54 protein-coding genes (1 of these 54 cut by a window edge) are annotated in these 56,215 nt (G+C 62.2%); 31 read left to right on the plus strand and 23 right to left on the minus strand.

The features are described 5' to 3' along the window. Positions 1–1,054 (plus strand): peptidoglycan-binding domain-containing protein (locus AC1DXN_RS25205; RefSeq protein ID WP_477421709.1); only part of this gene is annotated, 1,054 nt, incomplete at its 5' end. 26 nt (positions 1,055–1,080) lie between these two features. Here the strand turns inward: AC1DXN_RS25205 and AC1DXN_RS25210 are convergent. Beyond that, positions 1,081–1,293: a hypothetical protein gene (locus AC1DXN_RS25210; protein ID WP_477276713.1), complete on the minus strand. Its 213-nt coding sequence runs from the start codon at positions 1,291–1,293 to the stop codon at positions 1,081–1,083. Between the two features lie 333 nt (positions 1,294–1,626). On the opposite strand from AC1DXN_RS25210, the gene AC1DXN_RS25215 reads away from it, so the two are divergent. Further along, entirely contained in the window at positions 1,627–1,818 is a 192-nt protein-coding gene (locus AC1DXN_RS25215; protein WP_477276715.1) for a hypothetical protein, read from the plus strand. 1,255 nt (positions 1,819–3,073) lie between these two features. On the opposite strand, the gene AC1DXN_RS25220 is transcribed toward AC1DXN_RS25215, so the two are convergent. After that, the gene (locus AC1DXN_RS25220) at positions 3,074–3,571 is read right to left on the minus strand and encodes a hypothetical protein (protein ID WP_477276717.1); all 498 of its coding nucleotides are present in this window, start codon (positions 3,569–3,571) and stop codon (positions 3,074–3,076) included. Positions 3,572–4,070: 499 nt separating this feature from the next. Further along, a complete protein-coding gene (locus tag AC1DXN_RS25225) occupies positions 4,071–4,316 on the minus strand; it encodes a hypothetical protein (RefSeq protein ID WP_477276719.1) in 246 nt (81 codons plus the stop codon). Positions 4,317–4,615: 299 nt separating this feature from the next. On the opposite strand from AC1DXN_RS25225, the gene AC1DXN_RS25230 reads away from it, so the two are divergent. The 5 genes from AC1DXN_RS25230 (at position 4,616) to AC1DXN_RS25250 (ending at position 9,052) form a co-directional block, all read left to right on the plus strand. Further along, positions 4,616–5,995, plus strand: a complete 1,380-nt coding sequence (locus AC1DXN_RS25230; protein WP_477276721.1) for a polysaccharide biosynthesis/export family protein — start codon at positions 4,616–4,618, stop codon at positions 5,993–5,995. After that, positions 5,995–6,747 (plus strand): hypothetical protein, encoded by a 753-nt coding sequence (locus AC1DXN_RS25235; RefSeq protein WP_477276723.1) that lies wholly within the window; start codon positions 5,995–5,997, stop codon positions 6,745–6,747. The genes AC1DXN_RS25230 and AC1DXN_RS25235 overlap by 1 nt, the downstream gene beginning before the upstream one ends. A 565-nt stretch (positions 6,748–7,312) precedes the next feature. Beyond that, positions 7,313–7,687, plus strand: coding sequence for a hypothetical protein (locus tag AC1DXN_RS25240; protein WP_477276725.1), 375 nt, complete (start codon positions 7,313–7,315; stop codon positions 7,685–7,687). Positions 7,688–7,752: 65 nt separating this feature from the next. Continuing rightward, positions 7,753–8,184 carry a cupin domain-containing protein gene (locus tag AC1DXN_RS25245; protein WP_477276727.1) on the plus strand — a complete coding sequence of 144 codons (432 nt, stop codon included), beginning with the start codon at positions 7,753–7,755 and terminating at the stop codon, positions 8,182–8,184. A gap of 82 nt (positions 8,185–8,266) precedes the next feature. Continuing rightward, complete coding sequence (locus AC1DXN_RS25250; protein ID WP_477276729.1) at positions 8,267–9,052, plus strand: alkaline phosphatase family protein; 786 nt, start codon at positions 8,267–8,269, stop codon at positions 9,050–9,052. Between the two features lie 8 nt (positions 9,053–9,060). On the opposite strand, the gene AC1DXN_RS25255 is transcribed toward AC1DXN_RS25250, so the two are convergent. Next, the gene (locus AC1DXN_RS25255; protein WP_477276731.1) at positions 9,061–9,744 is read right to left on the minus strand and encodes a YjbE family putative metal transport protein; all 684 of its coding nucleotides are present in this window, start codon (positions 9,742–9,744) and stop codon (positions 9,061–9,063) included. A 237-nt stretch (positions 9,745–9,981) separates the two neighbouring features. Here AC1DXN_RS25255 and AC1DXN_RS25260 point away from each other — a divergent pair, with 237 nt between their 5' ends. The 4 genes from AC1DXN_RS25260 (at position 9,982) to AC1DXN_RS25275 (ending at position 11,805) form a co-directional block, all read left to right on the plus strand. Beyond that, complete coding sequence (locus AC1DXN_RS25260) at positions 9,982–10,746, plus strand: copper homeostasis protein CutC (protein WP_477276733.1); 765 nt, start codon at positions 9,982–9,984, stop codon at positions 10,744–10,746. After that, positions 10,743–11,243 (plus strand): GNAT family N-acetyltransferase, encoded by a 501-nt coding sequence (locus AC1DXN_RS25265; RefSeq protein ID WP_477276734.1) that lies wholly within the window; start codon positions 10,743–10,745, stop codon positions 11,241–11,243. The genes AC1DXN_RS25260 and AC1DXN_RS25265 overlap by 4 nt, the downstream gene beginning before the upstream one ends. 149 nt (positions 11,244–11,392) lie before the next feature. Then, a complete protein-coding gene (locus AC1DXN_RS25270) occupies positions 11,393–11,656 on the plus strand; it encodes an SRPBCC family protein (protein ID WP_477276736.1) in 264 nt (87 codons plus the stop codon). 8 nt (positions 11,657–11,664) lie between these two features. Next, a complete protein-coding gene (locus AC1DXN_RS25275) occupies positions 11,665–11,805 on the plus strand; it encodes a hypothetical protein (protein WP_477276738.1) in 141 nt (46 codons plus the stop codon). Between the two features lie 74 nt (positions 11,806–11,879). Here AC1DXN_RS25275 and AC1DXN_RS25280 read toward each other — a convergent pair whose 3' ends face one another. From AC1DXN_RS25280 to AC1DXN_RS25290, 3 genes are all read right to left on the minus strand, one after another. Further along, on the minus strand, positions 11,880–12,677 hold the full coding sequence (locus tag AC1DXN_RS25280; protein WP_477276740.1) for an FAD binding domain-containing protein: 798 nt from the start codon (positions 12,675–12,677) through the stop codon (positions 11,880–11,882). A 115-nt stretch (positions 12,678–12,792) separates the two neighbouring features. Beyond that, positions 12,793–15,141, minus strand: coding sequence for a xanthine dehydrogenase family protein molybdopterin-binding subunit (locus AC1DXN_RS25285; protein WP_477276742.1), 2,349 nt, complete (start codon positions 15,139–15,141; stop codon positions 12,793–12,795). Between the two features lie 125 nt (positions 15,142–15,266). Beyond that, positions 15,267–15,767 (minus strand): (2Fe-2S)-binding protein, encoded by a 501-nt coding sequence (locus AC1DXN_RS25290; protein WP_477276744.1) that lies wholly within the window; start codon positions 15,765–15,767, stop codon positions 15,267–15,269. 235 nt (positions 15,768–16,002) lie between these two features. Between AC1DXN_RS25290 and AC1DXN_RS25295 the strand changes: the two genes are divergently transcribed. From AC1DXN_RS25295 to AC1DXN_RS25330, 8 genes are all read left to right on the plus strand, one after another. Next, positions 16,003–17,214, plus strand: a complete 1,212-nt coding sequence (locus AC1DXN_RS25295) for an FIST N-terminal domain-containing protein (RefSeq protein ID WP_477276746.1) — start codon at positions 16,003–16,005, stop codon at positions 17,212–17,214. A gap of 10 nt (positions 17,215–17,224) precedes the next feature. After that, positions 17,225–18,565 carry an ATP-binding response regulator gene (locus AC1DXN_RS25300; RefSeq protein ID WP_477276748.1) on the plus strand — a complete coding sequence of 447 codons (1,341 nt, stop codon included), beginning with the start codon at positions 17,225–17,227 and terminating at the stop codon, positions 18,563–18,565. A gap of 232 nt (positions 18,566–18,797) precedes the next feature. Beyond that, positions 18,798–19,955 carry a SpvB/TcaC N-terminal domain-containing protein gene (locus AC1DXN_RS25305; protein WP_477276750.1) on the plus strand — a complete coding sequence of 386 codons (1,158 nt, stop codon included), beginning with the start codon at positions 18,798–18,800 and terminating at the stop codon, positions 19,953–19,955. Between the two features lie 122 nt (positions 19,956–20,077). Continuing rightward, positions 20,078–24,964, plus strand: coding sequence for an RHS repeat-associated core domain-containing protein (locus AC1DXN_RS25310; protein WP_477276752.1), 4,887 nt, complete (start codon positions 20,078–20,080; stop codon positions 24,962–24,964). A gap of 19 nt (positions 24,965–24,983) precedes the next feature. Next, positions 24,984–25,721 (plus strand): hypothetical protein, encoded by a 738-nt coding sequence (locus AC1DXN_RS25315; RefSeq protein WP_477276754.1) that lies wholly within the window; start codon positions 24,984–24,986, stop codon positions 25,719–25,721. Positions 25,722–25,818: 97 nt separating this feature from the next. Beyond that, positions 25,819–25,968, plus strand: coding sequence for a hypothetical protein (locus AC1DXN_RS25320; protein ID WP_477276756.1), 150 nt, complete (start codon positions 25,819–25,821; stop codon positions 25,966–25,968). Continuing rightward, the gene (locus AC1DXN_RS25325; protein ID WP_477276757.1) at positions 25,968–26,165 is read left to right on the plus strand and encodes a transposase; all 198 of its coding nucleotides are present in this window, start codon (positions 25,968–25,970) and stop codon (positions 26,163–26,165) included. The genes AC1DXN_RS25320 and AC1DXN_RS25325 overlap by 1 nt, the downstream gene beginning before the upstream one ends. A gap of 104 nt (positions 26,166–26,269) precedes the next feature. Continuing rightward, positions 26,270–26,485 (plus strand): hypothetical protein, encoded by a 216-nt coding sequence (locus AC1DXN_RS25330; protein ID WP_477276759.1) that lies wholly within the window; start codon positions 26,270–26,272, stop codon positions 26,483–26,485. 535 nt (positions 26,486–27,020) lie between these two features. On the opposite strand, the gene AC1DXN_RS25335 is transcribed toward AC1DXN_RS25330, so the two are convergent. Beyond that, complete coding sequence (locus AC1DXN_RS25335; RefSeq protein WP_477247906.1) at positions 27,021–27,704, minus strand: response regulator; 684 nt, start codon at positions 27,702–27,704, stop codon at positions 27,021–27,023. 181 nt (positions 27,705–27,885) lie between these two features. On the opposite strand from AC1DXN_RS25335, the gene AC1DXN_RS25340 reads away from it, so the two are divergent. Genes AC1DXN_RS25340 through AC1DXN_RS25350 form a run of 3 tightly spaced genes read left to right on the plus strand, consistent with a single transcriptional unit; the run spans position 27,886 to position 30,311 of the window. Then, positions 27,886–28,584 (plus strand): fumarylacetoacetate hydrolase family protein, encoded by a 699-nt coding sequence (locus tag AC1DXN_RS25340; protein ID WP_477276761.1) that lies wholly within the window; start codon positions 27,886–27,888, stop codon positions 28,582–28,584. 4 nt (positions 28,585–28,588) lie between these two features. Next, complete coding sequence (gene maiA / locus AC1DXN_RS25345) at positions 28,589–29,239, plus strand: maleylacetoacetate isomerase (protein WP_477276763.1); 651 nt, start codon at positions 28,589–28,591, stop codon at positions 29,237–29,239. A gap of 31 nt (positions 29,240–29,270) precedes the next feature. Beyond that, complete coding sequence (locus AC1DXN_RS25350) at positions 29,271–30,311, plus strand: zinc-dependent alcohol dehydrogenase family protein (RefSeq protein ID WP_477276765.1); 1,041 nt, start codon at positions 29,271–29,273, stop codon at positions 30,309–30,311. Positions 30,312–30,320: 9 nt separating this feature from the next. Here AC1DXN_RS25350 and AC1DXN_RS25355 read toward each other — a convergent pair whose 3' ends face one another. Further along, complete coding sequence (locus AC1DXN_RS25355; RefSeq protein WP_477276767.1) at positions 30,321–31,214, minus strand: LysR family transcriptional regulator; 894 nt, start codon at positions 31,212–31,214, stop codon at positions 30,321–30,323. Positions 31,215–31,354: 140 nt separating this feature from the next. On the opposite strand from AC1DXN_RS25355, the gene AC1DXN_RS25360 reads away from it, so the two are divergent. Next, positions 31,355–32,800, plus strand: a complete 1,446-nt coding sequence (locus AC1DXN_RS25360) for an MFS transporter (protein ID WP_477276769.1) — start codon at positions 31,355–31,357, stop codon at positions 32,798–32,800. Between the two features lie 190 nt (positions 32,801–32,990). On the opposite strand, the gene AC1DXN_RS25365 is transcribed toward AC1DXN_RS25360, so the two are convergent. The 3 genes from AC1DXN_RS25365 to AC1DXN_RS25375 all read right to left on the minus strand — a co-directional run bounded on the left by AC1DXN_RS25365 (position 32,991) and on the right by AC1DXN_RS25375 (position 35,510). Beyond that, complete coding sequence (locus tag AC1DXN_RS25365) at positions 32,991–33,488, minus strand: MaoC family dehydratase (protein ID WP_477247895.1); 498 nt, start codon at positions 33,486–33,488, stop codon at positions 32,991–32,993. 169 nt (positions 33,489–33,657) lie between these two features. After that, the gene (locus AC1DXN_RS25370; protein WP_477276771.1) at positions 33,658–34,086 is read right to left on the minus strand and encodes a phasin family protein; all 429 of its coding nucleotides are present in this window, start codon (positions 34,084–34,086) and stop codon (positions 33,658–33,660) included. A 128-nt stretch (positions 34,087–34,214) separates the two neighbouring features. Beyond that, complete coding sequence (locus AC1DXN_RS25375) at positions 34,215–35,510, minus strand: DUF445 domain-containing protein (protein WP_477276773.1); 1,296 nt, start codon at positions 35,508–35,510, stop codon at positions 34,215–34,217. A 203-nt stretch (positions 35,511–35,713) separates the two neighbouring features. Here AC1DXN_RS25375 and rirA point away from each other — a divergent pair, with 203 nt between their 5' ends. Next, positions 35,714–36,175 carry an iron-responsive transcriptional regulator RirA gene (rirA, locus tag AC1DXN_RS25380; protein ID WP_477247890.1) on the plus strand — a complete coding sequence of 154 codons (462 nt, stop codon included), beginning with the start codon at positions 35,714–35,716 and terminating at the stop codon, positions 36,173–36,175. On the opposite strand, the gene AC1DXN_RS25385 is transcribed toward rirA, so the two are convergent. Genes AC1DXN_RS25385 through hemP form a run of 5 tightly spaced genes read right to left on the minus strand, consistent with a single transcriptional unit; the run spans position 36,176 to position 40,282 of the window. After that, positions 36,176–36,964 (minus strand): heme ABC transporter ATP-binding protein, encoded by a 789-nt coding sequence (locus AC1DXN_RS25385; protein ID WP_477276775.1) that lies wholly within the window; start codon positions 36,962–36,964, stop codon positions 36,176–36,178. Between the two features lie 7 nt (positions 36,965–36,971). Further along, on the minus strand, positions 36,972–38,075 hold the full coding sequence (locus tag AC1DXN_RS25390) for a FecCD family ABC transporter permease (RefSeq protein ID WP_477276777.1): 1,104 nt from the start codon (positions 38,073–38,075) through the stop codon (positions 36,972–36,974). Between the two features lie 10 nt (positions 38,076–38,085). Next, on the minus strand, positions 38,086–38,973 hold the full coding sequence (locus tag AC1DXN_RS25395) for a heme/hemin ABC transporter substrate-binding protein (protein ID WP_477276779.1): 888 nt from the start codon (positions 38,971–38,973) through the stop codon (positions 38,086–38,088). An 11-nt stretch (positions 38,974–38,984) separates the two neighbouring features. Beyond that, complete coding sequence (locus AC1DXN_RS25400; protein ID WP_477276781.1) at positions 38,985–40,046, minus strand: hemin-degrading factor; 1,062 nt, start codon at positions 40,044–40,046, stop codon at positions 38,985–38,987. A 29-nt stretch (positions 40,047–40,075) separates the two neighbouring features. Then, entirely contained in the window at positions 40,076–40,282 is a 207-nt protein-coding gene (hemP, locus tag AC1DXN_RS25405; RefSeq protein ID WP_477276783.1) for a hemin uptake protein HemP, read from the minus strand. 220 nt (positions 40,283–40,502) lie between these two features. On the opposite strand from hemP, the gene AC1DXN_RS25410 reads away from it, so the two are divergent. The 5 genes from AC1DXN_RS25410 (at position 40,503) to hmuQ (ending at position 45,882) form a co-directional block, all read left to right on the plus strand. Further along, positions 40,503–42,608 carry a TonB-dependent hemoglobin/transferrin/lactoferrin family receptor gene (locus tag AC1DXN_RS25410; protein ID WP_477276785.1) on the plus strand — a complete coding sequence of 702 codons (2,106 nt, stop codon included), beginning with the start codon at positions 40,503–40,505 and terminating at the stop codon, positions 42,606–42,608. Between the two features lie 5 nt (positions 42,609–42,613). After that, positions 42,614–43,051, plus strand: a complete 438-nt coding sequence (locus tag AC1DXN_RS25415; RefSeq protein ID WP_477247879.1) for a hypothetical protein — start codon at positions 42,614–42,616, stop codon at positions 43,049–43,051. A gap of 45 nt (positions 43,052–43,096) precedes the next feature. Continuing rightward, positions 43,097–44,398, plus strand: a complete 1,302-nt coding sequence (gene tolA / locus AC1DXN_RS25420) for a cell envelope integrity protein TolA (RefSeq protein WP_477276787.1) — start codon at positions 43,097–43,099, stop codon at positions 44,396–44,398. A gap of 245 nt (positions 44,399–44,643) precedes the next feature. Beyond that, positions 44,644–45,504, plus strand: a complete 861-nt coding sequence (locus tag AC1DXN_RS25425) for an energy transducer TonB family protein (RefSeq protein WP_477276789.1) — start codon at positions 44,644–44,646, stop codon at positions 45,502–45,504. Positions 45,505–45,567: 63 nt separating this feature from the next. After that, entirely contained in the window at positions 45,568–45,882 is a 315-nt protein-coding gene (gene hmuQ, locus AC1DXN_RS25430) for a heme-degrading protein HmuQ (RefSeq protein WP_477276791.1), read from the plus strand. Between the two features lie 179 nt (positions 45,883–46,061). Here hmuQ and putA read toward each other — a convergent pair whose 3' ends face one another. After that, positions 46,062–49,673 (minus strand): bifunctional proline dehydrogenase/L-glutamate gamma-semialdehyde dehydrogenase PutA, encoded by a 3,612-nt coding sequence (gene putA, locus AC1DXN_RS25435; RefSeq protein WP_477276793.1) that lies wholly within the window; start codon positions 49,671–49,673, stop codon positions 46,062–46,064. Between the two features lie 162 nt (positions 49,674–49,835). On the opposite strand from putA, the gene AC1DXN_RS25440 reads away from it, so the two are divergent. After that, positions 49,836–50,288, plus strand: coding sequence for an Lrp/AsnC family transcriptional regulator (locus AC1DXN_RS25440; RefSeq protein WP_107650411.1), 453 nt, complete (start codon positions 49,836–49,838; stop codon positions 50,286–50,288). Positions 50,289–50,290: 2 nt separating this feature from the next. Here the strand turns inward: AC1DXN_RS25440 and AC1DXN_RS25445 are convergent, their stop codons facing one another. Then, positions 50,291–51,490, minus strand: coding sequence for a cytochrome-c peroxidase (locus tag AC1DXN_RS25445; RefSeq protein ID WP_477276795.1), 1,200 nt, complete (start codon positions 51,488–51,490; stop codon positions 50,291–50,293). 7 nt (positions 51,491–51,497) lie between these two features. Further along, a complete protein-coding gene (locus AC1DXN_RS25450) occupies positions 51,498–51,947 on the minus strand; it encodes a FixH family protein (RefSeq protein WP_477276797.1) in 450 nt (149 codons plus the stop codon). Between the two features lie 208 nt (positions 51,948–52,155). Here AC1DXN_RS25450 and AC1DXN_RS25455 point away from each other — a divergent pair, with 208 nt between their 5' ends. Then, positions 52,156–53,076, plus strand: a complete 921-nt coding sequence (locus tag AC1DXN_RS25455; protein WP_477276799.1) for a sugar kinase — start codon at positions 52,156–52,158, stop codon at positions 53,074–53,076. On the opposite strand, the gene AC1DXN_RS25460 is transcribed toward AC1DXN_RS25455, so the two are convergent. The 3 genes from AC1DXN_RS25460 to AC1DXN_RS25470 form a co-directional block, all read right to left on the minus strand. Next, positions 53,073–54,098 (minus strand): aldose epimerase family protein, encoded by a 1,026-nt coding sequence (locus AC1DXN_RS25460; RefSeq protein WP_477421714.1) that lies wholly within the window; start codon positions 54,096–54,098, stop codon positions 53,073–53,075. The genes AC1DXN_RS25455 and AC1DXN_RS25460 overlap by 4 nt on opposite strands. 91 nt (positions 54,099–54,189) lie before the next feature. Further along, the gene (locus tag AC1DXN_RS25465; RefSeq protein ID WP_477276801.1) at positions 54,190–55,647 is read right to left on the minus strand and encodes an NAD-dependent succinate-semialdehyde dehydrogenase; all 1,458 of its coding nucleotides are present in this window, start codon (positions 55,645–55,647) and stop codon (positions 54,190–54,192) included. A 152-nt stretch (positions 55,648–55,799) separates the two neighbouring features. Next, a protein-coding gene (locus AC1DXN_RS25470; protein ID WP_477276803.1) for an AEC family transporter crosses the window boundary here: on the minus strand, positions 55,800–56,215 show its 3' end. The gene runs 535 nt beyond the window's last position; only the last 416 of its 951 coding nucleotides appear in the window; its start codon lies beyond the right edge, outside the window — the gene reads right to left on this strand; the stop codon is at positions 55,800–55,802.

Raw genomic sequence — 56,215 nt, forward strand, 5'->3', positions numbered from 1 at the left:
GGCCCCGGTCGAAGCGAAATCCGACGGGGTTGGCACCGGCGGCCTGCTGATTGCCTATGCAACGGATCCGGGCGCCATCGCATTCGACGGCAACGGCGTCGACAGCCCCTACTCCACGGCACTGGCCAGGCACCTGACCGAACCCGGCGTAGAAATCCAGAGCGCGCTGACGCGTGTGCGCGGCGAAGTGACCGAGACCACGCAAGGACGGCAGCGGCCCTGGCACAACGCCTCGCTGGGACGCGAGGTTTTCCTAGGCAAACCGCCGGCACCATTCGCCAAGTCCATCGTCGAAGATTCCAACGCGGCTGCAGTTCCCATGACCGACGATGCGCTGTCCCGGGAGATTGAGACGCGTCTTTGGGACGAGGCTTCGAGGAAGAATTCCACTCCGTTCTACGAGGCCTATCTCGAACAGTTCCCGAACGGCCGCTTCGCCACGATGGCGAAGCTCAACATCGATCAGTTGAAAGACCCCAATGCCCAAAACAAACAGGTCGCGGCACTCGACACGAGTCAGGCAAACGCCAATCTCGGCTCGACCGTGCGCACTTCGGTCGGGGTGTCGGACGACGTGAAGCAAACGTCCGGCACCGAGTTGACGGAAGCTGCGATCGGGCTCGATCGCGACGGCCGCATCGATCTGCAGTTGCGCATCGAAGCCTTGGGCAACGAACTTGGCCGCGTCGACGGCAATATCGGTCCGAAGACCCGCCAGGCGATCGGCATCTGGCAAGAGAAGAACGGCCTGCCGCGGACCACCTATCTGACGCGTGAGCAACTGGCGTTCCTGATGGTCCAGACCGACCCGATGATGGCGGCGATCCGCGCCAGAAGGGCCGCCGACGAGGCGCGCTCCGCCCAGCCGTCTGCGAAGAAGGTCGTTCGCGCGACAACTGCGCCTAGGATCGTCGAGCACAAAAAGGTTACGGCGAGGGGAGGAGTCGAACCGGTTAAGCTGGGCTCTCCAATGCCGCCTCTCTTTCCTGACACGGGCGGTGGAGGTGGAGGTGGAGGCAGCGCCAGCGGTGGAGGTGGAGGCTGGGGAGGATGAAACGGCAGGCGCTTTATCGAGGGGCGCTAGCCACGGCGATCATCTTGTTCTCGAAAATCCTGCAGCGAAGCATGCCGCAGCTCTTCCTCGCCGCGCAGGTGTTTCACACGGCCGATGAGCCCGGGCTTGACCCATTGCGTCGCCGGCCGCTTCATCCCCTTGGGCGCCGTCCCTGCGTGGTCCTGGACGCGTTGCCAGAGCCGTTCGTGTAATTCCCTGTTCAATGTGATGAAGGCCAAGCCGTAAGGCGCCGCCGGCAAAAGCCTCACCAACGCGCAAGGGCAAGTCGTCCTGGCTCCCAAACTACTTTTCGCACAGGAAAAAAGCCCGCTACGTCTTTCGACAAGCGGGCAAGTGAGCGGCTGCTTGGAGGGTGAGATATGGGGACTTCACCCCAGCCGCGGAATCGAAAACGACAGCCAGCGGCGATGGTTCCTGTTCAGGCTCCGGATGGCCGTTAAAAAAAGCAAAGCGTATGTCTTTCTTAAAAGCGTATGTCTTTCTTAATTGAAAGACCCGTTTTGACAGCCATATAAAAATCGGCGTTCCCATTGCTTTCTAAGGAGGTTGCGGTGGATGACTTGGCAGCCAGCGACAAGGTCCGTCCTTGCATTGAAGTGGTTGAGGCCTGCGGCGAATGGTTCGTCCGCGTGGTCGAGGAAGACCAGGAACTTACCCGATCGTTCGAACTGGAGGCGTTCGCCCTCGTGTTCGCTGAAGGTCAGCGCCGCCGCCTAGGGCTTGCCGACTTCACGCGGGTTTAGACGGCTCTGTCGTTTTCTGGCCTCTCGTATGAACGATGACCAGTTAAGCCCAAGAAGGCGACAAGCTCGCGCGCTTGGCCTTCGGTAATGCCCGTTTCCTTGACCAGACGACGCACGACGAGCCGGTCAGGCCCGGCGGTAACTAGAATGTACCCCAACGGACTGTCGGGCAGCTCGGCACCTGCTCCATGCTGTAGAACTCGTCGGGCGAAGACCCCAACCGCCTCAAGCCCGACGAGCCTAAACCTGATCAGAGTACCGATCAGGGCCGGGATTAACCGGCAAAGCTTGCGGTGCAAGATGGATGCCGGAAATGCTTTCCCGAAATGGGACAGGCGCACAGCTGCCGAGGCCGCCCCGTTTGAGACGCGGAGGAGTTCGCGGATAGACAGAAAGGTGCTTGAAGCTCCGGCCACGAAAAAGGGGGATGTCTCTGGACCGGCTATCGATACTGCAGTGCGCTCAGACACATGATTGCCTGCCTGGAGGCGCTTCAAGCTGGGTCGCCAATACCGGCCGGTTCCCTCGATGGCCTTCGCGCGGATGAGAACTAACACCGTCCGGTTCTACGTCGCCACCTCGCCGTTACGATGCTTGCCGGCGCCGTCTAGCGTTAATGGACAGCGCGACATGATCGGTGTGGCCGCTTGTCTCCTGATGGCCATTCTCGCGGTTGTGGTGCTGGCGCTGCCGGCGAGGCCCTGACTTGCGCGATCACACCATATGCAACCGCGGCGCGTCTGTTAGCCTATCCTGGCGGCGGACCCCATTTTCCGCCTGGCCGGCGCCCCCACCTAAGGCACCCCAACAAGCGCCCTCGCGGCGCCGGCCATCTTCGCCAGCGTTCGCTGCGGACCATCGTCCAAAAGGCTGTATTCCCACAACTCTAGCGAGAGCGGTACACTCACCGCTCGGCGCGTTTCCCTCAAATGCGCTGCCGATAAAAGCTCGGCGCCCTCTGGTTTGTTCAGTGTATAGGAGGGCGCCGGGCCACAGACTTTCCATGGATCGTGTGGACGTCGCAGCTTGACTCACCGGCTCTGTTGGCGGCTTGCCTGTCGCGCGCGCGTTGTTGCCAAGGACATGCGACGCAAGGTCGGCGAGTTAGTCCTGGCGCGCCCGAAGGAGGGCGCGGGGCCGTTGCCTTCTGCGATCCAGAATAGCGATCAGCTTCAACGTTGGGGTGATCTCTTCGATCCGGGCCCTGTCGCCGATCGCCCTTTGCTGTGGAGAGGGTTTGGTGGCGGCTCCTTTTTCACCGGTGAGCAGCCGTGAAGCGGTCAGAGTCGGCGATCTGTAAGATGTTAAGCGGGTCCGAGTCGTACTTGGCGCCGAACCAGTCCTCATACTCAATGCGGATCGGAAACACCGCCTGCGGTTTCCAAAAGCTTTGCCGCGGATCTGTGTGCGTCATCCCAAATGAGCATGACGTCTTGTCGCCGTTTTGGAGGAGCGGAATTTCCGTCGACTGATTGAAACACGCCAGCCACCGATCTTGGTTGTCCTCATTGGCACCGCCTCCGAGCGCCGCTTTGAGCCCCGCCTGGTCGTGCACGATCAGGCGGATATTTGTCGCGGGAATTGATCCAGAGTTCAGCACCACGAGCTTGTAGGTGATCCCATTGTTCCCGCCGCTGTGAGTTTTGACTGTAGCCGTTACGATCGGGCGAAATTGACGCCTCCAAAAGTAGACGGACATGCCAAGAGCAACCAGAGATACGGCCAGAGCGACAAGCGCTATCAAGGTGTCCAAGTTCGTTCTCCTCTCGTATTTGGCCCGCCGCCTAACTGTGGCGAGCCTCTTCAAGGCGGAAACACACTTGTTTCTTGAACAATCCTGGTCACCTCTCCTCAGGTCAACCATGGGCTTTGAGCGTTTCCCTGAAGCGGGCCGCGGCCGATGGAGTGCAAGGCCGTATCCGGAATGCAAGATGGTCCAATGAGGTAGATTGCTGGCCCTCGGGGCGATGACCATTATGCGCAATCGCTAAACTACGGAACGTCTACTGGACATCGCCAGAACCGAACAGGTTCGATCAGACTTTGCACCTAGGGGATCTAAGACCTTGGTCCCTATCAGTTTTAGGTAGGAGGCGCGGGCTACTGAATGCTTCCGCGATCACTTTTTGCGTTCGAAAGTCGGTTTCCAGTCGCGGTTGCGCTCCCGCTACTGCCCTTCGTAGTCGGGAATGAAGGTGAAGAACACGGGTCCGGTGAAGGCAGCAGCCTCTGGGTCGCCGTCTGGCCTAGCTTTACTCCGCAGGTGTTTCTTCGGGCGGCGGCGTCAACACGGTGATGTCCATTCTGGCGATCTTCGATGCGGCGGCTCCTTGAGCGTTAGAGCTCGTGTCGCCCGTTTCGGCAACCATTGCCTTGGCGCGATGTCCTACGCTGTCGGCGCTCTTGCCTGGCGCAAATCCTTCGCCCGTTTCTGGCTTCACCGCTTTCAGTTGAGTTTCCGGTACCTGCCGATGCTGACTTGCAATAACCGAAACCATGGGTTCCTCCTTTGGTGAGGGCATCATGGTATCTGCCGTGGCTGTTTCGAGACTTACCACGCCGAAAACCTGCCACAGCCGTGAACGGGCGGACGCGCCAAAGAGTTGCAGGTGAACTGAGCGACCGATTAACTCAATTTGGTGATACTGCTTAGCTCTATTTGGTACTCACCGCTGCTGGTCAACTTTGTTAGGCTCACGCCGTGGTTGCGGAATCCGGCAACGCGGTGCGCACGAGCTTTGTGCCTCCGATCGAAGCAAGGATCGCGCGTGGCCTAGTGAGTCGTGGAGGTCCAGTCATGGATCGTGTCCAGAGGCCAAAGGCGGATTGCCACAGCCCTGCATTCCCCGGCGGTAACCGACCATTCTCAACCGTGGCAGCCTTGTTTCATGGCCCCCGCAAGAGTTCACGCGGCGCCACGATAAGCCTCATCCCGTTCTGCCTCATCCTGTTGTTTGGTGTTCCAGCAAGGGCTCAATCGGAGACTGACGACAAGCTCGTCCCTCAAGACACTGTCAAGGTAAGTGTCTCGGGGTGGGATGCCTTACGCGGCGGCGTTACCGAGGGCGCGGAACTGAACGGTGCTTTTACGATCGATACAGCCGGCAAGCTGGATCTTCCGGCCATTGGGCAACTTCCGGCCGCAGGTCTGCGTGAGAGTGAATTGGCAAAGCTGATTACCGATCGCCTACAGGCCAGAAGTGGGTTCGACGTGCGTCCGGTTACGACCGTCCAGCGCAAGCAATCGGCAGCGTCTTCGGGCCGCGCCAAAGTCGAGGAGCACCCGCTGGCGGCGCTACCAGACGTCAACGGTTCCCGCACATCGCGCGAAGAACTCGATACGATGCGACGCGTCACAGCAGACGCAGGCGTGCGGGCGCGTGCTGTTGTGGACGCAACGGCTCTTCAGGGACGAGCCCTTGAAGAGCAGAAGCAAAGAGCCGAACTGCTCGCGCGGGATCTGGCGATGGCGCAGCGCGAAGTCGAAAGCCTGCAGGCCAAAGCCGTTCTCGCTGTCCGTGAAAAGGCCGCCGCGCTCGGCGCGCACCAAGCTGCGGAGGCTTCGCTGTCGGGAGCGAGGCGCGCGCTCGACGAGGAGCGGCAGAAGGTTGAGCGCTTCGAACGCGATCTCGCCGCGGCGCAGCAATCTCTCGATGCTCTGGAGGTAAGCGGAAAACTGGCTGCGGCTGCACAATTCGACAGCATTCAGCGCCGCCAGGTTGCCGAGGCCGCTGCAAAGCGAGCCGGCGAAGCGCTCGTATTGGAACGCAGGAGAGCTGATGCTCTCGCGATCGATCTCGACGCTGCTAACCAGGATCGCGACGCGGCAAAGCAGGAAGTCGCCCGGCTTTCTGCTGCTTTGGAGCAACAGCGCGAAACGGCCATTGGCCTGGCCCGCGACCTCACTGCGGCGCGCAACGAGATCGACATCCTGAAAGCTCGCGATGCGCCCCGCGCTCAGGCCATCGAGCCCGCTCCCAATGCACGCGCCAGTGATCGCACAACCGTTGCACTCGCAAGGAAGCAGGCTCGATCAACTCATGAACCTGAGGGGCGAGAAATCCGCAAAGTGGCGGTCCGCAAGTCAGCGCCACCTGTTCGGTTGACGACGATTACGCTTCCCGCCGCGTTGCTCCCGACGCGGGCTCCATTGCGCGCAGCACCAGGAGTATGGTGATGCGCAAGTATCTGGCTTGCGCATTGACGATCGCAGTTGCGATCGGGCCTGCTTCTGCCCTTGACGTGGGTGTTGGAGGCAACGTCGGTGGTGTCGGGGTCAGCGCCGGTGTGGGCGTTGGCTCGAACGGCGCCTCCGTCGGCGTTGGCGCAAGCGTCGGCGGAATCGGGGGAGCAAGCGTTGGCGGGTCGGTCGGGACGGGATCGCTCGGCGCCAACGTTGGAGCCAGCACCAACCTCGGCGGCGTAAGCAGCGGTGTTTCGGCAGGCCTCGGCGCCGCAGAAGAATCAGCCAGTGGTGGCGCGAGCGCTACGACAAGTGGTGGAACCACAGGGCCAGCAGGTGTCGGTGCCAGCAAGAAGACGGCCGCCCTGGTCGTGACCAAGGGCGCGCGACACGCACTTGTCCTGCCGCGCAGCCTCCGGCCTTCCAAAAATGGTCGCGACATGGTCGGCTCGGCCACCACAGGTTATCCCATGCTACGGCTTCAGGTGCCGTTGACCACGATACCTGGCACCCCGCCTGCCGTGGTTCGCGTCTGCCGCCAGGCGATCATGTCGGCTGCGACGCCACTTGGCGCCTTGCGTGTGCACGTCGTCAGCGCAGGTCCCCTGCGCCGATATCGTCGCGGCGCCCTCACCGCACCGATCGCGGTGCGCATAGACTATGCAAGGCAAGGCGGCATCGAGGTTCGGCAGGCGCGTGTCGGATGTCGCCTCGATGCTGCGGGCAAGGTCGTTGCGGTGAAATAGGTTCGATCAATCTGCCGTGTGCATCCTTGCCACGTTTGATCTCGTCTGGAGCGGTTCATCGTTTAACGGAAACGCCGAACCGCTCTATGTCTTTTTCACGCAATTCCCCAGGGAAAGCGCTATGCGCTTTTCCCGGGAAAACCGTTTCACACTTTTCCTGGAATCGCGGACGTCTTCTTCTCGCCGGCAGGCCGCGTGGTTGCGCTTTTCCGTAGCACAGCTGACCAAACACAGCTGGCAACACCCCGTGCGCGAGCATCTGGCCCGTCGCCTGAGCCGTCAGCAGCAGGGGAATGGCCGGTGCGGCTTGCAGCCTTCGGGGGACGAACATCGCACCGGCCACTGCGGTGGGCTTATGGGTTCCTCCCGCACCGACAATTTACCGACATATTAGCAATCGCGCAATTAAGCCTATCGGTTGTCCGCAGGCGTAGGGGCACCATCCCCGTCCCGTTCATCGGATGAAAGCTGCATCCTTGCTGGTGATGTCCTTCATGGATTGGTGTGATTGTGCTCGCCGAAATAATCGTAGCCTATGGCCTGCTCGCGACGATAGGGGCGTTGAATGCAGAACACTTTCGTCATCCGCGCGGCCATCCTGCTGTGGGCAGGCCTGTCTTGCCTGCTCGGTCTGCAGTGCCTGGTCGACCTTGGCATGTTGGGCTTTCCCGATGGCTACATAACGCCATACGCGAAGACAACCAGCGAGCTGCTGCGCATCCTTGCCTGGGCATGCGTGGCGCAAAGTCTCTACTTCTGTTGCCGAGGGCTGTTCGGCAAACTGTTCGCGCCCGTCCTTCTCTTGCTGCAAGTCCTGATCGCAGCTGCATTGACTGCGGTGCCGATCCTCATCGTGAAAAACTGTCCCCGCTCTCAAACATGCAGCAGCCTCTATCAGGCGCTCACCAATACGATGATGGATGATGGCGCGGGCGGATGATGCTTTGGCGCAGCTTGCGCGCGCATCCTGGCTACGCGATGGTGAAGCAAAACTTGGGAGGAACGATGCGAAAGATCATGGCATTGTCGCTGCTGTTCGCAGCCGCGCTATCTGCAAACCCCGCTTGGGCGCTCGATGCCAGCGGCACGCCTGTGGTGGTGACCCCGCTTGCCTCGCGCATGGAAACGGCCTCCGGCCAGCCGATCACCTTGCCGCAGAAAAACGTCCAGGTTCTGGTGTCCACCTTTGACATCGCGCCGGGTGCGACCTTGCCGGTGCACAAGCATCCGTTTGCCCGCTATGCCTATGTCCTGGCCGGCACACTGAAAGTCACGGGTATCGAGAGCGGCAAGAGCAACACCTATCAGACCGGCGATTTCATCGTGGAGATGATCGGACAGTGGCATCAGGCCACCAATATCGGCACCGGCCCGGTCAGGCTGCTGGTGATTGATCAGGTCGAAGCAGGCGCCAAGAACACGGTGTTGCGCCAGTAGTTTTCGGTAGCATCTTGCAGACCGGAATCGTGGGAAGGGAAATTCCGTGCGTAGGCAAAGTGGCTACAGGACGCTTCGACTCTTGTCCGCCGTCGTCCTTCTTGCGAGCAGCATCGCGCTGTCAGGAGGTATGGCGGTTGCATCATCGAAGAGGCCTCCAAAATACGACCACATCGTTGTCGTCATCATGGAGAACCATTCCTTTGATCAAATTTTCCAGACAAAGGAAGCCGCCTATTTGAGAAAGCTGGCAAAGGGAGGCGCCCTGTTTGACAATTCCTATGGGGTTGCCCATCCCAGCCAACCCAATTACGTCGCGCTCTTTAGCGGCTCGACACAAGACGTCCACGACGATGGCATGCACAGCTTCGCAGCGCCGAACTTGGCCGCCCGTCTTCATGCCCACGGCAAGACATTTGCCGGCTATGCCGAAGCCGGATCCCCGCGCAAACACAATCCTTGGGAATCGTTTGCGGACGCAAAGGGTTTTGGCAGACCTTTGACCGATTTTCCCCGCGACTACACCAGACTGCCGTCGGTCAGTTTCGTGATTCCCAATCTCGCAAATGACATGCATGACGGCACGATAGGCGATGCGGATGTCTGGCTGAAAAGCCACCTTGGCGGCTATGCCAATTGGTCAAAGGCAAACAATAGTCTGTTGATAGTGACGTTCGATGAGGATGATTACAGCACCAGAAATCGCATATTCACTGTCCTATACGGGGCTGGAATTGAGCCGGGGCGCTACTCCAAGAAGATCGACCACTACACGGTATTGCGAACCATAGAATACATCGAAGCCATAGCTCCGCTTGGCACCAGTGCAGCCAGACAGGTGATCGGCAGCGTTTGGCGGCGGCGCTAGGTCGGGCGTCAAGCGGGCGTTTGCGCAACGACTTGGCGGTCCGAGGTTTGCAAAACAAGCGCGTTGTAGTCGACCGCCGCCAATTGCCTGACCCCGTCTAGCACCATGCTGCCGGCGACGTAGACGATGACCGCCAGGCCAAGCCAGCCGATCCAGCGGTATCTGGCCAGCAGCGCCGCCACCAGCGTCGAGGCAACCGCCATCAGGACCACCGACAGGATGAGGCCAAAGATCAGCGCATCCATGTCGTCGCTGGCCGCGCCCGCCACGGCGAGCACATTGTCCAGCGACATCGAAACGTCGGCGACGATGATCTGGATGATTGCCGTCCGCAACGCCTTGGCCGGCCGCCCTGCCGCTGTGGCGGGATCGGCGCCCATGCCGGTGACGTCATCGGCCTCCTCGGCGGAGCGCAATTCGCCGAACATGTTCCAGCACACCCAGAACAGCAGCAGGCCGCCGACCAGCATAATCCCCGGGATTTCCAGCAATTGCACCGCCACCACGGCAAAGAGGATGCGGATCACCGCCGCCGCGGCAATGCCTGATATGATCGCCTTCTGGCGCAGCTCCTTCGCCAGGCCGGCGGCTGCCATGCCGATCACCACAACATTGTCGCCCGACAGAACGAGATTGATGGTGATGACTTCCAGATAGGCCTCGATCGTCGCCGGGTCGATCTGGAAGGGCATTCAACAAGCTCCGTGGAAGCGGGCGGACTGACCAGACGAGCGATTGACCACTAGGGTTTGAGTGAGTCGTTCAAAGCCTACAATGGCGAAAAGATGCTCCCTACCATCTGGTGCTGATGGCGCCGGTGTCAAAGACAGGGCCGGCCTCGGCGTAGGTCCAGCCTACTATCCGGCTTTCGCAGCTATCGGCCCGATGCTACCGCTTGGACGACTGGAATCAGCAATGGATTGGCCCCTTTGACCCCCGACAACAACGCTCGCTTGCCGCTGATCGAAATCTGCGTCGAAGGCATCGATGGCCTGCTGGCCGCGCAAGCCGCCGGCGCCGATCGCGTCGAACTCTGCGCCAGCCTGGTCGAAGGCGGCATCACGCCGAGCCTCGGCACGGTGCGCGCAGCACTTGAGCTGGCGACCATCCCCTTCCACGTCATCGTGCGGCCGCGCGGCGGCGATTTTCTCTATGGCGAGGCCGAATATCGCTCGATGCTCGCCGATGTCAGTGCGCTCAGAGACCTCGGCGTGGCCGGCGTCGTCGTCGGCTGCCTGAACGCCGATGGCAGCATCGACGAAGAGCGCATGGGCGAACTGGTGCGGGCTGCTGGCCACTTGAACGTCACATGCCACCGCGCCTTCGACATGACGCGCGATCCGACTGAGGCGCTTGAAGCGCTGATCCGCTGCAAGGTCGGCCGCGTGCTGACCAGTGGCCAGCGCGACACCGCACTGGAAGGCGCCGACCTGCTGGCGGAGCTGGTTCGCCAGGCAGGCAACCGCATCATCATCCTCGGCTGTGGCGCGCTTGACCCCGAAAACATCGCCAATGTGCTGGAAAAAACCGGCCTTACGGAGATGCATTTCGCCGCTCTCACGGACGTGCCGAGCGCGATGGCCTACCGCAACCCGCAAGTCGGCATGGGTGGCACCGACCTCGACCGCGAATACCGCACCACGGTCACCGACCAGGCGCTGGTGGCAGCGACGATCGCGGCGGTGAAGGCATGACAGCCGCGCCAGCTCCGATCATCAGCCGCGTCTCGGCCGAAGACGAACCGGCAATCCTTGCGCTCAACAACGAGCATGCCGCCGAACTGTCGTGGCTGGAGCCCGAGCGGCTGTCCTTCCTGCTCGGCGAGGCGTTTTACGCCCGCCGCATCGGGGCGCTCGAAGCCTTCATCATGACCTTCGACCAGGATGCAAACTACGACAGTCCGAACTTCCTCTGGTTCCGTGAGCGCTACCAGCGCTTCGTCTATGTCGACCGCGTCGTCGTCGCCGGTGCGGCGCGCGGCCGCGGCCATGCCCGCCTTCTGTATGGCGAACTGTTCGTGGAGGCCGCCCGCGCGGGCCACACCATCGTCACTTGCGAGGTCAACGCCGAACCGCCCAATCCGGCCTCGGATGCATTTCACGCTGCTCTCGGATTTGTCGAGGTCGGCGACGCGGTCATCCACGGCGGCAAAAAGGCGGTGCGCTACTATGTCAGGCAGATCCCTGGCTGAGGCGGCGGCGGCTGCACTGGCCACGCAAGGGAGCTGCGGCTAAAATAGGCTTTTCCGCCAGCCAGGGCGAAATAGCATGCCGAGCAACGTCTTCCGCTTCGACGAGAGCTGGGACATTCCCGGAGCGACGCCGCAAGAGGTGTGGGAACGTGCTGTCCGACGCTGAACTGCTGCCGCTCTGGTGGGGCGATGTCTACAAAGAGGTCGTGCCGCTCGACAAGAAGGGCAAGGGCGTCGTCGGCTCAAGAGCCAGAGCCCGGGCGCGCGGCGCCCTGCCCTATGAATTGAATTTCATCGTAGAGGCGGTCGAAATGGATCCCGGCAAACTCGTCGGGTCAAGACGATCGGTGATTTCGACGGGTTGTGGCGGGCGGAACTGTCGCCGTCGGGCACGGGCACCCATGTCAAACTGACCTGGCAGGTGACGGTTGAGAGGCCGATCCTGAAATTCCTGGCGCCGCTGCTGCGGCCCGCCTTCGCCTGGAACCACCGCTGGACGACACCGCGCGGGGAAGCCGGCCTGCGCCGCTATCTGGCTTGGCGCAAAGGCAAGGCCGTATAGCACCGGTCATGCCTGCGCAACTCCATTAAAAAGGGCCGCGAAGGCCCCTTTTCTGTCCTCGCTATCGCAGGCACTCAGGCGTTGGCGGCAGCCACCGCGCGCTTGGCCATCACCGCGATCAGATTGGCGCGATATTCGGCCGAGGCGTGGATATCGGTCATCAAATTCTTCGCCGAAACTTTCACGCCTTCCAGCGCCGAAGCCGCGAAGTTCTTGGCCAGTGCCGCCTCGATCTCCTTCGAGCGGAAGACGCCGTCATCGCCGGCGCCGGTGACGGCGACGCTGACGCCATCCTTGCCCTTGGCCACGAACACGCCGACGATCGCATAGCGCGATGCCGGATTGCGGAACTTTTCGTAGGCTGCCTTGGCCGGCGCAGTGAAAGTCACCGCCGTGACGATCTCGCCTTCCTTCAGCGCCGTCTCGAACAGGCCTTTGAAGAATTTGTCGACCGCGATCGCGCGCTTGTTGGTGACGATGGTGGCTCCCAGCGCCAAGAGTGCTGCCGGATAGTCGGCCGCCGGATCATTGTTGGCGATCGAGCCGCCGATCGTGCCCTTGTGGCGTACCGCCGGATCGCCGATCAGCGACGCCATATGAGCGAGTGCCGGGCAGGCCTTGCGCAGCTTCTCGTCGTTGGCGACATCGAAGTGGGTGGTGGCAGCGCCGATGGTGATGGTCTTGCCCGACACTTTGACGCCTTGCAGCTCCTTGATCCGCGACAGGTCGACGAGATCGGAGGGTGCGGCAAGCCGGGTCTTCATGGCGGGGATCAGCGTCATGCCGCCCGACAACAGCTTGGCATCGCCCGTCTTGATCAGCTTTGCGGCTTCAGTGACCGAGGCGGCCCGGTGGTAATTGACTGCGTACATTTGGCTTTCTCCCTTAGGGGAAAGAGCGAATAGGGAGTAGCGAGTAGCGAATAGGAACCATCCTCTCGCACCGCCCTTTCTTCCTATTCGCTACTCCCTATTCACTATTCGCTTTTCATTGCTTTGCGGTGCGGATCGCAGCCCACACAGTGGACGGCGATGCTGGCATGGCAAGATCGTTGGTGCCGATGGCGTCGGTGATGGCGTTGATTACCGCCGGCGGCGAACCGATGGCGCCGGCCTCGCCGCAGCCCTTGATGCCGAGCGGATTGCCCGGGCACGGCGTGTTCGAGGTCGAGACCTTGAACGACGGCAGGTCGCCCGCGCGAGGCATCGTATAATCCATATAACTCGCCGTCAAAAGCTGGCCGCTGGCGTCGTAGTGGGCGCCTTCCAGCAAGGCCTGGCCGACGCCTTGGGCAATGCCGCCATGCACCTGGCCCTCGACGATCATCGGATTGATGATGTTGCCGAAATCATCCGCCGCAACGAACTGGATGATTTCGGTTGTGCCGGTTTCCGGATCGACCTCGACTTCGCAGATGTAGCAGCCGGCCGGGAAGGTGAAGTTCGACGGATCGTAGAACGCCGTCTCCTTTAGCCCGGGCTCCATACCGCCCGGCAGATTGTGGGCGGTGTAGGCGGCGAGCGCCATCTGGAACCATGGCACGGTCTTGTCGGTGCCGGCGACCTTCAGCGCGCCGTTTTCGATGACGATGTCGCCCTCGTCTGCCTCGAGCAGGTGGGCGGCGATCTTCTTGGCCTTGGCCTCGACCTTGTCGAGCGCCTTGACGATGGCCGACATGCCGACGGCGCCCGAGCGCGAACCATAGGTGCCCATGCCCATCTGCACCTTGTCGGTGTCGCCATGGACGATCGAGACACTGTCGAGCGGCACGCCGAAGCGCTCATTGACCAGCTGGGCAAAAGTCGTCTCATGGCCCTGGCCGTGGCTGTGCGAGCCGGTCAGCACCTCGATCGTGCCTACCGCGTTGACCCGCACTTCGGCCGATTCCCAGAGGCCGACACCGGCGCCGAGCGAGCCAACCGCCGCCGACGGCGCGATGCCGCAAGCCTCGATGTAGCAGCTCATGCCGATGCCGCGCAGCAGGCCCTTCTTGGCGGCCGCCGCCTTGCGCTTGGCAAAGCCGGCATAGTCGGAAGCCTTCATCGCCGCGTCGAGCGAGGCGGCATAATCGCCGGCGTCATAGCACATGATGACCGGCGTCTGGTGCGGGAACGAAGTGATGAAATTCTTGCGGCGCAGTTCTGCCGGCGAAACGCCGAACTGCCGCGCCGCCGTCTCCATCAGCCGTTCCATGACGAAGGTCGCCTCCGGCCGCCCTGCCCCGCGATAGGCATCGACCGGGGCCGTGTTGGTGTAGATCGCCTTCACGTTGGCGTGGATCGCCGGGATATTGTACTGGCCCGACAGCAGCGTCGCGTAGAGATAGGTCGGCGTCGCCGACGAAAACAGCGACATGTAGGCGCCGAGATTGGCTTTGGTCTCGACCTTGAGACCGAGGATCTTGTGGTCCTTGTCAAAAGCCATTTCGGCGTGGGTGTGATGGTCGCGGCCATGCGCGTCGGTGAGGAAACTCTCGGTGCGGTCGGCCACCCATTTGACCGGCACGCCGGTCTTCTTCGAGGCCCACAGGCAGACGATCTCTTCGGGATAGATGTAGATCTTTGAGCCAAAGCCGCCACCGACATCGGGCGCAATGACGCGCAGCTTGTTTTCCGGAGCGACATTGTAGAAGGCGCTCATCACCAGCCGCGCGACATGCGGGTTCTGCGAGGTCGTCCAGCAGGTGTAGTGATCCTCGGCCTTGTCGTAGTGGCCGAGCGCAGCGCGCGGTTCCATGGCGTTGGGAACCAGCCGGTTGTTGATGATGTCCATCTTGACGACATGGGCAGCCTTCTTGAAGGCGGCCGCGGTGTCGTCGGCATTGCCGATGTCCCAGTCGAAGATCAGATTGTTGTCGGCTTCCGGATGGATCTGCGGGGCGCCCTTGTCCATCGCCTTGGAGGCATCGACGACGGCCTTCAATTCCTTGTAGGTGATCTCCACGGCCTCGGCGGCGTCGCGCGCCTGGCCCTTGGTTTCCGCCACCACGATGACGATCGCGTCGCCGACATAGCGCACCTTGTCGAAGGCCAGCGGCGACCACGCGCCCATCTTCATCGGCGAGCCGTCCTTGGAGTGGATCATCCAGCCGCAGATGAGGTTGCCGATGCCGTCGGCCTTGAGCTCCTTGCCTGTGAGGACACCGATCACGCCAGGCATGGCTTGCGCCTTCTTGACGTCGATCTTCTTGATCTGCGCATGCGCGTACGGGCTGCGCACGAAGGCCGCATGCTTCATGCCTGGAACCACCATGTCGTCGACATAACGGCCGGCGCCGGTGATGAACCTTTTGTCTTCCTTGCGCACGACCCGAGCGCCAATACCTTCAATGCCCATAGAAATTCCTCCCAGAATAGCGAGTAGTGAGTAGCCAATAGCGAGTAGGTGAATGGTGGTGAGTTGGAGCTCGGTCAGAGAAAGCCGACTACTCGCTACTCACTATTCGCTACTCGCTTCATCCCTCACGCAGCCTGTTTCGCCTTGCCCTTCGACGCCTTCGACATCGTCTTGGATGCCGCGAGGATCGCCTTCACGATGTTGTGGTAGCCGGTGCAGCGGCAGATGTTGCCTTCCAGCTCGGCGCGTACCGTTGCCTCGTCGAGGCCTTCGGGATGGCGGGCGATCATATCGGTTGCCGTCATGATCATGCCTGGCGTGCAGAAGCCGCATTGCAGGCCGTGATGCTCCTTGAATGCCGCCTGCACCGGATGCAGGTCGGCGCCATTGGCCAGCCCTTCGATGGTGACGATGCTGGAGCCGGAGGCTTGCACGGCGAGCATCGAGCACGACTTCACCGCCTTGCCGTCGACATGAACGACGCAAGTGCCGCACTGCGAGGTGTCGCAGCCGACATGGGTCCCGGTGAGGCCCAGATTCTCTCTCAGGAAATGCACCAGAAGTGTGCGGCCCTCGGCAACACCGCTGACCCGCTTTCCGTTCACCATCAACGATATTTCAGACATGAAACCTCCCTGGGTACTACCTTGGTCGTTTGGCCGCCGCTGCTGCCTGGGCGCTCCGGCTTTCGCTATTGCTATACCGCATAACGCGCGGGAAAAAGGCTACGAATTCCGAGGTTGCGAGCATGCAGTTCGTCCGAAATTCCGCATATTGTACTTTCGGTCACGCCGAATAGGCCTGGCCCATTGCCAAAGCCTCGCTTGAAGACAACAATCCCTTTCGACGCCCGCGCGCCCGATGCGCACAAAAAAGCGTCGGAGGGAACGCAGGAGAAAGCCGCTGGCCAGTTCACGCAGGAGCTACGCATCCGGCCTGTCGGCGCTCACCACGGACGAGCCCGACGCGGATGCTTTTGCCCGGGCGATAGCGGCCGAAGCTTTACTCATCGATGCCGGCTTCGCGCTCATCTTTTTCTCCCAGAGCCTCGTCGATGCAACGGCCCTGTCGGAAGCGCTGAAGGCCCACGCGCCGGCGCTTGCCTATGCCGGCTGCTCGACCGCCGGCGAAATCACCCCGCAAGGCCTGGAGGAAGGCCATATCCTTGCCTTGCTGCTCCCCTCCGCAGCATTTTCGGTGGCCAGCACCATGGTCGACAATCTCTCCTCGTCGGGGATGGACAGGATCACCGGCGAAGTCGGAGCACTGCGGCGCCTGCTGCGTGGCCGCGTCGCGCACGAACCGGCCAAAAGCACGTTTGCGCTCTGCTTCATCGACGGCCTGTCCTATGCCGAGGAGGCGGTGACCTCGGCCATCCATTGGGGGCTCGACGACATTCCGCTGATTGGCGGATCGGCGGGCGATGATCTGAAATTCGAGACGACGCGGCTGATCTCGAACGGCAAGGTCACCTCGGACAGCGCCATCATCGTGCTGATATCAACGGAAATTCCTTTCCACGTCTTCAAGACCGACAATTTCGTTCCCACCGATGAAAAACTGGTGGTGACGGCGTCCGACCCCGATCACCGCATCGTGCGCGAGTTCAACGCCATCAATGCCGCGGAGGAATATGCCGCCTCGGTCGGTATCATGCCGCAGACGCTGACGCCGCTGAGTTTCGCCTCGCATCCGGTGGTGGTGAAGGTGGGTGGCGAATATTACTGCCGCTCGATCCAGAAGATGCACCCGGACGGCTCGCTGTCGTTCTTCTGCGCCATCGACGATGGCGTGGTTCTGTCCATCGCCCAGCCGAAAGACATGGTGGAATCGACGCGTGCGGCGCTGAGGGACGTCGAGCAGCGGCTGGGCGGCATCGACATGATCCTCGGTTTCGATTGCGTGCTGCGCCGGCTCGACGCCCGCAACCGCCAGGTCTTTCGCGACATTTCGGAACTCTACCGGGTCAACAATGTCATCGGCTTCGGCACCTATGGCGAACAGTACCGCTCGATGCATTTGAACCAGACCTTTACCGGCATTGCCTTCGGCGAACGCCAGGCGGCGGAATAGGATCTTTTCCATGCCGCTCAGGGACATCAATGACCTCGAGAAGCTGAAGAAGATCAATGCCGCACTGGTCAGCCGGGTCGAGCGCTCGATGGACCAGCAGGGCAACGCCTTCTCGCTGTTTCAGACAGCGATTTCGCTGGAAAACCGGGTGCGCACGCGCACCGAGGAACTGCATTCGACCTTGCGCCGGCTCGAACAGTCCAATATCGACCTCAGCGCCGCCAAGGAAAACGCCGAGCTGGCGAACCTCTCCAAGACCAGGTTCCTGGCGGCGGCCAGTCACGACGTGCTGCAGCCGCTGAACGCGGCGCATCTGTCCGTCTCGGCGCTGGCCGAGGTGCAGACCAGCGACGAAGGCAGAAAGCTGGTCCGCCAGGTCGAGCGGTCGCTGGAGACGATGGAAGACCTGCTGCGCACGCTGCTGGACATTTCCAAGCTCGATGCCGGCGTCGTGCAGCCCGACATTGGCGACGTCAATCTGGAGACGCTGTTTTCGTCGCTGCGTTCGGATTTCCTGCCGGTTGCCAAGATGAAGGGGCTGACGCTGAAGTTTCGCCCGGTCAGCACCGTCGTGCGTTCCGACCGCACCTTGTTGCGCCGCATTCTGCAGAACATCCTTTCCAACGCGCTGCACTATACCCGCTCCGGCGGCGTCCTTATCGGCACCAGGCATCGTGGCGACACCATCCGTATCGACGTCGCCGACACCGGCTGCGGCATTCCAGACGACCAGCGCGAGACGGTGTTCGAGGAGTTCCAGCGCGGCACCACGCCGGCCGATGCCGGACTTGCCGGCGGCGGGCTGGGGCTGGGCCTGGCCATCGTGCGGCGCATGGCCGCCGCGCTCGGCCATCCCGTGACCTTCTCATCCAAGGTCGGACGCGGCACGATTTTCCACATCGACGTTCCGGTCGGCATAGGGGCGACGGCCGACGCCATCGCCAGCGCCGCCGACATGGAACGGCCGCGCGGCTACGGCCTGTTCGGCACCAAGGTGCTGCTGGTCGAAAACGACGCCGACGTGTTGCAGGCGATGACCTTCCTGCTCGAGCGCTGGCAATGCCTGGTGCGCGCCGCCACCTCGACCGATGACGCGCTCAGCCTGCTCGGCGATACCGACTGGGTGCCGGACATCGTCATTGCCGACCAGCATCTCGACGGCGGCGACCTCGGCACCGCCACCATCGCCGAGGTTCGCGACTATGTCGGCCGTGCCGTGCCGGCGCTGATCGTCACCGCCGACAGTTCCGAAGCGGTGGTGAAAGCCGCCCGCGCGGCCGGCATCGAGCTGATGCGCAAACCGCTGAAGCCGGCGCAATTGCGGGCACTATTGGCGCATTTGCTGGCTTAGGAGACCGGTCACTCCCCATTGCTGGCAAGAAGGCGGCGGCAGACGGCGTATCGGATCGGCTTCACCGGCCAATCATGAAATGGAGCCCGCCAGAACCAACCGCCCGTTTTGGACCCGTCCGGGCTCTTTCCTATTTCAAAATAAACCTGTGGATATTTGATTTGCGGCAAGACGACGTCGTATCCGCAAAGTGTCGCCGGAGTATTGGTGGGCAACTGGATTCGGGGGAATCATGAAACGGTTGCTTCTTGGCGCGACTATGCTTGTCGCAGGCGTCTTCGGCGCGGATATATCCTGTGTCGCTTTTATTGGTGGAAGTGCTGGGAGTGTAGCTTTTGCGCAGGAGACGCCCTCACCCCCTCCTGGCGCGCCGGCAGGCTTCGGCAATGGCGGGGCGGCGCTGGGTACCGGGCAGCCGGCCGACAATGGAACTTCGGCGGCAAGTCAACCGGCAGCAGGCGCGACAGGAGATACCGGCGAAGCGCCGGCGGCGGATAGCCCAGATGCCGCGGCCAAAATCGTCGCCAAACCGGCCGATGCCAAGGCGACCGAGGCCAAGACGACCGATACCGAGGCCGCACCTGAGGAGCCGGCGGCAGCGGCGGCTATGGCTGCTGCAGCCGAAGCGACGCCATCAGACCCCGAAGCGATCGGCACGCCGAAGGTGGATTTGCCCAAGGCCGCCGGCAACGGCAATCTGGGTTATGGCATCGGCATCGATGTGACAGACTTCCACGGCATCGAGCCGTCGATCGCGCTCACCTACAATTCCTCGCGCAAGACCAAGACCGGCGGCCTCTATCAGGGCTGGCTTGGCTATGCCTGGGGTGTCGACGGTTTCGATGTCATCGAGCGGGCCACATCAGGCTATGGCATGCCGGCCTTCGATGCCAATGACGTCTATCTGCTCGACGGGCAGGCACTGGTCGCTTGCGTGGCCGGCATGGTGTCGCCCTCCTGCGCGACCGGCGGCACGCATGCCACCGAGAATGAATCCTATCGCCGCATTGCGCTGAACGGCACCACCAATGAATGGAAAGTGACCGATCGCGATGGCACGGTCTCGACCTTCCGTTCTGTCGCTGCGGTCGCCAACCTCACGCCGACTGCCGGCACGCCGGCCTTTGATCTGGCCATGAGCTATCGTTGGCTGTTGACCTTGGTCACTGATACCAACGGCAACAGCGTTGCCTACAGCTATACCTGCCCGGCCAGCCCGGTCTGCTACCCCGATGCCATCAGCTACAATGGCACCGTGGTGAAGTTCTATCTGGAGACGCGGCCCGATTTGATCCTGATGGGCAATGGCCGTGATATCTCCGAGCCAGCCAGCGCATCAAGGCTGTCAGTGTCAAGGTCGGCGGCGCGCTGCGCAGCGCCTACAAGCTGACCTACGACCAGGCGCCGTTCTCCAACGCCTCACGCGTTACTGCCGTCACGCGCTACGGCACTGATGCGGCCATCGCCGCCGACGGAACCATCACCGGCGGTACCGCGAAGGTGCTCGGCCAGATGACCTATCAGAACACCGATGGGGTGTACTCGACCGTCAATACTCCGATGTATGAGCCTCCACCCCCCAACAGAAGTTACGCTAAGCTGCGTGACGTCGGAGATCTAGATTTTGACGGCCGAGATGAGGTTTTTGGTGAATATACTGAGTCGTTTAATCAAAGAACAGGAGGGAGCAGTGGAGAGACCACAACAATAACCAAAACCTACAAGCAAATTATAAGATTCGGCTCGAACGGAGCGCGCTCTGACACAAAATCTATATATCTCATGTCGTCCGATTCAGGATCGACCACGGAACTAAATTACTTCTCAGATTCAGGCCGTTTTATTTCAACCAAAAACACAGTTGATTTCAGTCAATATTCTATCAGCAAATCTTGCCATCCAACTCACAATGGCAGCGACATCTGCAGCTATTCGGCGACCTCGGAAGTCCTGCTGACCGACACTCAATTGGCGCTGACGAAAGTTCCCTGCAGCCCCACGCCACCGGCCGGCTATCAATCCGTCTGCAGTGCCGTGCGTTACGGCACCAGTTCGGCCACGAGTCCTGATGTCCCGACTTTCGCTGCCGATGCCGATGCCGATGGCATTGACAACCTCAATGTCAATGATGGGTTGCCACAAGTCATTGGCATTGGTGATTTCCTTGGCAATGGCCGACAGCAGCCATTGTTCATAGCCGGCAGTTCGGTCAAGAAGGGTGTGCTTTCCAACGGCACATGGCAAGCCAGCGGGACGTCATTCGCGATTAACTGCCCTACAGTGCAATATTCGACCGGTACCTGCGTTCTGGGCGACATCAATGGCGACGGCGCGACAGATCTGTTCCGCTACACCGGCAACGGCAGCGCCGGATTATGGCTGTCGACCGGCCTTGGTTTCAAGAGCTATTCGGTTTCCTCGATAGCCGGCACCACGGCGAGCCTCCGCGATTTCGACAACGATGGCCGTATTGACGTCATTACGATCGGTGGCACAGTAACCACTCAGCCGTTGAGGACCGGCACGGTGAGGGTTTTCTCCCTGCGCCCGTCGTCGACAGCGATGACTCCGGTTCAGTTCACGCTGCCCGCCGCTATGAATGCCGGCACGGTGATCGGCGACTTCAATGGCGACGGTCTGCCGGACCTGACCGACTACAGCCACATGTTCATCTCGAACGCAGGCGCCGGCAACCCGAATCTTCTGCGCCAAGTCACCACAGAACTCGGCGGAACGGTCGCGGTCGAATACGCGCCATCGTCGACCTGGGTGAACAACTACCTGCCGCAGGTGGTGCATGCGGTGTCGAAGCTTTCGGTTGGCGACGGCCGCGGCCAGACTTCCGTGTCGAGCTATGTCTATGCCGGCGGCAAATACGATCCGTCGGCGCGCAAGTTCCTGGGCTTCGCCTCGATCGTCGAGACCAAACCGCTGGCCAATGGCGAGACGGCGCCATCGAAGATCGAGACGACGTATCGGCAGGACCTGGCGAGCTATGGCCTGCCCTCGCTGACGGTGTGGAAGGATGGCGCTGGCGTCGTGCACAAGCAGGTGGCCGAGACCTACGCGGTCAACACCGCGGCAAAACCCTATACTGTGCAGAACACAGCGACCGACACGACGGTCACCGAGGGCAGTGTCGTGCGTAGTTTGCGGGCCGAGCGGTTGTTCGACGCCTACAACAATGTTGTCAGCCTTAAGGATCATGGCCGCACCGATCTGAGCGGCGACGAGACCTGGACGGAACGGTTCTTCTCGCCCAACACGAGCGCCTACATCGTCTCGGCGCTGATTGCCGAACGCACGCATGCCGGTCTCACTGGTAGCGATCCCTATGTCAGCTACAGGCACAATTACTACGACGGCAGCACCGACGTCTGGGCGGTACCGACCAAGGGAAACCTCACCCTGGCGCTGAGCTTTGGCGACGTCTATTCGACGCCGCAGAAGATGACGCGTCAGTATTTTGCCTACGACAGCTTTGGCAACAAGATCGCGGCCAGCAACGACCTCGGCCAAAGGACCGAATGGGACTATGACGCGACCTATCACCTCTTTCCGGTGACCGAGCGGGCACCGCGCTACTTCGCGACGGGTGGTCAACCGGCCGACACACGCTTTGTCTCGACCGCCACCTACAATGCAACCTGCGGATTGCCGGCGACCAGGACCGACCCGAACGGCATCGTCAAAACCTTCACCTACGACCCCTTCTGCCGGCCCTACCAGGTCTCGCAGAGCGTCACTGGCGCCTACGCCAAGACACGTTTTGAGAATGAGGGCAATCCGGCGACACAGGCGCTGGTCAAATACACGCCGCTGCCCAATGGCGCCGGCGAGGATTTTACCCGCTCCTTCTATGACGGGCTTGGCCGCGTCTACCGCGTGGAAACACCCGGCGAGACGGCGGCCGGCGCAAGACGCATTGCCGAGACCGACTACGACCCACGTGGCAATGTGCTGCGCACCGCCTTCCCGCGCTTTGTCGGCGAGGCCGCGCAATGGACCACCAACAGCTACGACTGGGCCGACCGGCTGGTGACGACGGTCAATGCCGATGCCAGTCAGCGGACCTATGTGCACTTCCTTACGGACACAATCGGCACACCCAACCCACGACTTTACGCAGTAATCCTGACCGATGAACTCGGCCATCAGACCAAAACCTGGTCGACTACGCGAGGCGATATCGCCGGCATCATGCGTGACCAAGGCGGTCTCAGCCTGACGGAGAACCGAGGCTATGACCTGCTTGGCCGGTTGATCGGGGTGACCGATCCCGGCGGTTCGACCTGGGCCTACACCTACGACATGCTGGGCAACCGGCTGACGGCGTCGGATCCCGATCTCGGCACCTGGTCCTATACCTATGACCCCGCCAACCGGCTGGTCAGCCAGACCGATGCCAGGGGCACCATCACCACGCTGGCCTATGACCAGATGGACCGGTTGACGCTGAAAACGGCAACGGCGCCGGGCGGCAGTGCCATGACGCAGACGCAGAACACCTACGACGAGGCAGCCGCCGGTTACTTCAACATCGGCCAGCTGACGACGTCGCAAAACCCTGCCGCCACGCAGAGCTACAAATATGACGGCTTCGGCAAGCTCGCGCGGCAAGATGCCACCATCGGCACGCTGACCCACACCACATCAAGCGTTCGCGATGCCTCGGGCCAGACGCTGGCCACACAGTATCTGCCGGTGCAGCTCGACTTCGGCACGATGGCTGCCCCGCTGCAATACACCGCCGGCAACAGGCTCGCCTCCGCCCCCGGCTTCATCACCTCGACAATCTATGAGGCTGACGGCCAGACCAAGGAGATCACCTACGCCAACGGTGTGAAGACGTCCTTCGCCTACTCGCCGACCCGCCGCTGGCTGACCCGTGTCACCACGGCCAGGGGAGCAACGGTCCTGCTTGACGATCAGTATGCGCGTGACAACCTCGGCCGCATCACCGGCACGACGGGGCTCACGGCCTCCGACAGTTGGACCTATGTCTACGACAACGCTGACCGGCTGACCGCGAGCGACAATCTCGGCGACAACACGCTCGACGAAACCTTCGTCTACGCCGCCAACGACAACATGACCTCGCGCACCCGTGTTGCCGGCACCTATGTCTATCCCGCAGCGAGCGCGGCGCGTCCGCATGCGCCAACCTCAGTCGGCGTCAAAACGCTGGCCTATGACGCCAATGGCAACATGACCTCCGACGACACCAGAACGCTTGTCTGGGACGAGGCCAATCGGCTGAAGACGGTCACCCTCGCCGCCAACACCGTGTCGCTGTTCTACGGACCGGACGGCGCGCGGGCCAAGAAGAGCTCATCCTTCGCCACCACGCTCTATCCGGATGCCTCGGTCGAAATCGACCCGGCGACACCGGGCGCGGAGATATATACCCGCTATCCGCATCCCGACATCAAGGTCACCGGCACCACCAAAGCCTTCCTGCACCGCGATCATTTGGCCTCGGTGCGTATGGTCACCGATGCCTCGGGCAATATCGCCGAAGCCACCAACTACGCCACCTATGGCGAGCGCCTCAACACCGGCTTCCAGACGCAAAAGGGCTATATCGGCGAGCGTTTCGACCCCGAGACCGGGCTGCTCTATCTCAATGCACGATACATGGATCCCGTGCTCGGGAGGTTCATCTCGCCGGACGATTGGGATCCGGCGAAGGAAGGGGTCGGCACCAACCGATATGCTTATGCTCAAAATGATCCCGTCAACAAGAGCGATCCGAATGGGCACGTGGTTGAGAGCGGCGAAACTGAATCAAGATTTAATTCGATCAATGGAACATTTGCGCACGATAAGTTGGCCTCAAGTCTTTCAGGAGGAAATAACAAAGAACATACATTCACCCCGGAAGTCAGTTTGAAGCAATTAGCTAAGGATCTACTAGGGTTCTTACCTAGTAAAGGTCGAATCGGGATTCAAAGCAGACCTGATGCGGTTGCGTTTATCGGACCAAAAACCGCAATCTATTTTGACTGGAAGCCAGTAACTCACAAGAGTAGTCCGGCGCTTCAGGCCAAAGACGCTGCCCAAGCTGCGCGATGGGAGGCGGCAGCACAAACCTTGGGAATCACCTTGCGAGCGGCCACCCCCCAAGAGATCGCAGAAGCGGTCAAAGATCGGGCAGTCGTCGGTCAAATTGTAGGGACCGACCTCAATAACTACAATGTAGTGACTTACAACAGCCCCACTCCCGGCATCGCACACTACGATCTTGTCAAAACGGGAACCGACGTCTTAGATAACGCTAAACAAAATGCGAGCAATTGGACGACCGACGCCCTATCAGCATTGAGACAGGGGCTAGAGAGAGGACCTGTCGGCTTTTTACCCGGGCCGATTGGCCCGCTAAAGCCTCGTTCGCCCTAAGAGACCATTTGAGGTGTTTATGTATTCTGGTTCTGCGTCCGAGACAAAAAAACAGAGTTTGCGCAATTTGTTTGCGGTCATTCTCAGAGACTTTGATAGCCATGACGGCGCCTTTGTAAGGATTAACTACAATTCACCTTGGCTTATCGCGACGGATTTTTGGTCAGAGCGCTCTGGATACACCGTCAAGCAGATAAGAAATATGATCACCGATGTTCGAGTGGCTGATACAACAGGATGCGAATTGGACGCTGACACAAAAGAAGTATTTAAGAATTTTCAGAAATCAGTACATGAGTGGAGACTAGAAACAGGATATCATAATTCTCCACTCCAACTTAATACTTCTGAAGTACGATTTAAAAATTCCAAAGAGGCGAGAGAATATTTAATTAAGGCCGCCCCACAAGTTGGTCTAGAGCATACGAGTGTGGAATTTGATGCTGGTGATTTGGTTTTCACAGGGTTCTTAACTGATCAGTTTGAGAATAGAGTGTCAATAAGCATGGCGATAAAGTGTCGATACGGTGGTAAGATTTGGTTTAGATTCAAGTTTCCATACTATGGTCCAGGCGATCCCTCTTTCTTTGATCAAAATCATTTCAATGCGTTGTCCCTTCGAAATAATTTAGATTTACCAGACATGCCAGAACTCGAATGGACGATATCTAAGAGTAAGGGAAATTTCCAAGAAATTGGGACTGTTTTGTCGATCATTCAAGCAATTTCTTCATACCTTCGTCCGACCTTGCATTAAGGATGGCATCTCTGGACTAGGTGTGAGACAAATCGCCAAATTACGAAATTATGGAAATAACGGTGACAGTGCACTTTCCCGTGTATAGATTGACCGCATGGCTCGCCTCGCCCGCATCGTCATTCCCGATCTGCCGCACCACGTGACGCAGCGCGCCAAAGTGTTTTTCACGTCCGAAGACTATGCCCTCTACACGAACCTGTTGGTCGAGCATTGCCGCCTCGCCGATGTCGGTATCTGGCCCTGATGCCGAACCATGTCCACCTGATCCTGACGCCGGCCGACCCCGATGGCCTGCGGCGCCCGCTTGCCAGGGTGCATCGCGCCTACGCCGGTACCATCCATGCGCGGCTAAGGAAAACCGGGCATTTCTGGCAAGGCCGCTTCGGCGCCATCGCCATGGACGAGGATCACCTCTTGTCGGCGTGCGCTATGTCGGGCTGAACCCCGTGCGCGCGGGACTGGTGAAACACACCTCGGATTGGCCCTGGTCAAGCGCCCGGGCGCATCTGACGGGCGAACCCGACGGCGTTACGGATCTGAGGCCGATGACGGACCGGCTGCCATCGTCGACGGGGCTGTTCGATTTGATCGAGACCGATGTCGCGGCTTTCGACGCACTGCGCAAGGCCGAGAGCATCGGTCGGCCGGTGGGCAGCGAAGCCTTTCAGGACCGGATCGCCGCGCAAACCGGCAAAGCCGTAAAACCAGGAAAACGAGGCAGGCGGCGCAAGGAAAAAGTGCACTGTCACCGTAATTCCTGAAACTAGGCACACGAGACTGGCGATGCGAGCGACGAAAAGGTGATGAATGACGAAAAACTATGTAACGCTCGCAGTCCAAGCCGGCAGCATGGATGCTGACACAGCAGTTTCTCCGTACTATTTGACGTTGCGCCGGTTGTTGGCTGATCGATGCTCGCGAGGCTACGGCGCGATTCTAGACAAATTCGCGTTCGTACTTCGTATCGACGGGAGTGTCGTCAGTTGGAGCAAGTGCGGGTTCTATAATTTACGAGTAAGTACTAAAACCGGAATATCTACTATTGATATATTTATGCCGGAAAAGATATGGAATCAAGATGATCGAGAGAGCATCAAATCGTTTCTCTTGACCGAGACGAGCAGAGGATTTTCAATGATGCTTGAAAGGTCTTTGAAAAAAGGTATGGAGCTAGAATCTAGAAGACTAACCTGCGATTTTGAGGAAGCTCTAGAGGAGTTTCGCTCCTTCTTTGGGATCCCCACCCCGCTCCGCTTCGCGGATCGACCCTCCCCACAAGGGGGAGGGTAAGAAAGATCAAAACCCCGCCTGATCGCGAAACAGCTCCGCATTGTCCAGCTTCGACACCTCGATCACGGCCTGCGTGCGGCTATAAACATTGAGCTTGCGCAGGATTTCCGAGACATGCGCCTTGACCGTGGTCTCGCCGACCTGCAGCTCATAGGCGATCTGCTTGTTGAGCAGGCCCTGGCGCAGCATCTGCAGCACCCTGAGTTGCTGCGGCGTCAGCTTGGCCAGGCGCTGCACCATGTCGGCACGGTCGGTGCTGTCGGCGTCCGGCGGCTGGCCCTCATAGGTTTCCGGTACATAGATCGCGCCCTCCATCACCGAACGGATGGCGGCGGCCAGGTCGCTCTTGCGCGCCGATTTCGGGATGAAGCCGGCCGCACCGTAGGACAGCGCCTCGGAAATGATTTTTGGCTCTTCGTGACCCGAAACGATGACCACCGGCAGGCGCGGATAGCGGGTCCTCAGCTGCAGCAGTCCATCAAAGCCATGCACGTCAGGCATGCTGAGGTCGAGCAGCGCCAGGTCGAACGGCTTGGCGTCAGCCAGAAGGTCGAGCGCCTCGGTGATCGAGCGCGCTTCCACCGTGTCGACTTCGGGATAGGCCATCTGCACCGCGCTGTGCAGCGCCTCGCGAAACAGCGGATGGTCGTCGATGATGAGAAACCGGGCGCGATCGTGGACTGTGGTCATGGCGTTCGTTTTGCTTTCTCCCTGGCCGACAATAGACCCGCGACCATGGCCAGCTTATTGGCAAATAGTCTATCGCCATCTTTTGCCAACCGGTGATGTCCGGCTTTCTCAACCACCATGCCTTGCCCGGCCGTCCAAATCGGTCGAATGTGCCGGCGCAAACCCCGAGCAGAGACAGTGCATGACAGCCTACGTCCTTCCCTTGCCCGCAACACCTTCCGTGGCCGTCGCCGGCTCGGCGGAGCGTTTTGCGGTGCGCCGCATCTTCTGCGTCGGTCGCAACTACGCCGCGCATGCCCGCGAACTCGGCAATGACGAGCGCGATCCGCCCTTCTTCTTCACCAAGCCGAGCGACGCGGTGGTCGATTCCGGCACCGCGATCCCCTATCCGCCGCTGACCAAGAACCTGCACCACGAGATCGAACTGGTTGTCGCGATCGGCAAGGCCGGCTTCCGCATTGCGCGTGACCGGGCGCTGGATCATGTCTGGGGTTACGGCGTTGGCGTCGACCTCACACGCCGCGACCTGCAGGATGAAGCCAAGAAAGCGGCGCGGCCGTGGGACTGGTCCAAAGCCTTCGACCGTTCCGCCCCTTGCGGTCCGCTGGTTCCAGCATCGAAGTCCGGGCATCCTGAAAAAGGCCGCATCTGGCTCGCCGTCGACGGCAAGATGAGACAGGACGGCGACCTCGCCGAGCTGATCTGGCCGATAGCAGACATCGTCTCGATCTGCAGCGAGGCGGTGGAACTGCAGCCCGGCGACCTGATCTTCACCGGCACGCCGGCCGGCGTCGGCGCGGTTGGGCCGGGCCAGACGATCACCGGCGGCGTCGATGGCATCGGCGCAATCGAAGTGACCATCGGCCAGCCGAGGGAGTGATCCGATGAGCGACCTCGTCCTCCACAATTACTACCGCTCCTCCACCTCCTACCGCGTGCGGATCGCGCTGGAGATGAAGGGCCTGACCTATGACTACGTGCCGCATCATCTGCGCCATGGCGAGCATCTCGAGCCCACCTATCTCTCGGTCAACCCGCAAGGGCTGGTGCCGGCGCTGATCCTGGAGGGCGGCACGCTGCTGACGCAGTCGCTGGCGATCATCGAGTATCTCGACGAGACGACGCCCGACCCGCCGCTGCTGCCCAGGGATGCGCTTGGCCGTGCCCGCGTCAGGATGCTGGCGCAGATGATCGCCTGCGATATCCACCCGGTGAACAATCTGCGTGTGCTGACCTCGCTGCGCAATTTGTTCGGCGCCGGCGACCAGGATGTCGTCAACTGGTTCCGGCACTGGGTGAACGAAGGTTTCCAGCCGCTTGAAAAGATTCTGGCTTCGTCGCCGCAGACAAAAACATTCTGCAATGGCGACACGCCCGGCCTGGCCGACATCTGCCTGGTTGCCCAGATCGCCAGCAACGCCCGCTTCGGCGTCGACCTGACGCCATACCCCACGATATCGCGTATCCACGCCGCCTGCATGGCGCTGCCAGCCTTCCAGAAGGCGGCGCCAGAGAAGCAGATCGATGCCGAATAGGCGATTGGGATAAAAGCATGAGGAACTGCCGATGAAAGCCGTCGTCTTCGAAAAGTTCGGCGAAGCGCCGACGATCCAGACCGTTGCCGATCCGAAGCCGGCGCCGGAAGGCGTCGTCATCAAGGTCGAGGCGACTGGGCTGTGCCGCAGCGACTGGCATGGGTGGATGGGTCATGACGCCGATATCACGCTGCCGCATGTGCCGGGCCATGAACTGGCCGGCATCGTGGTCGCCGTCGGCAAGCGGGTCACCCGCTGGAAGGCCGGCGAGCGCGTCACCGTGCCGTTTGCCGTCGGCTGCGGCCGCTGCTTCGAATGCAACTCGGGCAACCATCAGGTCTGCGAGCACCAGTCGCAGCCCGGCTTCAACAGCTGGGGCTCGTTCGCCGAATATGTCGCCATCGACCATGCCGACACCAATCTCGTGCGCTTGCCCGACGAGATGGAATTCGCCACCGCCGCCAGTCTCGGCTGCCGCTTCGTCACCTCGTTCCGCGCAATCGTCGACCAAGGCCGCGTCAAACCCGGCGAATGGGTGGCGGTGCATGGCTGCGGCGGTGTCGGCCTGTCGGCCATCATGATCGCCAGCGCCATGGGCGCCAACGTCATCGCCATCGACCTGACCGACGAAAAACTGGATTTCGCCAGGAAGATCGGCGCTGTCGCCACCATCAATGCAGCCAAGACGCCCAACGTGGTCAAGGCGGTCAAGCAGATGACCAATGGCGGCGTGCATATGTCGATGGACGCGCTCGGCCACCCCACCACCTCGTTCAACTCGATTGCCAATTTGCGCCGCCGCGGCCGCCATGTGCAGGTCGGCCTGATGCTGGGTGACCACGCCCGCCCGCAAGTGCCAATGGACAAGGTGATCGCCTTCGAGCTCGAAATCCTCGGCAGCCACGGCATGCAGGCCCACCGTTATCCCGCGATGATGGAGATGATCCGCAGCGGCAAGCTGAAGCCCGAATTGCTGGTCGGCAAGAAGATCAGCCTCGACGAAGCGCCCGCGGCCTTGATGGCCATGGGCGGCTTCGAAGGCATCGGCATTGGCGTGGTGACGAAGTTTTAGCGCCACCCTTCAGCGCGACGTCGCACAAACCTCCCGCACGCAGTCGCGCAGCCAGCGTTGCGCCGGGTCAGCGTCGAGGCGCGGATGCCAGAGCATCGAAATGGTGACCTCCGGCGTCATCACAGGCAGCGCAAAACTGTGCATGCCGGCTCGAGCCCCTTGCGTGTGCCGCTCGGGGACGCTGGCGACCAGGTCGGATGCGCGCGCCATGGCGAGCGTGGCCGAGAAGCCGGAAACCATGCACACGACTGTCCGCTGCAGCCCGAGCCGGCTCAAGGCCTCGTCGATCGGCCCTCTTTCGCGACCCCGCCGTGAAACATTGATGTGCCGGCCGGCCGCATAGCGCTCCGCTGTCACGATGCCCTCGCTCAGCGGATGGCCCCTTCGCACGGCGCCGATAAAGCGATCGCGAAACAGCGCCTGGATACGCACTTCGGGTCCGGTTTCACCGGCGACGCCAATCTCCAGATCGATCGCCGCTTCGCGCAACGACATGACATCCTTGTCGGATTTCGGTGCAAAACGCAGCCGGACGTGAGGCGCGTCCGCTTCGATGCGGGCGACAAGGCGCGGGCCAAACTCCTCGACGAAGCTTTCATTGGTGCGCAGCGTGAAAGTCCGCTCCAGGCCTGAGAGGTCAAGCAGTTTGGCCGGGCGCAGCAGCGCTTCCGCATCCTGAACGACACGGCCTGCCTGCTGCCGCAATTCCAGGGCGCGCGGCGTCGGCACCAGGCCGCGACCGGCGCGGACCAGCAGCGGATCGCCTGTCGTCTCGCGCAACCGCGCCAGCGTCCGGCTCATCGCCGAGGGGCTAAGCCTTAGCCGTTCGGCGGCGCGCGCCACGCTGCCTTCGGTCAGCAGGATATCCAGGGCGACAAGCAGGTTGAGATCAGGCGATGACATCAGCCGACCCTAGCACAGATCGGCAATGATGTGGCGTTTCATGCATGAATAAGATGCAAATGCTGCGCGTTCCGCCACATCACCTAGGAGATTAGATCTCTGAAAGCCCTGGTTTCGGGATCTGACGGAAAGGAAGTCACATGACAGTTGCTGAGCAAAATCTGCGGGCATCCGCGCCTGGAAAAATCCAATCGGCGGGATGGGCGCTGGCAAGCCTGGCGCTTTGCACATTGTTGTCGTCGCTCGGCACCAGCATCGCCAGTGTCGGGCTTCCCTCCCTGATGCAGGCGTTCGGCGCGTCGTTCCAGTCCGTGCAATGGGTGGTCCTTGCCTATCTGCTCGCCATCACCACCTTGATCGTCAGCGCCGGGCGGCTCGCCGACATTTTCGGCCGCCGGCCGCTGCTGCTTGGCGGCATCGCTTTGTTCACATCGGCATCGGTGCTATGCGGCCTGGCGCCAACCCTTTGGCTGTTGATCGCCGCGCGGGCCGCCCAAGGGCTTGGTGCGGCCATGATGATGGCCCTGACATTGGCCTTCGTCGCCGAAACCGTCGCCAGGGAAAGGACCGGCAGCGCCATGGGCCTGCTCGGCGCCATGTCGGCGATCGGCACCACACTCGGCCCCTCGCTTGGCGGCCTGCTGATCGCCGGCCTCGGCTGGCGCGCGATCTTCCTCGTCAATGTGCCGCTCGGTCTGCTAGCCTTTGCCCTGGCCTGGCGCGCTCTGCCGGCAGCAAACAAGGCAGCGGGAGCAGGCCAAGGTTTCGACGGGATCGGCATGGTCTTGCTCGCCCTGACGCTGGCCGCCTATGCACTGGCCATGACGCTTGGCCGCGGCAGTTTTGGCGCCCTCAATGTCGGCCTGCTGATCGCGGCTGGCGTCGGTGTCGTTCTGTTCGTGTTTGCGCAGACAAAGGTCGAGAACCCTTTGATCCAGCCGGCAAAATTCCGCGACCCTACGTTGAATGCAAGCCTCGCCATGAACCTCGTCGTCGCCACCGTAATGATGGCGACGCTGGTGGTTGCCCCATTCTATTTGTCGCGCGGGCTCGGGCTGGACGCCGCCAGGGTCGGGCTGGTGCTTTCCACAGGTCCGCTTGTTTCCTCCCTGTCGGCGCTGCTGGCAGGACGGCTGGTCGATCGTTTCGGCGCCCATCGGATGATGATTGCCGGCCTGTTCAGTCTCACCGCGGGCAGCTTCCTCCTGTCGTTGGCCCGGACGGAACTCGGCATTGCCAGCTATGCCATGCCGGTCGCTGTCACCTGCGTTGGCTACGCTTTGTTCCAGACCGCCAACAATGCAGCAGTCATGACCGGTGTCGGCGCTGGCGAGCGTGGCGTCGTCTCCGGCCTGCTCAACCTGTCGCGCAATCTCGGCCTTATCACCGGCGCATCGGTGATGGGCGCTGTGTTTGCGGTCGCGTCGGCGGGAGGACAGGAAAACCATGACATGTTGAGCTCAGCCGCAGCCGCTCACGGAATGCAGATCACCTTTCAGACGGCGACGGCCTTGGCAGTGGCCGCACTGTTCCTGGCGCTGCTCACGGCCCGCGTCACTGGTCGCTCCGAACCCAATGTTTCCTGAGGCATTTCGGAGGCGGGCGATCGAGCGCGCATGTCTTGGCAAATGCCTCTCAGAGACTGTTTCGAAATTCGCTCTGGCGAGTCATATGGTGGTGGTTTCGAGAACCGGAGCGCAGCGGACATTTGGGTCCGTGAGCAACGGAAGCGCAGAAAACGCCATCAGATGGCCGCCAGAATTTCCAAACAGGCTCTCAGGCGCCTGCGCGCTTGCGGCGCTCATAAAGCATGACCAGCGTTTCGGCGGTCAGCGCCGGCCTCGGCTCGCCTTCGATCTCGACGGTGTTTGCGGCCTTCATCAGATACTGGCCGGGCCCCCTGTCATCCACCGAAAGCAGCGTGGTGCGCAGCCTGATGCGCTTGCCGACCCTGACCGGCGACAGGAAACGCACCTTGTCAAAACCGTAGTTGAAGGCGGCCTGGGTGTTTTCGGGCACGATGCCCATGCCGAGCGCAAGCGCGCCGATGATCGACAGTGTCAGATAGCCATGCGCAATCGTGGTGCGAAACGGGCTTTGCCGCTTCGCCCGCTCCGGATCGACATGGATCCATTGATGGTCGCCCGTGCATTCGGCAAACTGGTCGATGCGGTGCTGATCGACCGTCGTCCACTCGGACACGCCGAGCTCCTGCCCGGCCATTGTCCGCAGCTGTTCAAAGGTCGGCGGCGTTTTAGGCCGTATTTCCGTCATTCCTGCTTTCCCGATCACTTCGCCTGCCTCCGGACCACGAACCGACAGCCTCTGTCAATTCGCCGCGTGCAAATCCGTTCCGCCGTTTCGGGCTGGATGGCGCTTTGGCTCGCGGCCGCGCCGGAAGCGGTCAGACTGCGCCAGGAGAAGACGGCGCACGCTGCAGAAATCACTTCTTGTCGTAGCCGGCGCGGATCTCCTCCATCGCTTCCTTGATCCGGTTGCGCAGGATTTCGACAGATTCTGTGCCGGAACTCTTGACCAGTTCGGCGACCTCGCCGGCATTCTTCAACGCTGCCTCGAAGGATTTTCGGGCGAATGCCGCCTGGTTGGTCATGAACTCCTGCGGATTGCCTGGCGCTCTGTAGCTCTGCGCCATATCGGTGATTTCGCGCAGCGTGTCCTGCAGCATCTCGCGCTGCCTGGACAATAGCGAGGACGCCCCGGCGGCGCCCGCTTTGGCTGATTTTTCAAGCGCTTCGAGGTTCTTGCGATGATGACTGAGGATCGCCTCGACATCGACATTGGGCACCTTCAGGTCGCGGCCGAACCGGCTGAACATGTCCATGAAGGAGTCAGTCTCAGGTCGTTTTGCCATTGTCGTTCTCTCCCCTGTTGCCGCAGATGCTGGGCACCCGCAGGGCAGAATAGCACTCGCGTGCCGCGTGTCCATTCGCACGCGCAGTAGAATCACCTGTCGCGAAAGAGCCCGGGGATCGCTTTACGCTAGTTGGCGAGAAACAACCGCTCGACAACATAGAGCACGACGCCGGCAAGACCGCCGATGACCATGCCGTTGAACCGGATATATTGGAGGTCCCGGCCGATGTTCATTTCGATCAGCCTTGTCAGCTGGGCAAGGTCCCAGCGCTTGACCTGGTCGGCGATGAACTTCGACACGCCGCTCTTCTGGCTCTCGACGAAGGACGACAGCGCCACGACAAAGCCCTGGTTCATGTCGGCCCTGATCTGCGGATCGTGGGCCAAATGGCGGCCGACTTCGACGAACATGTTGGCGAGATGGCTGCGGATCATCGAATTTGGCGCCTTGGCATCCTGTTCGATGAACAGGCGCATGCTCTCCCACATGTCGCCGGCCAGCGCCTTCAGCTCCGGTCGGGCAAGGAAATCCCGCTTCAGCTTCTCGGCGCGCTTGGCATACTGCTTGGATGTCCTCAGCTTTTCGATGAAGGCCTGGGCGAAGTGGTCGAATTCGGCCCGCATCGGGTGATCGGGATCGGCCCGCACCTCGTCGAGCAACGAACCGGCGGAAGCGACGATCTTCTTCAACAGATAGGCGTCGGCTCTGAACAGGTTGAACAGTGACGGCAGTTCCTCGCGAATCTTTTCGCGCATCGTCGCCAGCGCCTGCCCGTCGCTGAGGAACCGGCCGATCACCTTGGTGAACTCGTCGAACAGTTTTTGGTGGCGGCGGTCGTCGGTCAGGGCCGATAGCAGTTCGGCGGCCAGCGGCGCCAGCGGCACCTTTTCGATCTGCTCCAGCATGCGGCTGGTGACGAAACCGCGCAGGCCGGATTGCTCAACGGCCGCCAGCGTCTGCGGCACCAGCCGGCCGACGAAATGTGACAGGCCGGCGGCGCGCTCATGGTCCGACAGCCAGTCGGCGACGAGCGCCGAAAAGTCGACCTCGGCGAGCTTTTCGCGCACCGGCTCGGGTGCCAGGAAATTGACCTCGATGAACCGGCCGAGATTATCGGCAATGCGGCTCTGATTCTCCGGGATGATGGCGGTGTGCGGGATCGGCAGGCCGAGCGGCCGCTTGAACAGTGCCACCACCGCATACCAGTCGGCCAGCCCGCCGATCGTCGCCGCCTCGGCGAAGGCGGCGACAAAACCCAGCCAGGGGTGGCGGCCCTCGAACGACTTGGCCACGGCAAAGATGAGGACGCAAAGCACGAGCGCGGCGGTGGCGACGAATTTGGTGCGCCTGAGCGCAGACAGCTTGGCGTACGTATCCGCGTCTGACTGGATGGGCGCAAAGGCCTGGACGGCTCGTGACATGGATATGCGTTTCCTGGTCGATCTTTCGATCTTATCTAGTATCGCGCTTGCCGGAATGCCCGCCGCCGAAGAAGCCGGTTCACGGTCTGCGCGATGGCGCACATAAAGTTGACGGGTGTATTCATCTATTATGCGGTGCCAGTCTGGAATTGTTCCAAGGTATGGGCCATATTGGGCTCAAGCTACTGCTTCGTGAGGATAAAATGCGGCTGACCCGCCAGACCAACTATGCCATGCGCATCCTGATGTATTGCGCCGCCAACACCGAACGGTTGAGCCGCATTCCCGAGATCGCAGCCGCCTATTCGGTATCGGAGCTGTTTCTGTTCAAGATCCTGCAGCCGCTGGTCGAACACGGCATGGTCGAGACGGTGCGCGGCAGGAATGGCGGTGTCAGGCTTGGCCGCCCCGCCGAGCAGATCAGCCTTTTCGATGTGGTGCGGGTGACGGAAGAGAGCTTCGCCATGGCCGAGTGCTTCGAGAACGACGCGGCCGAATGCCCGCTGATCGACAGCTGCGCGCTGAATTCGGCGCTGCGCGAAGCGCTCAACGCCTTCTTCGCCGTGCTGTCGCGCTACACAATCGCCGATATGGTGGCGGCGCGCCCGAATGTGCGCCATCTCCTCGGCATCGACATGCTGGAGCGCCGAGCGCCCGCCGCCTGACTATGCTGCCGATTGCGGCAGCACGAACGGCATGTTTGCGGCGGGCAGAACGCCGACTTTCAGCCGGCAATCGAACACTCTTTCGATCAGTTCGTCGCTGAGCACATCTTGCGGCGAGCCGGTGGCGGCAAGCCTGCCGCGATGCATGACGAAGATCCGGTCGGCATACATGGTCGTCAGATTGAGGTCGTGCAGAATGGCGACCACGCCGCCGCCGCGCCTGGCAAAATCGCGGGCGATGTTCATGATGATCAGCTGGTGCTTGATGTCGAGGCTGGAGACCGGCTCGTCGAGGAACAGGTAGCGCGGCTTGCCGTCGAGCGCCGGCTCCCACACCTGGCACAGTACGCGGGCAAGCTGCACGCGCTGCTGCTCGCCGCCCGAAAGCTCCTGGTAGAAACGGCCGGCAAAGCCGTCGAGATCGACGCGCGCCAGCGCCCGTTCCGGCAAGCGTTCGTTTTCGCCGGGCAGCGCGCCGGAGCGCCCGCCGATGAGGCCGAGCCTGACGATCTCGCGCACCGTGAACGGAAAGGACAGTGTGGTCGCCTGCGGCAGCACGGCGCGCAATGTCGCGGCCTCGACCGGCTTCATCGCCGACAGATCGCGGCCGTTGATCGTGACGTGGCCCGAATAGGCAAGGTCGCCGGAGAGCGCCTTGAGAAATGTCGTCTTGCCCGAGCCGTTGGGGCCGACGATTGCCGCGATTTCGCCGGGCCGCGTGGCGAAATCGACATTGGCGACAATGCACTTGCCGCCGATCGCCACCGAGACATCGCGTGCTTCGATCATGATGGCCTCACAGGTCAATCACGCCGCGCTTGCGCAGCAGGATCCAGAGAAAGAACGGCGCGCCTGATATCGCGGTGACGATGCCGATCGGCAGTTCGGCCGGCGCCACGATGGTGCGGGCGACGGCGTCGGCCAAGAGCAGCAGTGAGGCGCCGAGCAGTGCCGACGCCGGCAGCAGGTAGCGGTTGTCCGGGCCAATGGCCAGGCGCAACAGATGCGGCACGACGATGCCGACGAAGCCGATGCCGCCGCTGAAAGCGACAGACGCGCCGACCGCCGCCGAGACGCCGACGATGGCCGTGTATTTCAGCCGCTGCACCGGGATGCCGAGATGGCCGGCGGTGGCTTCGCCCAGCGCCAATGCGTTGAGGCCGCGCGCCAAAAACGGCATTGCCGCCAGCGCCAGCACCATGACCGGCCCGACGGAACCGATCTTTTGCCAGGTCGCGCCGGCCAGCGAGCCGAGTTGCCAAAAAGTCAGGTCGCGCAACTGCCGGTCGTCGGCCATGAAGATCAGGATGCCGGTCAGCGCCATGGCGAGCGCCGCCAGCGCAATGCCGGCAAGCAGCATGGTGGCGACCGACGTGCGGCCTTGTCTTGTGGCGACCTGATACAGCACCAGCGTCGTCGCCAGCCCGCCGCAGAATGCCGCCAGCGGTAAGGCCAGCGTGCCCAGTGCCGCAACAAAGGGCGCTAGAACGGTGCCGCCAAGGACGATGACGGCGACCGCGCCAAGACTCGATCCGGCGGAGACGCCGATCAGGCCGGGGTCGGCCAACGGGTTGCGGAACAGCCCTTGCATGACTGTGCCGGAGACGGCGAGCGATGCGCCGATCAGCATGCCGAGAATGACGCGCGGCAGGCGGATGTCATAGACGATCAGCCGGTCGCGCGCGCTGAGCGCTGCATCATCAGACACCGCCCCCAGCAGCCAGTCGCGAACGACGCCGACGGCCGACGCGTCCGATGCGCCTGAGGTCAGCGACAAAAGCACGGCGACGGCAAGGCCAATGCACAAAAGCACGATGACGATGCGGGCACGGACCGAACGGTCGCCTTCGGATGCGGTCGCCATGGTGCCCGCCGGGCCGGCGATCGATTGGTTGGTCATGATTGCCTGCTCAGTCCGTGACCTGCCCGCCATACAGCGAGACGGCGAGGTCGTGGATGGCGTCGGCCGTGCGCGGGCCGAAACCCAGGAGATAGCCGCCATCCATGCGGATCAGTTTGCGGGCGGCGCCTGCCGGCGTCGAGGAGACCGACGCGATGGCGAACAGCTGGTCGTCCGATGTCGCCGGCCCGGCATTGTTCATCATCAGGATGACGTCCGGCCTGGCGGTGACGAGCGCCTCGTCGGAGAGTTGCTTGTAGCCGCTAAAGCCTTCGATCGCATTGACGCCGCCAGCCAGCTTGATGATTCCGTCGGCGGCGGTGTTGCTGCCGGACGCCAGGATCTTGCCACCCTGTATCGACAGCACGAACAGCACGCGCTTGCGCTCCTTGATCAAGGCGGTCTGCTTCTCCGCTACCTGCAGTTTGGCGGCGACGTCCGCCGCCAGCACCTCGGCCTTGGCATCGGCGCCAAGCGCCTTCCCGACGACGCGAATCTTTTCGATTATGCCTTCATTGTCGAAGCGGTCGGGCACCTCGATAAAGGGGACGTTCGCCTTTTTCAGCACGTCGATGGTTTCCTTGGGGCCACTGCCCTGCAGCGCCAGTATTCCCGACGGGTTGACCGAAAGCACGCCTTCCGGCGACAGCTGACGCATATAGCCGACATCGGGGAGCTTCAGCGCCGCTTCCGGATAGCGGCTGGTCGAATCGCGGGCAATCAGACGGCCCTGCTCGCCCAGCGCATAGACGATCTCGGTGATCGAACCGCCGATGGCGGCGATCTTCGACGGGTCGGAAAAGACAGCCTTGCCTTCGGCGGCGCTGGCCGGAAGCGCACCAGCAGCCAGGGCAAGACCAACCGCCGGCGCCAACATCAACCTGAAAAATGAAATCATTGCCGTTGTCCTCAGGCTACTGTCGGGCTTGGAATGCGCGGCAGGTTTTCGGCCAGGAACCGCCAGTCGTCGCGCTCGCCTTGGCCTTCATGGCGCTTGCCGAAGAACTGGATGATCATCTTGCCGTCGGCGCCATAGACCTCGAGCGAGGTGACATGGCCGTCCTTGGTCGGTTTGCGCACGGCCCAGACCTCATCAATGTGGTCGGTCCGCAGATGCAGGTGGAAAGTCTCGTCGAGCACGTTGATCCACGGCCCCATCGGCTTGATCGACTTGACCGGGCCGGAATGGATCTGGATGCAACCGCGGTTTCCCACAAAGCACATGATTGGCATGGCGCCCGCGGCCGCATGATGGAACATGGCACTGACGGCGTCATTGTCGACCAGCCAGGCGTAGTCCTGGCCGACCATGCGCACCGCCTGGCGGCGGCTGAGTTTCAGTGTTTTGAACATGCCGAAGAACTGGTGCACGTCGGTCAGCCGGCTCCAGCGATCACGCAGATCGTCGATGCTTGTGGGGTTGTCCGACAGCTCGGTCTCCTCCTCGGTACCACCGCCCGAAATCATCACTGTCGGCCCCTGGTTCGACGATTCGAGCCCGGCGACCAGCTTCTGGTAGGCATAGAGGTTGGACGCGGGCCGCAGATGCACCTTGTGCACCGCCTCGCCCGCCGCGTCGAAGAACTGCAGGCTGCGGCGGATCTCGCCGTCGTCGCGCTTTTCCACGGCAAAGCCATGCGCCCAGATTTTCGGGAAGATGCGCAGGTCGATGTTTTCGCCCAGCACCATGGCATTGTGGTCGCCGGTGACGACCTTGTCGTAGACGCCGATCTTCTCATGCACCGCACTTTCGTTGCGGGTCAGCGCCATCAACTCGCCGACGGCATCGAGACCGGTCAGAAGATCGTTGACGCGCGGCTCGATGCGAACGACGCCGTCGCCGCAATGCGCCGCGACAAGCTCGGCTTCCGAAATGCCGAGTTGGGCGGCAAGATCACGCTCGCGCGTCTTCGGATTGTCGGTCCGCGCCCGCCGGATTTCATGCGGCGATGGTACCACCCGCTGATCCATGGTTCTTAGCCCCTGCTGTTCTCGAAAGCCTACTTGTTGAGGATGAGCTTGCCCTGGCGGGTGATCTTGAGCCGGTAGAGCGCGCCGTGATGTTCGATGCCGATTTCATGCTCGCCCTGGAACAGCATGTTTGAGGACAAGGTCCTGACCGCCAGCGGCACCCGGTCGAAACGAGCCGAAGCATCTTCGGGACGGCGGACACGGTAGCGGAAGTCATTGGGATTGTGCGTGTTCATCTGGTTCGATCCCTTTCTGTGCCGGGCATCTGGCTATGCGTTGCAAAAATGCCGATTCATTTCTTGACTCGAATAATCATGTTTACTAGTCAGTGCAATACCGGACTAAATGAGTCAACATTTAAGACGCCGGATCGAATGAAAAATGCCAGCGAGCCCCACGCCAGCCAGCATTGAACCTGGAATTTGGAGTGGGGTTATGGGGCCGGTGGCAAGGAATATGGCTGCTCTGCTGAGCGGAGCGGCGGTGACGGTATTGGTTGGGATGCATGGCGCAGAGGCCCAGGAAGCCACGACCAACGAAGCGGAGAAAAAGGGGCGCGTGACCCTGTTGCAGCAGCTGGTGCTGGGCGCCGGCGCTGAAAAGATCGCCATCAACACGCCACAGGCGGTGACGGTTCTCAATCAGGACGACATCGATCGCGAACAAGCCGAGACGACCGGCGGGCTGTTCAAGTCGGTACCGGGCGTAACCATGGTCGGCAGCGAGCGCGTCTTCGGCGAAGCCTTCAACATTCGCGGCATCGGCTCTACCGAGAACTCGGCCGACGGCTCCCGCATCATCGTCAATGTCGACGGCGCGCAGAAATTCTACGAGCAGTACCGGATGGGCTCGTTCTTCTCGGATCCCGAGCTTTACAAGAAGGTCGAAGTGCTGCGCGGACCCGCCTCCTCGACGCTCTATGGCTCGGGCGCGCTCGGCGGCGTCATCAATTTCGTCACCAAGGACGCTTCCGACTTCCTCAAGGACGGCAAGAACAACGCGTTGCGGCTGAAGAGCTCCTATGAGACCAACGGCAATGGGCTGCTCGGCTCGGCCATCTATGCCCGCCGCCTCAACGACAATGTGGAGTTCCTCGCGACAGGCAATTATCGCACCGCCGACGAGTTCACGCTGGGCAACGGCACCAAGCTTCTGGGTTCGGATTTCAACGCCTGGTCGGGACTGATGAAGGGAACGGCGCATTTCGGCGACAACAACGAGCAGGTCGTTCGCCTCTCCTACCAGCGCTGGGACAGCGATGCCGACAACCAGGCCTACGCCCAGACCGGCACCCAGGCGGCATTCGGCACGGTCGATCGCCATGTCGTCGACAGCACGGCGATCCTCAGTTACGAGAACCCGGTCAGCGACAATCCGTGGCTCGATATCAAAGCCAACATCTCCTATTCCGACACAGCGGTGGAACAGCGCAACGGCACGCTGGCCGGTTCGAACATCATCGATGCGGATTACGGCTATCGCACCTGGCAAGCCAATCTGCAGAATACGTCCGAATTCAGCGGCGAAGCCTATCAGAATTTCCTGACCTATGGCGTGCAGGCCAGCCACCAGGATCGCATCGGGGTCAGCCAGCTCATCACCGGCACCGGCGACGCCATCAGCACTCATCCGGAAGGCACCGACAACAAGCTCGGCGCGTTCGTGCAGAACGAATATGTCTGGAACGAAAAGCTGACGCTGATCGCCGGTATGCGCGGCGATTTCGTCTGGCGCCAGCCCGGCGAAGCCGCCGAATCGCTCGGCAATGCGGTCGACGTCAACGATCAGGCCTGGTCGCCGAAGATCGCGGCGCTCTACAAGGTCAACGACAATTTCGGCGTGTTCGGCTCCATTGCCCACGCCGAGCGGCTACCGACGCTTGACGAACTCTACACCTGGTCCAAGGGCGTCAGCGTCGACCTGAAAAAGGAAAAATCCAACAATTACGAAGTCGGGTTCACCACTTCCGGCAACGACATTTTCCAGGAGGGCGACGCGCTGAGCCTGAAGACGACCGGCTTCTACAACGACCTCACCGATCTCATCCAGCTGACGGCGACCGGCGCTTCCCGCTACTTCTACAATGTCGGCAAGGCGCGGATCTACGGTGTTGAGATCGAGGGCGCTTACGATTCAGACTACGTCTTCGCCAACCTTGCCTATACCGGCGTGAAGGGCGAGAACCTGACGCCCGGCCTGAATTACGGCAAGCCGCTCTCGACCATTCCGGCGCACAAGATCGTACTTTCATTGGGCGCACGCATGCCGGATCGCGATCTGGAGTTCGGCGGCAGGGTGACCCACGCCTTCGAGGCGCCTAACAGCATCCAGGGCACGGCATCTTCGTCGGCAACACCGAGCGCTACCGTGGTTCCAGCCGACGCCTGGACCACTGTCGACCTGTTCGCATCGTGGAAGCCGCAATCCGGCCAGTTCGAAGGCTGGCAGGCGCAGTTCGGCATCAACAACATCTTCAATGCCTATTACCGCGACGCGATCGCGCTCGACTACGCCAAGGGCCGGACCTTCAAGCTGACATTGGCAAAACAACTGGACTGGTGAGAACGATGAGCATCACGGCGGCTATGACATCCTTCCTGATCGCAGCGACATTTGTCGCCGCCGTGGCCGGCCCAGCGCAAGCCGAGGCGCCGGGCCTAGGGCTCTCGCTCGAGCTCAACGGCGCGCAACCCTCCGACAAGGGTTGCCGGCTGACATTCGTGGTTGCCAACAATCTCGGCGCCGACCTGTCCAAGGCGGCGTTCGAGATCGCCTTGTTCAACCATGCGGGCGTGGTCGACCGGCTGACCGTCCTCGATTTCAAGGACCTGCCGGCGGGTAAGACCAAGGTGACGCGTTTCGATCTCGCCGGCACCGACTGCACCAAACTTGGCCGCGTGCTGATCAACAGCGCGACGGAGTGCGCGGGCGCCGGCATAGAGCCGGCCACATGCCTGCGCAGTCTGAAGACCGCGACCAAGACCGGCATCGCCTTCGGCCTGTGACAGGGGGCGGGATTGGGGTTCGAACCGAAATTCTCGCAAAACACCGTGGCCTGGCCCCTGGCCGGGCCCTTTGTTTTGCCGCTGGAACCGGACGATCCCGATTTCACCATTCCGCACGGCTCGCTGCAGTCTTCGCTGCGTGACACGCCGGAGAAGAACTACATTACGGACGCCAGCGGCGAGCTGACCACCATACCAGCCGAGCCGCTGGGCGGCACGCGGACCAGGCAGCCAAGGCGCAAATGGAAGGCCGCCGTGGTTTTCTCACTGGTCCTTCATGCGGCGGCGGCAATGGCCTTCCTGGCCACCGACGATGAGCCGATCCTGATCGAAGGCGCCGACCAGTCCGGAATCATGTTGCTCGGCAACGCGCCCGACGACCAGTCGGCCGCCGGCGACATGACAGATGCCCTGCCGGAAGCGGCTGAGGTGACGCTGGTCACCATGCTTGCCCCCAAGCCGGTGGAGACCGTGGAGGCGCAACCGGTCGCGGCGACGGAAACGGCCCAGCCGGTCGAAACCGCTGAAGCAGAAGCGGCGGCCACGGCGACGCTGGAACCCGTGCGGGAACCGCCGGATCGGCCCAAATCCGCGCCCGACCGCGTCGATCCTGTCCCCGACGAGCCAGCGATGGCCGTCAATCCCTTGCCCGAGATTCAGACGGTCGATCAGGCGGTCGAAGACGACAATTCCGTCCAGAAGCCCGCCGAGCAGTCGACCACGACCGTCGAGGCAACCGCTGTCGAAAAAACGGCGTCGGTCGAAACCCTCGAAAAAGTCACGCCCGAAACGGAGCCACAACCGGCGCCGGTGGAGAAAAAGCCGCACCCGGCGAAGCCTCAGCCTGCGAAAACCAGGAAAGCCGAGCCGGTGAAGAGGCCGATCAAGAAGGCGCAGAAGGCTGAGACGCTGAAGAAGACGGAAAAGGTGCCTGCCAAACAGGCCAGGTCCGGCTCCGGCGGCCAAAATGAAGCCGATGCCAGGCGCGGCGTCGCCGAGGGGCAGACCGACGGCAAGACGGCGACCAGAAGCCAGGGCGGCAAGTCAGGCATTGGCAATGCTTCCGTGTCCAACTATCCCGGCAAAGTGGTCGCAAAACTGCGGCGCGCGTTGCGTGGCATTTCGAGTTCCGCGCGGGCAAAGGCGCGCAACGATGTCCAGGTGAGCTTCACCGTCGATGCCAATGGCGGGGTCGGCGGCATCCGCATCGCGCGCAGTTCCGGCTCGCCCGAACTCGATGCGGCGGCCCTCGCGGTCATACGCCTCGCGGCCCCCTTCCCGCCCATCCCGACGGATGCCGGCCGATCGAGCTGGGCGTTCGCCTTACCGCTCGGCCTTGCGCGCTGAACCCGATGGTGTCCGCTTCGGGATTGGAATCCATATTCGCGCGAAACACCGTGGCGTGGCCTTTGGTGGTTGGCGCGTTGCCGCTGGCAACCGATCTTGATTTGACAAGTCCACGCCGCTCGCGGCAGGTCTCACCGCGAAACATGCAAGAAACCAGCCCCCTCCCCGATGCCGGCAGCGAACTGGCGATCACGCCAGCCGAGCCGCTTGCGTCAGCGCGGCCGTCAGCCATCAGCCGCAAATGGATGGCGGCGATCATCGTCTCCTGCCTGCTCCATGTCGCGGTAGCGGCGGCTTTTCTCATCACACCCGCCGGCACATTCGAGTCCAGGGATGCAATCCAGATGGAGGGTGCCGATCAATCAGGCGCCAACGTGGTCGGCAGCGCCCTGGATGGCCAGGCCCCTGGCGTGATGGAGGTTACCGTGGTGCCCGACCCGCAGCCCGCCAAGCCTCAGGTGAAGCCCAAGCCGCCTGCCGAGCAGCCCGCCAAGGAAATGGCCGCGCAGCCCCCCGCGCCCCTGCCGCCCGCGGTCGAACAACCCACCGCCGCGCCGGACATACTGACGGCCGACACCCCACGCCATGACGAGCAGAGCGTGGCCCCGAAAGCTGAAACGCCGGCAGAGCCGGTTACTCCGACCGAAAGCGCCGAGGCGCCTCCTGCCGATATCGGACAGCCGCCGATCCCGACCGCAAGGCCAAGCACGACAGGTTCTGGCGGCGTGGGCGAAACCAATGACGCGCGCGGTGCGGCGGATGGCGAGGAACGTGACGCGGTGACGTCCAGCACGGGCAAGAAGCAGGGCGCAGCAGGCAATGCGATAGAATCCCGCTACAGCGGTGAAATCCAGAAGAAGCTTGCCCGCGCCAACCGTCGTGTTTCGAAATCGGTACAAGCCAAGGCCAGCAACAATGCAAGGGTTGTTTTCGTCGTCATGGCCGACGGCAGCATCGGCGACATACAGCTTGCCGAAAGCTCAGGGTCCGCGGAGCTCGATCAATTCGCTTTGACGCTGGTGCGCCAGCAGGCGCCGTTCCCGGCCATTCCACCGGAGATCGGCAGGTCAAGTTGGGTGTTCAGGGCGCGGATCGGTCCGTACTAGCTCCGCCTCACCGTCTCAAACCCTCATCACGTCACACATTCACCCATCCCGAAAGGACAGCCAATGTACATCGCCATGAACCGCTTCAAGGTCCAGAACGGCTCGGAGGTCGCCTTCGAGGACGTCTGGAAGGGACGCGACTCGACACTTTCGGAAATGGCGGGCTTCAAGGAATTCCATCTGCTGCGCGGCCCGGTCAACGACGAAGAGGGCTATACGCTGTTTGCTTCGCACACGGTGTGGGCGAGCCATGCGGATTTTGTCGCCTGGACCAAATCCGAGAATTTCCGTGCCGCGCATCGCAACGCCGGTTCCAGCAAGGTGCACTATCTCGGTCACCCCCAATTCGAGGGGTTCTCGGTCGTCGAAGGCGCCTAACCGCTAACGCGCTAAGGCCAGACCTCCGCTGACGGTTAGGGTGTGTTGAGATTCAGGTCAGGCCGAGTCGAAAACGATGGTTTCCGAGAACCGGAGCGGAGCGTACTTGAAGTCCGTGAGCACCGGAAGCGCAGGAAACCATCGTTTGCAGGCCGGCATCACCTGAATATCAATGCACCCTAAGCCGCGGCCAGCAGGCTGGCATTGCCGCCCGCTGCCGTGGTGTCGACGCAGACGGCGCGCTCATGCGCATAGGCCGCCGGGTTGAGCACTTCGCTGACCAGCGGCACGATCGGTCCTGCGCGGTCGGCAATGACCTTGCGCACGATGCGAGCTGCCTCAGGCGTGCCCGAGAAGGCGACGACGTCGACCCGCAGCGAGCGCGCCTCGACCGGATCGGGCCGGCCGTCTATAGCCGCCAGAGGCAGGCCCTTGCCAGTCAGCGCCGAGAGCGCTGCAGGAGCACCAGGCGCGACGGCGAGCACGGCATTGCCGGCGGCGAGCGCCTGGATCGTCTGGGCAAGCAGCGTATCGCCGTCAGGACCGAGGCAGAGCACGCGGCCGCGCGGCGACAGCGACAGCGTGTTGGCTTCGCCTGTCGGCCCCGGCAGGTCGACCTGGCCGAAATCGATGCTGGCGGCAGCGCCGATGGCTGCCGCACCCTTACCGCGCAGATGCTTGCGCAGGATGGCGACGCGGTCGGGCCGCGTCGACCAGCCGCCAAGCGTCGGGTCGGGCAGATTGTCGGCAAGCTCGGTCGCCGTCACCTTGTGGCCTTCGGCAAGATGCGTACCGGCCTCCGGCCCCTTGCGGAAGCGGCGGAGATAGTGCGGGCCGCCGGCCTTCGGCCCGGTGCCGGAAAGCCCCTCGCCGCCGAAGGGCTGCGAACCGACGACGGCACCGATCTGGTTGCGATTGACATAAATGTTGCCGGCATGGATGCCGTCGACGAAATGCTGGACGCGACCCTCGATGCGGGTGTGCAGGCCAAAGGTCAGGCCATAGCCCTTGCGGTTGATCTCGGCGATCACCGCGTCGATCTTGTCGGCGTCGAAGCTGGCGACATGCAGCACCGGCCCGAACACCTCGCGCTCCATTTCCTCTATACCTTTAACCCGGAAGACGTGCGGCGCGACGAAGCGGCCATCCTTCGGCGCTTCGAGCTTGGCGATCAGTCGGCCCTGCAGCCCCATCCTGGTGCAATAGTCGCGGATCGAAGCTTGCGCCTCGTCGTCGATGACCGGGCCGACATCCGTCGAAATCTGCCAGGGATCGCCGATGCTGAGCGCTTCCATCGCGCCCTTCAGCATCTCCAGCATCTTCTTTTCGACGTCCTTTTGCACATAGAGCACGCGCAGCGCCGAGCAGCGCTGGCCGGCACTCTGGAAGGCCGAGGCAAGGATGTCGCGCACGGCTTGTTCGGGCAGCGCGGTGGAATCGACGATCATGGCGTTGAGGCCACCGGTCTCGGCAATCAGCATGGCGTCGGGCGCGGCGGTCTCGGCCAATTGCTTCTCGATCAGCTTGGCGACCTCGGTCGAGCCGGTGAAGCAGACGCCGGCGATGCGCGGATCGGCGGTGAGCGGCCCGCCGACCGACGGGCCGTCGCCGGGCAGAAGCTGGATGACGTCTTCCGGCACACCGGCCTCGCGCAGCAATTCGACGGCGCGGAAGGCGATCAGCGGTGTCTGCTCGGCCGGCTTGGCGATCACCGAATTGCCGGTGACGAGTGCTGCGGCGATCTGGCCGGTGAAAATGGCGAGCGGGAAATTCCACGGCGAGATGCAGACGATCGCCCCGCGCGCTTGCGTGCCCGCTTCGTTGTTGGCTGCTTCGGTGGCGTAGTAGCGCAGGAAGTCGACGGCTTCGCGCACTTCGGCGACGCCGTCGGCCAGCGATTTGCCGGCCTCGCGGGTGGCGAGCGCGAAGAACTCGACCGCATTGGCCTCATAGAGGTCGGCGGCACGGTTGAGGATGGCGGCGCGCTCGGCGACGGGACGCTTTGCCCAGGCCGGTTGCGCCTCCACGGCGAAGCGCACCGCGGTCGCGACCTGCTTGGCGGCGGCCTCACTGACGGTGCCGACAATTTCGTCAGGCTTGGCCGGATTGACGATCGGCCTCTGCTTGCCGTAGCCGGCGGCGCGGGTGATCGGCTTGGCATGCCAGCGCTCCGAGCCGGCAAATCCTGCCTTGGCCTTCTCGATCGCGGCCAGCGACACCGTATCGGTGATGTCGAAGCCTTTTGAGTTGCTGCGGCTCGCGCCGAAAATCGCTGAGGGGCGAGCGATCGCCGGATTGGCGGCCTGGCCCTGGTTCTCCACCGTTTCGAGCGGATCGCGGGCGATGTCCTCAGGCTCGACCTCCTCGTCGGTCAACTGATGCACGAAGGAGGAGTTGGCGCCGTTCTCCAGCAGCCGCCGGACCAGATAGGCCAAGAGGTCGGAATGCGCGCCGACCGGCGCATAGATGCGGCAGCGCGTGCCCTCGGCCTGGCGCACCGTCTCGTGCAGCGCCTCGCCCATGCCGTGCAGGCGCTGAAACTCGAAGGCATCGCGGTTATCAGCCATCGACAGGATGGCGGCGACGGTGTGGGCGTTGTGGGTGGCGAATTGCGGATAGATGCGGTCGGTCATCGACAACAGCTTCTTCGCGCAGGCCATGTAGGAAACGTCGGTGTTGGCCTTGCGGGTAAAGACCGGATAGCCGCCAAGCCCGAGCGCCTGCGCCCGCTTGATCTCCGTGTCCCAATAGGCGCCCTTGACCAGCCGCACCATGATGTTGCGGTCGTACTTCTTCGCCAGCGCGTAGAGCCAGTCGATGGTGAAGGCCGCGCGTGGACCATAGGCCTGGACGACGACGCCAAAGCCGTTCCAGCCGGCCAGCTCCGGCTCGGCCAGCACTTTTTCGATGACGTCGAGCGACAGATCGAGCCGGTCGGCTTCCTCGGCGTCGATGTTCAGGCCCATGCGCGAATGCCGCGCCGCGAGTGCCAATGACAAAAGCCGCTCGGCCATGACCGGCAGCATCTTTTCCTTCTGCGCCACCTCGTAGCGCGGATGCAGCGCCGACAGCTTGACCGAGATGCCGTGGTTCTGGCGGATGTCGGGACCGTTGGACCCGGAGTCGAGCGAGGAAATCGCGTCGGCATAGGCCTTGAGATAGCGCAGTGCGTCGGCCTCGGTGCGGGCAGCCTCGCCCAGCATGTCGAAAGAATACAGATAGCCCTTCTGCGTCATCGGCCGGCCGCGCTTGACGGCCTCGGTGATGGTGCGACCAAGCACGAACTGTTCGCCCATTTCGCGCATGGCAGCAGCCACCGCCTTGCGGATGACCGGTTCGCCCAGCCGGCGCACCATCGAACGCAGCGTGCCTTCGATGCCGCCCTCGCCTTCGTCGAGCACGCGGCCGGTCAGCATCAGCGCCCAGGTCGAGGCATTGACGAAAATGGAGCTTGAACCGCCCGAATGCGCCGACCAGTCGTGCGGCGCGATCTTGTCGGCGATGAGGTCGTCCATCGTCTCGGTATCGGGCACGCGCAGCAGCGCCTCGGCCAGGCACATCAGCGCCACGCCTTCCTTGGTGGAGAGGCCGTAGGCCGAGAGGAACACCTCCATCAGCCTTGGATCGGACGAGCCGCGCACCGCCCGCACCAGATCGGCGGCGCGGGTCGAGATCGCGTCGCGGTCCTTTGTCGACAGCCCCGTCGCCTCGGCCAGCCGCTTCACCGCCTGGTCTTCGTCGGGCAAATAGTTGGCACGAATCTGCTGACGGATGGCATCGAGCGCGGGCATGGCGATCCTGTGGAGCGAGTGTTAGGGAGCGGGCCGGCGGTCACCGGACCGAATGGCGCAAGCTAGCACAAACCAGTATCTCAATCGGTCCAAAGAAATCGACAGGATAGGTCGATTGATCTATGATAAGGTCAAATTTCAGCCAGATAGACCATGATTTCGATGACCGAAGACCAATTGGACCGCATAGACCGAAACATCCTGTCGGCGCTGGCGCGCGACGGGCGGCTTTCCATGTCGGAACTCGCCGCCAAGGTCGGCCTGTCGAAGACGCCGGTGCAAGCGCGGGTGAAGCGGCTGGAGAAGGACGGGTACATCAGGGGCTATCAGGCGATCATCGACCGCGAGCGCATGGGCGAAGGTCATGTCGCCTTCGTCCAAGTGAAATTGTCCGACACGCGCTCGGCCGCGCTCGACGCTTTCAACCGCGCGGTGCAGGCCGTGCCGGAAATCGAGCAGTGCCACATGATGGCGTCGAGCTTCGACTATCTGCTCAAGGTCCGCACCACCGATATCGCCGCCTATCGCCGCGTGCTCGGCGAGCGGATCTCGGCTCTGCCCCACGTCGCCCAGACCTCGACTTTCGTGGCGATGGAGACGGTCAAGGACCGGTAAGCCTACTCCGCCAGCGTTTTCAAAAACGCCACCAGCGCCGCACGCTCGCGGTCCGAAAGCTGCAGCGGGTGAACTTCGGATGTCCCCTCGACGCTTGGCGCCGCCTTGTCATAGTGCGCCACCACCTCGTCGAGTGAGGAAAACTGCCCGGCATGCATGTAAGGCGGACGGGTGGCGGCGCCGCGCAGCGACGGCGTCTTGTAGGCACGGATCAGTTCCGGTCCTGTCTTGACCATGAAGCGCAGTTCTCCGCAGGCGCTGTCGTCGCCGTCGCGAAAAGCGCCCAGACAGTTGAACGGGTCGGCCTCAACCTGTGCCACCGCGTCGATACGGCCGCGATCGGGCGGCAGATCCGCAACCGGCGGCACCCCGGTGTTGTGAAAGCTGTTGTCGGTGAAGCGCGGGCCGTTGTGGCAGGTCACGCAATTGGCCTTGCCGATGAACAGCTTTAGCCCAAGGATTTCCTCTGGCGAAAAGGCATCATCGCCCTCCGGCTTAGCCGCTGCCCCCAGATCGATGGCAAAGCGGTCGAAGCGCGTCTGCTGCGGCTCGATAGACCGCTCGAAGGCGGCGATCGCCTTGCCAATATTGGCGAAGACGCGGTTGACGTCCTCGGCCTGGGCAGCGGGCATGGCTTTCCAGGCGGCCTTCTCGGCATCGGTGCCGAGCGGGCTGGCATTGGCCGGCACGGTCGAAAGGTCTGGCAACGGCCCGAAGATGCGCTCGTAGCGTTCGCCAAACCGCTTCTTGATGTAATGCACATAGGCGGCGCGGTTTCCGGCATGTTCGAGCGGATTTTCCAGCGGCGTCAGCGCTTGCGCCCAAAGACTGTCGCGCCGCCCATCCCAGAAGAACCATGGATCACGCGCCACCCCGGCCAGCGGCATGCTGCGCCGGTTGGTGCGGCCGACGCCGACCGCTTGCGGCAGGTCATCCTGGAACTGCCGGTCGATCTTGTGGCAGGTCGAGCAGGAGACCGTGCCGTCGCGGCTCATCCCGGTGTCGAAGAACAGCGTCGAACCGAGCGCGGCTGCGGCCGGCACATCGGCGAAGCGGTTGGTGGTGTCGGTCTTCAGCGGCGGCAGCGTGTTCAGTGCCAGCGAGGCGATGGTTTCCTTCTCGGCGTCGGAAAACTGCGGCTTGCCGCAACCGGCAAGCATCGCCACCACCATTAGTGCGAGACATCGCGAAAAGCGGCTCATCTAAAACTCACAGCACCACGTTGAAGACGACGGTGTCGGAACCGGCCGCCGCCGAGATGGCGAAGCGCAATTGCCACCATCCGCTCATGGTGAATTTCAACCCGTCGATCCGGTAGCGCCCGTCGCCAAGATAGTCGGTCGCTTGCGGGCTGGTCGGCAGGCCGTGACTGTGCTGTGGCATGCCGCCAGACACCGTGATCGCAGCCCCTTCCACCGGCGCGCCCTTGACCGTCTTCAGTGTCAGCAGCCAGGATTGCAACTCGCCTTGCCGCACGACACCGCGCTCCGGCTGGAAGCTTGCCACGAACAAGCCGCTCGCCGTGGTTTTCGACCGGGATATGTCGAGGCCGGCGAACTGCGCCGACCGCGGCGCGGTCAGATAGACGATTGCGAGAATGCCGGCCAGCAAGGCAGCAAGACCAAGCCCCGCGAGAAGATAACGCCATAATGATGCCAAACCGATTCCTTTTCCAAACATAACGTCTCAGGGAGCAATTCGCGTCCCACCGCACCTGTGGGAAAACGCTTCTGGCGCAAAAATCCGCTGCCGCCAAGCATGGCGCTGCCGGTCGCAAAAAGCTACAGCACCGGCTCTTTGGTTTGTGCATGTCGTTACCCCAAAACCGCTACACACTTTTGGGCGACATGCACCAGGAGAAAAACAGATGGCAGCAAACGGCGTCGCTTCAATCGGTGAGTGCATGCTTGAGCTTTCGGGCCAGACCGGGCCGAACTGGCGCATGGGCTTTGCCGGCGACACCTTCAACACGCTGTGGGCGCTGCACGCGCTGAGCGGCGAACGGCCGGCGACCTATGTCTCGGCCTTCGGCGACGATCCGTTTTCGCAGGGCCAGATCACTTTCTTCGCCGAGAACGGCATTGGCATCGGCGCCAGCCCGGTCATACCGGGCGCCCGGCCCGGCCTTTACGCCATCACGCTGACCGGCGCCGAACGCGCCTTCACCTACTGGCGCAGCGATGCAGCGGCGCGGCGGCTTGCCTCGGACCCAGCCGCCCTGGCGAAAAGCCTTGAAAACCAGGCGCTTGTCTATTTCTCCGGAATCACTTTGGCAATTCTGGATGCTGGCGCGCGCAAGACCATGCTGGCGGCGGTCGCCAAGGCGCGCGAAGCCGGCTCGCTTGTCGCCTTCGATCCTAACTACCGGCCGCGCCTGTGGCAAAGCCGCGAGGACGCGCAAGCAGCGATCCTCGAAGCGCTCGCCGTCACCGACATCGCACTGCCGACCTTTCCCGACGAACAGATGCTGTTCGGCGATACGACACCGAATGTGACCGCCGAACGGCTTGGAAAGCTGATCAGTGAGGTCGTCGTCAAGAACGGTGAGTTACCGGCATTGATCGCCGAAAACGCGAATTTGCAGCCTGTTCCGGCGGTCCATGTCGCCACCCCGGTCGACACCACCGGCGCCGGCGATTCCTTCAACGGCGGTTATCTCGCTGCCCGGCTTGCCGGCCACGCCCCGGCCGAGGCCGCAAAGCATGCACATCGCGTTGCTGCAGCCGTCGTGCAGGTGCGCGGCGCGCTGGCGCCGTTCGAGACGCTACGGGCTGCTTTCGGGGCCTAAGGCAGACGGAACCGATACTCAGTCACATGATGATAGATCTGGCCCGGCCATAGCGTAGCTTGCGGGAAATACGGACGGTTGGGTGCATCCGGCCACACCTGCGATTCCAGGCAGAATCCTGAAAAAGCCTTGTAGCGACGTCCGCCCAATCCCGGCGAGGACGGCGCCACGTGCTGGCCGATATAGAGCTGGATGCCGGGTTCCGTGGTCCAGACCTCCATCTCGACACCGGAATTCGCCCCTTGCGCCCAGGATGCCTGCTTGAGCGGCCCACGCGTCGCGGCGAGGCAGAAGTTCTGGTCGTAGGCAAGCTGCTCTCCTTCGGTCTCCATGCGCAGCGGCCGCGCCTGACGGAAATCGAAGGGAGTGCCGTCGACCGGCTTGACCACACCGGTCGGGATCAGTTCGCTGTCGACCGGCGTATAGGCGCCGGCATTCAGCATCAACCGGTGGTCGAGGATGTCGCCGGCGCCACCGTCATCGAGATTGAAATAGGAATGCTGCGCAAGGTTGCACAGCGTCGGTTCCTCGCAGRTCGCGGTCAGTTCCATCGAGAGCGTGCCGGGAATTTTCAGCCGGTAGGTGCAGGTCACGTCGAGTGCGCCGGGAAAGCCCATCGTGCCGTCGGGGTCGTGCAGCGTCAGCGTGACGAAATCCTTGCCGTGCAGCGACACCGTCCACGGCCGGTGGAAATAGCCTTGCGAGCCGCCATGCAGCGTATGCTTGTCGAGAAAATTGCGCTCCGTATCATAACGCTTACCGGCGATGGTGAAGCGGCCACCGCCGATACGGTTGGCGTAGCGTCCGACGACCGCGCCGAAGAAGGCCCTGTCCGTCTCATAGGGAGCAAAACGATCGTAGCCGAGCACCAGCGGTGCGTCGTGTCCGGCCAGGCGCAGATCCTGGAGGATTGCGCCCAGCCCAATGATGTTGGCGGTGAGACCGCCCCCCTTGATGGTGAAGCGGCGGACATCCTCGCCCGCTTGCGTCGTGCCGAAAACCTCGCCGTCCTTCATCGCTATGCCCATACGTCGGTTGGTTGGTCCATGGACTTAGGCCGGCTGAATGTCGTCTGGCAAGGGCAGGCATGGCCTGCCCTGCCCTCGATGTTTCCTAGAGGCCGAGGCCGCCGATGCAGACATATTTGGTGTCGAGATAATCCTCGATGCCCTGATGTCCGCCTTCCTTGCCAAGGCCCGATTCCTTGACGCCGCCGAACGGCGCTTCCGGCGTGGTGATCAGGCCTTCATTGACGCCGACCATGCCGTATTTCAGGCCCTCCATGACCCGGAAGGCGCGGCCGAGATCGCCGGTGTAGAAATAGGCGGCAAGACCGAACTCTGTGTCATTGGCGAGCGCGATGGCCTCTTCCTCGGTCTCGAACTTGAACACCGGGGCGATCGGGCCAAAAATCTCTTCCTTCATAAAGCGCATGTCAGGCTTCGCATTGGCGATGACGGTCGGCTGGAAGAACGAGCCGCCAAGCGCGTGGCGCTTGCCGCCGGCAACGACCTTGCCGCCCTTGGACGTGGCGTCGGCGATGAATTCCTCGACCTTCTCGACGGCCTTCTCGTCGATCAGCGGCCCCTGCTGCACGCCCTCTTCCAGGCCCGAGCCAACCTTCAGCGCATTGCTGGCAGCGACCAGCTTCTCGACAAATTTGTCGTAGACACCGGCCTGCACGAGGAAGCGGTTGGTGCACACGCAGGTCTGGCCGGAATTGCGATACTTGGCCGTGATGGCGCCGGCGACGGCACGCTCGATGTCGGCATCGTCGAAAACGAGGAACGGCGCGTTCCCGCCGAGTTCCATCGACACTTTCTTGACGGTGACGGAAGACTTCTGGATCAGCATCTTGCCGATCTCGGTCGATCCGGTGAAGGTGATCTTGCTGACCAGCGGGTTGGCGCAGATTTCGTCGCCGATCTCGCTGGCAGAACCGGTCAGGATGTTGATGACGCCCTTGGGGAAGCCGACCTCTTCGGCCAGCGCGCCCCAGGCAAGGCCGGAATAAGGCGTCTGCGACGCTGGCTTGACGACGGCGGTGCAGCCGGCGGCCAGCGCCGGGCCGAGCTTGCGCGCCAGCATCGACGACGGAAAGTTCCACGGCGTGATGGCGGCGATGACACCGACAGGCTCCTTGGTCACCAGGATGCGGCGGTCGGCCCACGGCGACGGCACGACGTCGCCATAGGTGCGGCGGCCCTCTTCGGCGAACCACAGGATGTAGGACGCGGCCGAGCCGATTTCGCCCTTGGATTCGAACAGCGACTTGCCCTGCTCGATGGTCAGCAGTTCGGCCAGCACGTCCTGATTGTCCATCATCGCGTCGTGCAGCTTGCGCAGCAGCTTCGAGCGCTCGAGCGCAGTGGTCTTGCGCCATGTCTTGAAGGCGGTGGCGGCGGCATCGATGGCGCGGTGGGTCTCGGCCTTGCCCGATTTCGGCACGGTGCCGATCTTGAGGCCGGTGGCCGGATTGTTGACGTCGACCGTCTGGCCGCTATCGGCCTGCACCCATTCGCCGTTGATGAGATTGGCCTGCCGCATGAAATGGCTGGTTTTCTGAAGCATGGTCTAGCCTCCGTTCGGCGCTCTGACGGGCCGGTTTCTCGAGATATTCGGTAAGCGTGCGCTATCCCGCACGCTGGAGCCACTGCTCTTTACCTAGGGCAAGCCCGGCAAGCAATCGCAATATGGCATATAGGGGTTGGGCCAGCGCCAAACTAGCCGAAGACGTGGACAACCACCGTCAACCAGAAGGCAGTTGTAACGACCGCGCTGGCCGTCGCGATGGTCATCTGGTTCGACGCCAGCGCCTGGCCGGTGCTGAACTGCACGGCGATCAGATAGGAATTGACGCCGGATGGCAGTGCCGCCACCACGACCGCCACCTTGGCCGTCAATGGCGGCAGGCCAAGCAGCCAGACCAGGCCGAGCACCAGCGCCGGCATCACGAACAGTTTCAAGACCGACAGCGCCAGCGCCGGCCGGATGTTGCCGGAAATGCCGAAACGGCGCAGGCTGAGCCCCATCGCAAACAACGCCACCGGCCCGGCCGTGTTGGCCAGCGCATCGACCAGCCGCGTGGCAAGGTTCGGCAGCGGCACGCCGGTGAGGCGCCATGCCAGCCCGGCGAGAA

The organism is Mesorhizobium sp. P2_H9, assembly GCF_056403215.1.

What these genes read in the sequence shown, in the direction of transcription:
- AC1DXN_RS25385 (WP_477276775.1), bottom strand. Translation starts at nt 36,964, where the DNA reads ATGATCGAAGCACGCGATGTCTCGGTGGCGATCGGCGGCAAGTGCATT.
- AC1DXN_RS25230 (WP_477276721.1), top strand. Translation starts at nt 4,616, where the DNA reads ATGGATCGTGTCCAGAGGCCAAAGGCGGATTGCCACAGCCCTGCATTC.
- AC1DXN_RS25415 (WP_477247879.1), top strand. Translation starts at nt 42,614, where the DNA reads ATGAGCATCACGGCGGCTATGACATCCTTCCTGATCGCAGCGACATTT.
- AC1DXN_RS25295 (WP_477276746.1), top strand. Translation starts at nt 16,003, where the DNA reads ATGCGCACAAAAAAGCGTCGGAGGGAACGCAGGAGAAAGCCGCTGGCC.
- AC1DXN_RS25425 (WP_477276789.1), top strand. Translation starts at nt 44,644, where the DNA reads ATGGCGGCGATCATCGTCTCCTGCCTGCTCCATGTCGCGGTAGCGGCG.
- AC1DXN_RS25265 (WP_477276734.1), top strand. Translation starts at nt 10,743, where the DNA reads ATGACAGCCGCGCCAGCTCCGATCATCAGCCGCGTCTCGGCCGAAGAC.
- AC1DXN_RS25225 (WP_477276719.1), bottom strand. Translation starts at nt 4,316, where the DNA reads ATGGTTTCGGTTATTGCAAGTCAGCATCGGCAGGTACCGGAAACTCAA.
- AC1DXN_RS25320 (WP_477276756.1), top strand. Translation starts at nt 25,819, where the DNA reads ATGGCTCGCCTCGCCCGCATCGTCATTCCCGATCTGCCGCACCACGTG.
- AC1DXN_RS25445 (WP_477276795.1), bottom strand. Translation starts at nt 51,490, where the DNA reads ATGAGCCGCTTTTCGCGATGTCTCGCACTAATGGTGGTGGCGATGCTT.
- AC1DXN_RS25340 (WP_477276761.1), top strand. Translation starts at nt 27,886, where the DNA reads ATGACAGCCTACGTCCTTCCCTTGCCCGCAACACCTTCCGTGGCCGTC.
- AC1DXN_RS25370 (WP_477276771.1), bottom strand. Translation starts at nt 34,086, where the DNA reads ATGGCAAAACGACCTGAGACTGACTCCTTCATGGACATGTTCAGCCGG.
- AC1DXN_RS25285 (WP_477276742.1), bottom strand. Translation starts at nt 15,141, where the DNA reads ATGGGCATTGAAGGTATTGGCGCTCGGGTCGTGCGCAAGGAAGACAAA.
- AC1DXN_RS25365 (WP_477247895.1), bottom strand. Translation starts at nt 33,488, where the DNA reads ATGACGGAAATACGGCCTAAAACGCCGCCGACCTTTGAACAGCTGCGG.
- AC1DXN_RS25235 (WP_477276723.1), top strand. Translation starts at nt 5,995, where the DNA reads ATGCGCAAGTATCTGGCTTGCGCATTGACGATCGCAGTTGCGATCGGG.
- AC1DXN_RS25290 (WP_477276744.1), bottom strand. Translation starts at nt 15,767, where the DNA reads ATGTCTGAAATATCGTTGATGGTGAACGGAAAGCGGGTCAGCGGTGTT.
- AC1DXN_RS25395 (WP_477276779.1), bottom strand. Translation starts at nt 38,973, where the DNA reads ATGATTTCATTTTTCAGGTTGATGTTGGCGCCGGCGGTTGGTCTTGCC.
- AC1DXN_RS25355 (WP_477276767.1), bottom strand. Translation starts at nt 31,214, where the DNA reads ATGTCATCGCCTGATCTCAACCTGCTTGTCGCCCTGGATATCCTGCTG.
- AC1DXN_RS25390 (WP_477276777.1), bottom strand. Translation starts at nt 38,075, where the DNA reads ATGACCAACCAATCGATCGCCGGCCCGGCGGGCACCATGGCGACCGCA.
- AC1DXN_RS25280 (WP_477276740.1), bottom strand. Translation starts at nt 12,677, where the DNA reads ATGTACGCAGTCAATTACCACCGGGCCGCCTCGGTCACTGAAGCCGCA.
- AC1DXN_RS25350 (WP_477276765.1), top strand. Translation starts at nt 29,271, where the DNA reads ATGAAAGCCGTCGTCTTCGAAAAGTTCGGCGAAGCGCCGACGATCCAG.
- hemP (WP_477276783.1), bottom strand. Translation starts at nt 40,282, where the DNA reads ATGAACACGCACAATCCCAATGACTTCCGCTACCGTGTCCGCCGTCCC.
- rirA (WP_477247890.1), top strand. Translation starts at nt 35,714, where the DNA reads ATGCGGCTGACCCGCCAGACCAACTATGCCATGCGCATCCTGATGTAT.
- AC1DXN_RS25335 (WP_477247906.1), bottom strand. Translation starts at nt 27,704, where the DNA reads ATGACCACAGTCCACGATCGCGCCCGGTTTCTCATCATCGACGACCAT.
- AC1DXN_RS25400 (WP_477276781.1), bottom strand. Translation starts at nt 40,046, where the DNA reads ATGGATCAGCGGGTGGTACCATCGCCGCATGAAATCCGGCGGGCGCGG.
- AC1DXN_RS25455 (WP_477276799.1), top strand. Translation starts at nt 52,156, where the DNA reads ATGGCAGCAAACGGCGTCGCTTCAATCGGTGAGTGCATGCTTGAGCTT.
- putA (WP_477276793.1), bottom strand. Translation starts at nt 49,673, where the DNA reads ATGCCCGCGCTCGATGCCATCCGTCAGCAGATTCGTGCCAACTATTTG.
- AC1DXN_RS25465 (WP_477276801.1), bottom strand. Translation starts at nt 55,647, where the DNA reads ATGCTTCAGAAAACCAGCCATTTCATGCGGCAGGCCAATCTCATCAAC.
- AC1DXN_RS25300 (WP_477276748.1), top strand. Translation starts at nt 17,225, where the DNA reads ATGCCGCTCAGGGACATCAATGACCTCGAGAAGCTGAAGAAGATCAAT.
- AC1DXN_RS25375 (WP_477276773.1), bottom strand. Translation starts at nt 35,510, where the DNA reads ATGTCACGAGCCGTCCAGGCCTTTGCGCCCATCCAGTCAGACGCGGAT.
- AC1DXN_RS25440 (WP_107650411.1), top strand. Translation starts at nt 49,836, where the DNA reads ATGACCGAAGACCAATTGGACCGCATAGACCGAAACATCCTGTCGGCG.
- AC1DXN_RS25255 (WP_477276731.1), bottom strand. Translation starts at nt 9,744, where the DNA reads ATGCCCTTCCAGATCGACCCGGCGACGATCGAGGCCTATCTGGAAGTC.
- AC1DXN_RS25305 (WP_477276750.1), top strand. Translation starts at nt 18,798, where the DNA reads ATGAAACGGTTGCTTCTTGGCGCGACTATGCTTGTCGCAGGCGTCTTC.
- AC1DXN_RS25245 (WP_477276727.1), top strand. Translation starts at nt 7,753, where the DNA reads ATGCGAAAGATCATGGCATTGTCGCTGCTGTTCGCAGCCGCGCTATCT.
- hmuQ (WP_477276791.1), top strand. Translation starts at nt 45,568, where the DNA reads ATGTACATCGCCATGAACCGCTTCAAGGTCCAGAACGGCTCGGAGGTC.
- AC1DXN_RS25410 (WP_477276785.1), top strand. Translation starts at nt 40,503, where the DNA reads ATGGCTGCTCTGCTGAGCGGAGCGGCGGTGACGGTATTGGTTGGGATG.
- AC1DXN_RS25315 (WP_477276754.1), top strand. Translation starts at nt 24,984, where the DNA reads ATGTATTCTGGTTCTGCGTCCGAGACAAAAAAACAGAGTTTGCGCAAT.
- AC1DXN_RS25360 (WP_477276769.1), top strand. Translation starts at nt 31,355, where the DNA reads ATGACAGTTGCTGAGCAAAATCTGCGGGCATCCGCGCCTGGAAAAATC.
- AC1DXN_RS25310 (WP_477276752.1), top strand. Translation starts at nt 20,078, where the DNA reads ATGACCTATCAGAACACCGATGGGGTGTACTCGACCGTCAATACTCCG.
- AC1DXN_RS25330 (WP_477276759.1), top strand. Translation starts at nt 26,270, where the DNA reads ATGACGGACCGGCTGCCATCGTCGACGGGGCTGTTCGATTTGATCGAG.
- AC1DXN_RS25325 (WP_477276757.1), top strand. Translation starts at nt 25,968, where the DNA reads ATGCCGAACCATGTCCACCTGATCCTGACGCCGGCCGACCCCGATGGC.
- AC1DXN_RS25240 (WP_477276725.1), top strand. Translation starts at nt 7,313, where the DNA reads ATGCAGAACACTTTCGTCATCCGCGCGGCCATCCTGCTGTGGGCAGGC.
- maiA (WP_477276763.1), top strand. Translation starts at nt 28,589, where the DNA reads ATGAGCGACCTCGTCCTCCACAATTACTACCGCTCCTCCACCTCCTAC.